Annotated in this window: 60 protein-coding genes (2 of these 60 cut by a window edge); 14 read left to right on the top strand and 46 right to left on the bottom strand. The window is 42.5% G+C overall.

Annotated elements, in window-relative coordinates; translation table 11 throughout:
- The 5 genes from MKY15_RS10040 to MKY15_RS10020 all read right to left on the bottom strand — a co-directional run.
- Positions 1-687 carry the 5' portion of an alpha/beta fold hydrolase gene (locus MKY15_RS10040; RefSeq protein WP_067205289.1) on the bottom strand. 6 nt of this gene lie to the left of the window's left edge, so 687 of the gene's 693 nt are visible here — the first part of the coding sequence; it begins with the start codon at positions 685-687; the stop codon falls past the left edge of the window.
- Positions 684-2069: a UDP-N-acetylmuramoyl-tripeptide--D-alanyl-D-alanine ligase gene (gene murF, locus MKY15_RS10035; RefSeq protein ID WP_342539614.1), complete on the bottom strand. Its 1386-nt coding sequence runs from the start codon at positions 2067-2069 to the stop codon at positions 684-686. Before murF ends, MKY15_RS10040 begins: the two co-directional genes overlap by 4 nt.
- A 12-nt stretch (positions 2070-2081) precedes the next feature.
- Positions 2082-3152, bottom strand: coding sequence for a D-alanine--D-alanine ligase (locus tag MKY15_RS10030; protein WP_340741346.1), 1071 nt, complete (start codon positions 3150-3152; stop codon positions 2082-2084).
- A gap of 82 nt (positions 3153-3234) precedes the next feature.
- The gene (locus MKY15_RS10025; protein WP_067205281.1) at positions 3235-3549 is read right to left on the bottom strand and encodes a multidrug efflux SMR transporter; all 315 of its coding nucleotides are present in this window, start codon (positions 3547-3549) and stop codon (positions 3235-3237) included.
- On the bottom strand, positions 3549-3881 hold the full coding sequence (locus tag MKY15_RS10020; RefSeq protein WP_067205278.1) for a multidrug efflux SMR transporter: 333 nt from the start codon (positions 3879-3881) through the stop codon (positions 3549-3551). Before MKY15_RS10020 ends, MKY15_RS10025 begins: the two co-directional genes overlap by 1 nt.
- Positions 3882-4065: 184 nt before the next feature.
- Here MKY15_RS10020 and MKY15_RS10015 point away from each other — a divergent pair, with 184 nt between their 5' ends.
- Both MKY15_RS10015 and MKY15_RS10010 read left to right on the top strand, forming a co-directional pair.
- The gene (locus MKY15_RS10015; protein ID WP_342539611.1) at positions 4066-5253 is read left to right on the top strand and encodes an FtsW/RodA/SpoVE family cell cycle protein; all 1188 of its coding nucleotides are present in this window, start codon (positions 4066-4068) and stop codon (positions 5251-5253) included.
- Positions 5254-5364: 111 nt separating this feature from the next.
- Positions 5365-6549 (top strand): FtsW/RodA/SpoVE family cell cycle protein, encoded by a 1185-nt coding sequence (locus MKY15_RS10010; RefSeq protein WP_067205272.1) that lies wholly within the window; start codon positions 5365-5367, stop codon positions 6547-6549.
- Between the two features lie 188 nt (positions 6550-6737).
- On the opposite strand, the gene MKY15_RS10005 is transcribed toward MKY15_RS10010, so the two are convergent.
- Positions 6738-6878, bottom strand: coding sequence for an Lmo0850 family protein (locus tag MKY15_RS10005; protein ID WP_186672238.1), 141 nt, complete (start codon positions 6876-6878; stop codon positions 6738-6740).
- Between the two features lie 383 nt (positions 6879-7261).
- Here MKY15_RS10005 and MKY15_RS10000 point away from each other — a divergent pair, with 383 nt between their 5' ends.
- Complete coding sequence (locus tag MKY15_RS10000) at positions 7262-8440, top strand: MFS transporter (RefSeq protein ID WP_342539609.1); 1179 nt, start codon at positions 7262-7264, stop codon at positions 8438-8440.
- A gap of 78 nt (positions 8441-8518) precedes the next feature.
- On the opposite strand, the gene MKY15_RS09995 is transcribed toward MKY15_RS10000, so the two are convergent.
- Positions 8519-9817 carry an MFS transporter gene (locus MKY15_RS09995; protein WP_342539608.1) on the bottom strand — a complete coding sequence of 433 codons (1299 nt, stop codon included), beginning with the start codon at positions 9815-9817 and terminating at the stop codon, positions 8519-8521.
- A 123-nt stretch (positions 9818-9940) separates the two neighbouring features.
- On the opposite strand from MKY15_RS09995, the gene MKY15_RS09990 reads away from it, so the two are divergent.
- Positions 9941-11164: a helix-turn-helix transcriptional regulator gene (locus MKY15_RS09990; RefSeq protein ID WP_340742573.1), complete on the top strand. Its 1224-nt coding sequence runs from the start codon at positions 9941-9943 to the stop codon at positions 11162-11164.
- Positions 11165-11467: 303 nt separating this feature from the next.
- Here the strand turns inward: MKY15_RS09990 and MKY15_RS09985 are convergent, their stop codons facing one another.
- Positions 11468-12793: an L-cystine transporter gene (locus MKY15_RS09985; protein ID WP_082786789.1), complete on the bottom strand. Its 1326-nt coding sequence runs from the start codon at positions 12791-12793 to the stop codon at positions 11468-11470.
- Between the two features lie 230 nt (positions 12794-13023).
- On the opposite strand from MKY15_RS09985, the gene cls reads away from it, so the two are divergent.
- On the top strand, positions 13024-14475 hold the full coding sequence (cls, locus tag MKY15_RS09980) for a cardiolipin synthase (RefSeq protein ID WP_067205257.1): 1452 nt from the start codon (positions 13024-13026) through the stop codon (positions 14473-14475).
- A gap of 201 nt (positions 14476-14676) precedes the next feature.
- On the opposite strand, the gene MKY15_RS09975 is transcribed toward cls, so the two are convergent.
- Positions 14677-15606: a M15 family metallopeptidase gene (locus tag MKY15_RS09975; RefSeq protein ID WP_342539734.1), complete on the bottom strand. Its 930-nt coding sequence runs from the start codon at positions 15604-15606 to the stop codon at positions 14677-14679.
- A 115-nt stretch (positions 15607-15721) separates the two neighbouring features.
- On the opposite strand from MKY15_RS09975, the gene MKY15_RS09970 reads away from it, so the two are divergent.
- Positions 15722-16876: an MFS transporter gene (locus MKY15_RS09970; protein WP_187046546.1), complete on the top strand. Its 1155-nt coding sequence runs from the start codon at positions 15722-15724 to the stop codon at positions 16874-16876.
- A gap of 160 nt (positions 16877-17036) precedes the next feature.
- Here the strand turns inward: MKY15_RS09970 and MKY15_RS09965 are convergent, their stop codons facing one another.
- From MKY15_RS09965 to MKY15_RS09950, 4 genes are all read right to left on the bottom strand, one after another.
- Positions 17037-17285: a hypothetical protein gene (locus MKY15_RS09965; RefSeq protein ID WP_067205252.1), complete on the bottom strand. Its 249-nt coding sequence runs from the start codon at positions 17283-17285 to the stop codon at positions 17037-17039.
- A gap of 101 nt (positions 17286-17386) precedes the next feature.
- Entirely contained in the window at positions 17387-18271 is an 885-nt protein-coding gene (gene yidC, locus MKY15_RS09960) for a membrane protein insertase YidC (RefSeq protein WP_342539606.1), read from the bottom strand.
- A 470-nt stretch (positions 18272-18741) separates the two neighbouring features.
- The gene (locus MKY15_RS09955; protein ID WP_187046544.1) at positions 18742-19095 is read right to left on the bottom strand and encodes a hypothetical protein; all 354 of its coding nucleotides are present in this window, start codon (positions 19093-19095) and stop codon (positions 18742-18744) included.
- Positions 19096-19177: 82 nt separating this feature from the next.
- The gene (locus MKY15_RS09950; protein WP_342539604.1) at positions 19178-19630 is read right to left on the bottom strand and encodes a GNAT family N-acetyltransferase; all 453 of its coding nucleotides are present in this window, start codon (positions 19628-19630) and stop codon (positions 19178-19180) included.
- Between the two features lie 98 nt (positions 19631-19728).
- Here MKY15_RS09950 and MKY15_RS09945 point away from each other — a divergent pair, with 98 nt between their 5' ends.
- A complete protein-coding gene (locus tag MKY15_RS09945) occupies positions 19729-20229 on the top strand; it encodes a GNAT family N-acetyltransferase (RefSeq protein WP_187046542.1) in 501 nt (166 codons plus the stop codon).
- A gap of 44 nt (positions 20230-20273) precedes the next feature.
- Here the strand turns inward: MKY15_RS09945 and MKY15_RS09940 are convergent, their stop codons facing one another.
- The 5 genes from MKY15_RS09940 to mntR form a co-directional block, all read right to left on the bottom strand.
- Positions 20274-20747 carry a DUF4064 domain-containing protein gene (locus MKY15_RS09940; protein ID WP_338653771.1) on the bottom strand — a complete coding sequence of 158 codons (474 nt, stop codon included), beginning with the start codon at positions 20745-20747 and terminating at the stop codon, positions 20274-20276.
- A gap of 352 nt (positions 20748-21099) precedes the next feature.
- Positions 21100-21381, bottom strand: coding sequence for a GNAT family N-acetyltransferase (locus MKY15_RS09935; RefSeq protein ID WP_067205236.1), 282 nt, complete (start codon positions 21379-21381; stop codon positions 21100-21102).
- 56 nt (positions 21382-21437) lie between these two features.
- Positions 21438-22328 carry a DUF1002 domain-containing protein gene (locus MKY15_RS09930; protein ID WP_187046540.1) on the bottom strand — a complete coding sequence of 297 codons (891 nt, stop codon included), beginning with the start codon at positions 22326-22328 and terminating at the stop codon, positions 21438-21440.
- 66 nt (positions 22329-22394) lie between these two features.
- Positions 22395-23258, bottom strand: a complete 864-nt coding sequence (locus MKY15_RS09925) for a S1-like domain-containing RNA-binding protein (protein WP_067205231.1) — start codon at positions 23256-23258, stop codon at positions 22395-22397.
- The gene (mntR, locus tag MKY15_RS09920) at positions 23258-23683 is read right to left on the bottom strand and encodes a transcriptional regulator MntR (protein WP_067205228.1); all 426 of its coding nucleotides are present in this window, start codon (positions 23681-23683) and stop codon (positions 23258-23260) included. Before mntR ends, MKY15_RS09925 begins: the two co-directional genes overlap by 1 nt.
- A gap of 130 nt (positions 23684-23813) precedes the next feature.
- Between mntR and MKY15_RS09915 the strand changes: the two genes are divergently transcribed.
- Positions 23814-23960 carry a lmo0937 family membrane protein gene (locus MKY15_RS09915; RefSeq protein WP_156476133.1) on the top strand — a complete coding sequence of 49 codons (147 nt, stop codon included), beginning with the start codon at positions 23814-23816 and terminating at the stop codon, positions 23958-23960.
- Positions 23961-24354: 394 nt separating this feature from the next.
- Here the strand turns inward: MKY15_RS09915 and MKY15_RS09910 are convergent, their stop codons facing one another.
- Genes MKY15_RS09910 through MKY15_RS09900 form a run of 3 tightly spaced genes read right to left on the bottom strand, consistent with a single transcriptional unit; the run spans position 24355 to position 27958 of the window.
- Positions 24355-25467 (bottom strand): GNAT family N-acetyltransferase, encoded by a 1113-nt coding sequence (locus MKY15_RS09910; RefSeq protein WP_067205225.1) that lies wholly within the window; start codon positions 25465-25467, stop codon positions 24355-24357.
- 27 nt (positions 25468-25494) lie between these two features.
- Positions 25495-27603, bottom strand: coding sequence for a heavy metal translocating P-type ATPase (locus tag MKY15_RS09905; RefSeq protein WP_342539601.1), 2109 nt, complete (start codon positions 27601-27603; stop codon positions 25495-25497).
- Positions 27590-27958, bottom strand: coding sequence for a metalloregulator ArsR/SmtB family transcription factor (locus MKY15_RS09900; RefSeq protein ID WP_067205220.1), 369 nt, complete (start codon positions 27956-27958; stop codon positions 27590-27592). The genes MKY15_RS09905 and MKY15_RS09900 overlap by 14 nt, the downstream gene beginning before the upstream one ends.
- Before the next feature lie 205 nt (positions 27959-28163).
- Here MKY15_RS09900 and MKY15_RS09895 point away from each other — a divergent pair, with 205 nt between their 5' ends.
- Positions 28164-28583, top strand: a complete 420-nt coding sequence (locus MKY15_RS09895; RefSeq protein ID WP_067205217.1) for a universal stress protein — start codon at positions 28164-28166, stop codon at positions 28581-28583.
- Positions 28584-28664: 81 nt separating this feature from the next.
- Here MKY15_RS09895 and MKY15_RS09890 read toward each other — a convergent pair whose 3' ends face one another.
- The 8 genes from MKY15_RS09890 to MKY15_RS09855 all read right to left on the bottom strand — a co-directional run bounded on the left by MKY15_RS09890 (position 28665) and on the right by MKY15_RS09855 (position 37381).
- A complete protein-coding gene (locus MKY15_RS09890) occupies positions 28665-31049 on the bottom strand; it encodes a penicillin acylase family protein (RefSeq protein ID WP_342539733.1) in 2385 nt (794 codons plus the stop codon).
- Between the two features lie 518 nt (positions 31050-31567).
- Entirely contained in the window at positions 31568-31948 is a 381-nt protein-coding gene (locus MKY15_RS09885) for a Na+/H+ antiporter subunit G (RefSeq protein WP_067205214.1), read from the bottom strand.
- Positions 31926-32210, bottom strand: a complete 285-nt coding sequence (locus MKY15_RS09880) for a Na(+)/H(+) antiporter subunit F1 (RefSeq protein ID WP_067205211.1) — start codon at positions 32208-32210, stop codon at positions 31926-31928. Before MKY15_RS09880 ends, MKY15_RS09885 begins: the two co-directional genes overlap by 23 nt.
- Entirely contained in the window at positions 32210-32692 is a 483-nt protein-coding gene (locus tag MKY15_RS09875; protein ID WP_067205208.1) for a Na+/H+ antiporter subunit E, read from the bottom strand. The genes MKY15_RS09880 and MKY15_RS09875 overlap by 1 nt, the downstream gene beginning before the upstream one ends.
- 46 nt (positions 32693-32738) lie before the next feature.
- Positions 32739-34223: a Na+/H+ antiporter subunit D gene (locus tag MKY15_RS09870; protein ID WP_067205205.1), complete on the bottom strand. Its 1485-nt coding sequence runs from the start codon at positions 34221-34223 to the stop codon at positions 32739-32741.
- Entirely contained in the window at positions 34216-34554 is a 339-nt protein-coding gene (locus tag MKY15_RS09865) for a Na(+)/H(+) antiporter subunit C (protein WP_067205202.1), read from the bottom strand. Before MKY15_RS09865 ends, MKY15_RS09870 begins: the two co-directional genes overlap by 8 nt.
- A gap of 3 nt (positions 34555-34557) precedes the next feature.
- Positions 34558-34980, bottom strand: coding sequence for a Na(+)/H(+) antiporter subunit B (locus tag MKY15_RS09860; RefSeq protein WP_067205198.1), 423 nt, complete (start codon positions 34978-34980; stop codon positions 34558-34560).
- Complete coding sequence (locus tag MKY15_RS09855) at positions 34970-37381, bottom strand: Na+/H+ antiporter subunit A (protein WP_342539596.1); 2412 nt, start codon at positions 37379-37381, stop codon at positions 34970-34972. The genes MKY15_RS09860 and MKY15_RS09855 overlap by 11 nt, the downstream gene beginning before the upstream one ends.
- A gap of 534 nt (positions 37382-37915) precedes the next feature.
- Here MKY15_RS09855 and MKY15_RS09850 point away from each other — a divergent pair.
- The gene (locus MKY15_RS09850) at positions 37916-38590 is read left to right on the top strand and encodes a histidine kinase (RefSeq protein ID WP_067205195.1); all 675 of its coding nucleotides are present in this window, start codon (positions 37916-37918) and stop codon (positions 38588-38590) included.
- Between the two features lie 221 nt (positions 38591-38811).
- Here MKY15_RS09850 and murB read toward each other — a convergent pair whose 3' ends face one another.
- Positions 38812-39732 (bottom strand): UDP-N-acetylmuramate dehydrogenase, encoded by a 921-nt coding sequence (gene murB, locus MKY15_RS09845; RefSeq protein ID WP_067205193.1) that lies wholly within the window; start codon positions 39730-39732, stop codon positions 38812-38814.
- 198 nt (positions 39733-39930) lie between these two features.
- Here murB and MKY15_RS09840 point away from each other — a divergent pair, with 198 nt between their 5' ends.
- Complete coding sequence (locus MKY15_RS09840) at positions 39931-40458, top strand: YceI family protein (RefSeq protein WP_342539594.1); 528 nt, start codon at positions 39931-39933, stop codon at positions 40456-40458.
- Between the two features lie 241 nt (positions 40459-40699).
- Here MKY15_RS09840 and MKY15_RS09835 read toward each other — a convergent pair whose 3' ends face one another.
- Entirely contained in the window at positions 40700-41338 is a 639-nt protein-coding gene (locus tag MKY15_RS09835) for a DsbA family oxidoreductase (protein ID WP_067205187.1), read from the bottom strand.
- A 102-nt stretch (positions 41339-41440) separates the two neighbouring features.
- Here MKY15_RS09835 and MKY15_RS09830 point away from each other — a divergent pair, with 102 nt between their 5' ends.
- Positions 41441-42817 carry an FAD-dependent oxidoreductase gene (locus MKY15_RS09830; RefSeq protein WP_067205185.1) on the top strand — a complete coding sequence of 459 codons (1377 nt, stop codon included), beginning with the start codon at positions 41441-41443 and terminating at the stop codon, positions 42815-42817.
- A 106-nt stretch (positions 42818-42923) separates the two neighbouring features.
- Here the strand turns inward: MKY15_RS09830 and MKY15_RS09825 are convergent, their stop codons facing one another.
- A complete protein-coding gene (locus MKY15_RS09825) occupies positions 42924-43850 on the bottom strand; it encodes a manganese-dependent inorganic pyrophosphatase (RefSeq protein ID WP_342539592.1) in 927 nt (308 codons plus the stop codon).
- Between the two features lie 40 nt (positions 43851-43890).
- Positions 43891-44334: an Rrf2 family transcriptional regulator gene (locus MKY15_RS09820; protein WP_067205180.1), complete on the bottom strand. Its 444-nt coding sequence runs from the start codon at positions 44332-44334 to the stop codon at positions 43891-43893.
- 162 nt (positions 44335-44496) lie between these two features.
- Here MKY15_RS09820 and hmpA point away from each other — a divergent pair, with 162 nt between their 5' ends.
- On the top strand, positions 44497-45684 hold the full coding sequence (gene hmpA / locus MKY15_RS09815) for an NO-inducible flavohemoprotein (RefSeq protein ID WP_342539591.1): 1188 nt from the start codon (positions 44497-44499) through the stop codon (positions 45682-45684).
- A 720-nt stretch (positions 45685-46404) separates the two neighbouring features.
- Here the strand turns inward: hmpA and MKY15_RS09810 are convergent.
- The 4 genes from MKY15_RS09810 to MKY15_RS09795 form a co-directional block, all read right to left on the bottom strand.
- On the bottom strand, positions 46405-47205 hold the full coding sequence (locus tag MKY15_RS09810) for an alpha/beta hydrolase (RefSeq protein ID WP_067205172.1): 801 nt from the start codon (positions 47203-47205) through the stop codon (positions 46405-46407).
- 426 nt (positions 47206-47631) lie between these two features.
- On the bottom strand, positions 47632-48687 hold the full coding sequence (locus MKY15_RS09805; protein WP_338653788.1) for a hypothetical protein: 1056 nt from the start codon (positions 48685-48687) through the stop codon (positions 47632-47634).
- A 331-nt stretch (positions 48688-49018) separates the two neighbouring features.
- A complete protein-coding gene (locus tag MKY15_RS09800; RefSeq protein WP_187046535.1) occupies positions 49019-49534 on the bottom strand; it encodes a type 1 glutamine amidotransferase domain-containing protein in 516 nt (171 codons plus the stop codon).
- A 63-nt stretch (positions 49535-49597) separates the two neighbouring features.
- Positions 49598-50212, bottom strand: coding sequence for a DNA-3-methyladenine glycosylase (locus MKY15_RS09795; RefSeq protein ID WP_338653790.1), 615 nt, complete (start codon positions 50210-50212; stop codon positions 49598-49600).
- A 198-nt stretch (positions 50213-50410) separates the two neighbouring features.
- Here MKY15_RS09795 and MKY15_RS09790 point away from each other — a divergent pair, with 198 nt between their 5' ends.
- Positions 50411-50701, top strand: coding sequence for a nucleotide pyrophosphohydrolase (locus tag MKY15_RS09790; protein WP_338653791.1), 291 nt, complete (start codon positions 50411-50413; stop codon positions 50699-50701).
- A gap of 360 nt (positions 50702-51061) precedes the next feature.
- On the opposite strand, the gene MKY15_RS09785 is transcribed toward MKY15_RS09790, so the two are convergent.
- The 9 genes from MKY15_RS09785 to MKY15_RS09745 form a co-directional block, all read right to left on the bottom strand.
- Positions 51062-51952 carry a glycine betaine ABC transporter substrate-binding protein gene (locus MKY15_RS09785; protein WP_067205163.1) on the bottom strand — a complete coding sequence of 297 codons (891 nt, stop codon included), beginning with the start codon at positions 51950-51952 and terminating at the stop codon, positions 51062-51064.
- Positions 51953-51966: 14 nt separating this feature from the next.
- A complete protein-coding gene (locus MKY15_RS09780; protein WP_067205160.1) occupies positions 51967-52605 on the bottom strand; it encodes an ABC transporter permease in 639 nt (212 codons plus the stop codon).
- On the bottom strand, positions 52602-53570 hold the full coding sequence (locus tag MKY15_RS09775) for an ATP-binding cassette domain-containing protein (protein WP_342539585.1): 969 nt from the start codon (positions 53568-53570) through the stop codon (positions 52602-52604). The genes MKY15_RS09780 and MKY15_RS09775 overlap by 4 nt, the downstream gene beginning before the upstream one ends.
- On the bottom strand, positions 53567-54109 hold the full coding sequence (locus tag MKY15_RS09770; RefSeq protein WP_342539584.1) for an adenylate kinase: 543 nt from the start codon (positions 54107-54109) through the stop codon (positions 53567-53569). The genes MKY15_RS09775 and MKY15_RS09770 overlap by 4 nt, the downstream gene beginning before the upstream one ends.
- Complete coding sequence (locus MKY15_RS09765; protein WP_067205154.1) at positions 54109-54756, bottom strand: uracil-DNA glycosylase; 648 nt, start codon at positions 54754-54756, stop codon at positions 54109-54111. The genes MKY15_RS09770 and MKY15_RS09765 overlap by 1 nt, the downstream gene beginning before the upstream one ends.
- Before the next feature lie 120 nt (positions 54757-54876).
- Positions 54877-55218: a DUF6054 family protein gene (locus MKY15_RS09760; RefSeq protein WP_342539581.1), complete on the bottom strand. Its 342-nt coding sequence runs from the start codon at positions 55216-55218 to the stop codon at positions 54877-54879.
- A 116-nt stretch (positions 55219-55334) separates the two neighbouring features.
- Positions 55335-56540: an MFS transporter gene (locus MKY15_RS09755; protein ID WP_342539579.1), complete on the bottom strand. Its 1206-nt coding sequence runs from the start codon at positions 56538-56540 to the stop codon at positions 55335-55337.
- 90 nt (positions 56541-56630) lie between these two features.
- Entirely contained in the window at positions 56631-57440 is an 810-nt protein-coding gene (gene zupT / locus MKY15_RS09750) for a zinc transporter ZupT (RefSeq protein WP_067205145.1), read from the bottom strand.
- A 102-nt stretch (positions 57441-57542) separates the two neighbouring features.
- Positions 57543-57671, bottom strand: partial view of a FapA family protein gene (locus MKY15_RS09745; RefSeq protein WP_342539576.1) — the final stretch only. The gene runs 1926 nt beyond the window's last position; only the last 129 of its 2055 coding nucleotides appear in the window; the start codon falls outside the window, past its right edge; the stop codon is at positions 57543-57545.

The raw sequence follows: 57671 nt of genomic DNA, 5'->3' as shown, positions 1-57671 counted from the left end.
TTCCCGCATGAACCGAAGCACTTCATTGAACCAATTGTCACAGTCATCGCTGTAACAGATATGATGCTTCCCAACAGGTGATTTTATGAATTCCTTTTTTTCGGAGCCAAGTTTTTTTAACAAGTGCTCAGCGGTAGTAAACGGGACAATTCCATCTTTCTCACCTTGAACGATACATACAGGTGTTTTAATCAAACCATAATAAGGTTTGACGATGCTCACAATGCGTAAAAATTCGAAGACTGCACGCAACGGTGTGTGTGCAAGCTTATATTCATACAAATGATAAAATGTATTTGGTGGATATTTTTTCATAAGCGGTTTTGCCAACATGATTCTCATCTCTTTCAAAAGGATGCGTGGACTTATATATCTTGCCGCCGCGCTTAACAAGACAAGTTTGTCGATTTTATACCTCAGTCCAAGATACATCGCAATCAGTCCGCCCATCGAAAAGCCGACCACGATTACGCGGTCGACTTCTTTTTGCAGTCTTTTAAGTGCAAGTTCCGCTTCCATCAACCAGGAAGCAGCGGATCCTTTTTCAAGATTCAGCGTGATGCCATGGCCAGTCAATGTCGGTATAGCTAACTGCCAGTTCGTTTTCATTTTCAAGAAATTCACAAGCGGCCTTACTTCAAATGGACCGCCTGTAAAGCCATGTATGAATAGCACGCCCGTTTTCATTTCCCGGCTCCTTTACCCATCAGATCTTCTAGAATATATTCAAGTGCCATTCCACGTGAACCTTTTAACAGTACAATCGAATCTACGCCAGTATATTCCCGGAGTGCGTTCACAATAGGAGTATAATCCTTTTCTGACCATAATAGCCGCGTTTCCATGCCACCGTTTTGCAATTTATCATGTAACCATTTCATACGCGGACCATAGAGTAGAATGCCTTCTAGCTTCATCGCAACCAGTTCATCGGCTAGATTTTCATGATAAACCTGCTCTTCGTCACCCAGTTCTAACATATCAGCAAGTACAACCCATTTTTCTTTACGTAATTCAGTATCCTCCATGAAAGCAAGTGCTGCACGCATTGATGTCGGTGCTGCGTTGTATGCGTCATTAATGAACAATGCACCATTATCGACACTAACCGGCTGCATACGCATATCCGTTAAGGACGCTTGGCGAAGTGATCCGCGGATGTCATCGACACTGATAGCTGCTTCATTTGCAATAAGAATTGCAGCCAGCGCATTTTTAACTTGATGTGCCCCGTATACAGGGATTGTGAATTCTCCGTCTAGTAAGCCAGTGACTGTAAAACGACTTCCTTCATCGCCAGATTCAATCTTTTCGAGTGACAACATCGTTTCTTTTTCATAGCCAAATGAAACAGCTTGAACTGCAGTAAGCTGATCAACAAGACCTTGTAGAAGCGGTTCGTCGCCGTCGTAAAATAGCTTGCCACCTTCTAGCAATCCATCGATAATTTCGAATTTCGCTTTGGCGATTCCTGCACGCGATCCAAGATCCTGCATATGCGCTTCTCCGATATTCGTAATCACAGCAAAATGTGGTTTCGCCAGTTTCGATAAAAAGGAAATTTCCCCGAACCCACTCATGCCCATCTCCAAGATTGCAAACTCGGTATCTTCCTCAAGCGACAAAATCGTCAATGGTAATCCAAGTTCATTATTATAGTTCCCTTCCGTTTTTCGGACGTTGAAATACGGAGACAATACACTTGCAATTAAATCCTTTGTTGATGTTTTGCCATTCGACCCTGTAATACCGACGACTTTACATTGAAGCATCCCCCGATAAACGCGCGCCATTTCCTGGAGTGCCAACTCGGGATTCTCGACAAAAATTAGCGGTACATTTGCAGGTGGATTCGGTTCATCTTTCATCCATAAAGATGCGACCGCACCCTGTTTAATCGCTTGTTCCACATAATTGTGACCGTTCACTTGTTCCCCGCGAAAAGGGATAAATAGGTCCCCCGCCGATGCAGTTCGCGAATCAATGGACACACCCGTTGCGAATATGTCTTCTAAATTTTGGCCAGCCGCCTGTATCCAATCAGCGATTTCGCTTAACTTCCGTTTCACTTCAAATCACACTCAATCCATCGTATATTGTAATGTTTGCTTTTCCGCATGTCGTTCCAGTGCTAGTTCGATCAGCCCGTTGATTAATTCAGGATAAGCTACACCTGTTTTCTGCCATAGTAGCGGGAACATGCTTGTCGGTGTAAAACCTGGCATTGTATTCACTTCATTAATCAAGACTTCGTCGTCCGAAGTGACAAAAAAGTCTGCACGGACGAGTCCCGAACAGTCAAGCACTTTAAAGGCACGGACAGCCATGTCTTCCATTGTCTTTTTAACTTCCTCAGTTACTTGTGCAGGAATGGCCAGTGTTGTGTTGCCATCTGTATATTTCGCTTCATAATCGTAAAATGCCGCAACAGGTTTAATCTCCCCTGACACTGAGCATAGCGGTTCGTCGTTACCCATGACGCCCATTTCGATTTCACGTGCAGTTACGCCTTGTTCGACAATGATTTTCCGGTCGAATTTCAGGGCAATATCCACAGCTTCGATTAAACCTTTGCGGTCCGTTGCCATGCTTATACCCACACTGGAACCAAGATTCGCAGGTTTTACGAACATCGGCCAACCGAGCTCTGTTTCCATTTTGTCGACTAACTGTTGCTGTTCTTTGACCCATCCAGTACGGATAAAGTGTACATAAGGCACTTGTTTCAATCCTACTTGCGCGAATAACTGCTTCATGACGACTTTGTCCATTCCCGCTGACGATGCCAGTACACCATTACCGACGTAAGGGACATTCATCACCTCAAAGAACCCTTGAACCGTTCCATCTTCACCATTTGTTCCGTGCAAAAGTGGAAAAATGACGTCTGGAGCGCCCGTTCCTCCATTCAAGAAAGCATGTATACTATCTGGTTGACTGGAGCCATTCCCCTCAAGGCGAAGCTCTTCAATCGTTTTCGCAGAGCTTTCAAGTGATTCTCCTTTTCTCCACTCACCGTCATACGTTATATAAATTGGAACTACTTCGTATTTATCAAAGTCCACCGCTTGTGTCACTGCACGTGCAGTCGACAGCGACACCTCATGCTCAGCTGATTTTCCACCGTAGACCAATCCTAGTTTTTTCTTCATATTTTCCCCTCACAATCTATTAGTTTCATTCCTTCAGTTTACCATGAACAGCTCACATTCATGATGATTTTATGTAAGATATTCAACCAAACAACTTAAGTCCCGTAACACCTGCAATGATGAAGGATAAAAACAGGAACTTTAGCGCACTTCGCTTTTCACGAAAAAAAACCATGCCAATTAGAACACTACCTGCTGCACCTATTCCCGCCCAAACGGCATACCCTGTTCCAACGGGTAAATCTTTTATAGCAACTGATAATAAAAAGAAACTGAGTGCTGCTGTTAGAACAGTCAATACTGTATATTTTTTATTTCGGAATCCTTCCGATAATTTCATCATAATAACGAACGCCACTTCGAATAGCCCCGCAATAATTAAGATTATCCAAGACACTATTTAGTCTCCCCCTGTCCATCAGCAAGTTTAAGTCCGACGATACCAACAAGCAGAAGTACTAGAAAAAACAGTTTACCAATACCTGCTCCTTCATTGAATAGGATAATACCGACAATTGCTGTTCCAGCCGCACCGATTCCTGTAAAAATGGCATACGCAGTACCAATGGGTATTTTCTCCATTGCTTTCGCGAACAGGAAAAAGCTAACTATGATGAAAACCAGCGTTACTATTGAAGGGAGAAGGACTGTAAAGCCCTGCGCTTCTTTTAATCCAATTGCCCAAATGATTTCAGTCATGCCTGCGATCAGTAAATAAATCCATGCCACAACGAAAATCTCCTCTCATATTCACACAGTTAAAATAGACCTTAAATTCCCCACAAGTTTAGCATGCCCATCTTTCAAGAGGCAACTTCGCGGTTGCCTTTACGTCCAATATGAGGAAATGCATACTCTACTCCGATGAGCTATACTTAAGAATGCTAGATTAGATGGAAAAACAGGTGATAATATGAAACAAACAAACAAGCCTGCAGATCGTTTCGACTGGACACTAGCCTTTATTTTATTGCTATTTTGCATTATAAGCATATTTACAATTGCTTCCGCTCAAACATCCGGGCAGTATTCAATAAACTTTGTGCCATTACAAATTAGATGGTATATCGTAGGCGCATTCATCATTGCTATGGCTATGTATCTGGAACCTGAACAATATAAACAGATGGCATGGTACTTATACGGACTCGGAGTTTTTCTTCTCGCCTTCCTCTTTTTCGCCCCAGGAGGAGATGGACAAATTGCTGAAATGCGACTTGGCGCAAAAAGATGGCTTCATCTTCCGGCTATCGGAACAATTCAACCTTCTGAATTCATAAAAACATTTTTCATCCTAGGCATGGCGCGCATGGTGAGTTCTCATAATGAAAACTTTGTGGAAAGAACAATAAAAACGGATTTTCTTCTCCTTGGAAAGATTATGGTTGTTCTACTCCTACCGCTCGCATTCATTGTGAAACAGCCTGACCTCGGAACTTCTTTAGTATTCATGGCAATTACGGCCGCCGTCATTGTCGTTGCAGGAATTTCATGGAGAATTCTGTTACCACTTTTCGCAGGAACAGCCGCAATTGGTGGGGGATTATTATGGATGGCCCTCTATGCGCAAGATTTCATGGAAGACACACTCGGTTTTTCCCGCTACCAGTTTAAAAGAGTTTATTCGTGGCTCGATCCATATTCTTACCCTTCTGATGAGGGTTATAACCTACTAACCTCCATGACAGCTATCGGCTCAGGTGGTATTAACGGGAAAGGTTTTCAAAGTCGCGAAGTATACATTCCAGAAAATCATACCGATTTCATATTCAGTGTTATCGGAGAAGAATACGGCTTCATAGGCGCTAGTCTCGTGATTACATTGTTTTTCATCCTTATTTATCATTTGACGTGTGTTGCACTTGAACTAAAAGATCCATTTAGCGTGTATGTCTGTACAGGTATTATCGCCATGATTACGTTCCATGTCTTTGAAAACATAGGCATGACAATCCAGTTACTTCCGATTACCGGAATCCCCCTACCATTCATCAGTTACGGCGGGAGTTCGCTAATGAGTAATATGCTCGCAATCGGTTTAGTCTTCAGTATGAAATTCCATCATCGAACGTATTTGTTCGACTCTGATGATGAAGATTGATTAGCAGAGTTCATTAGACAATAGTAAAAAAAGAAACCATCGCAACTCCTTTCCGTTATACTAAGAAATGTAGAAAGTAATCCTATTTTAGTGAAATCAAGGTGACTATATATGAAAATACCTAATAAACCGGCAGATCGTTTTGACTGGACACTTGCATTTATCCTGCTGTTATTTTTCCTTGTCAGCTTGTTCGCGATTGCTTCGGCTCAGACGACTGGCCAATACACCATAAACTTCGTACCCTCGCAAATTCAATGGTACTTCATCGGATGTGTCATTATCGCGATTACGATGTTTTTAGAACCGGATCAATATAAGAAAGCTGCCTGGATTATTTACGGCGGCGGTGTATTTATTTTAGCCCTGCTAATTATTCTTCCGGATAGCATGGAGCTTGTGGCAAAAAGAAATGGTGCAAAAAGCTGGTTTCACCTCCCTGGGGTAGGAAGCATCCAACCCGCTGAGTTCATGAAGACATTTTTCATCATCGGCATGGCGCGCATGATTACGACGCATCACGAAAAGTTCGTTAAGAAAACATTGAAGACCGACTTTTTTTTACTTGGGAAAATAATTGCTGTTCTATTCTTGCCGTTGCTTTTCATCATGATGCAGACCGATCTTGGTACTGGACTTGTCTTCATAGCGATTACGGCAGCGTTCGTCGTTGTAGCAGGAATTACGTGGCGAATAATTTTGCCAGTATTTGTCGGGACCGCGACGATTGGAGCGACTTTGCTGTGGATGACACTCTATGCACAGGACTTCCTTCAAAACAAACTTGGTTTAAGACCATATATGTTTGAACGTATCTATTCATGGCTCGATCCTTATTCCTATTCTTCGAATGAAGGGCGTCACCTTATTACGTCACTCAATGCGATTGGCTCGGGTGAAGTTTTCGGAAAAGGTTATAAAGGCCGCGAAGTGTACGTCGCAGAAAGCCACACCGATTTCATCTTCACAACGATTGGGGAAGATTGGGGATTCATCGGCGCTAGCTTAGTTATTTGCTTGTACTTTTTCCTCATTTATCACTTGACGAAAATTACGCTTGAATTGAAAGATCCATTTAGTACGTATATATGCGCAGGTATTATTGCAATGATTACGTTCCATGTCTTTGAAAACATCGGGATGACGATTCAGCTACTCCCGATTACTGGCATCCCGCTGCCATTCATCAGTTATGGCGGTAGTTCACTAATGGGGAATATGCTCGCAATTGGATTAGTATTCAGTATGAAGTACCATCATAGGACGTACATGTTTAGTTCGGATGATGACGAATAAAGAATAGCGGAAAGCGCCCGCTTAGACGCGACAGGCATAAGTCGATCTAGCGACGTGGCGCCCTTTGCCACATAGCTGAATTGCTTATGACCCGAGCGGCTGGCGCCTGGAGTCTAGACACCAAGACAAAAAAAGCTTCGACGGAAAAATCCGTCGAAGCTTTTTTTGTCTTGATACTATCACTTTCTTTATTGAGATTGAATTTGTGGGGCTTGTGCAAGTGGCGCGAGGGCTTTCAGCATTTCCAGACGGGATTTCGTCATCGTAGCCGAAACACCCAACTTCGCCAAGTTGGAGATGATTGTTTTCAAATCAACTTCTTTAGCCATCTTTTCCACCTCGACCTTTCTATTAGTTCTAGACGAATATGCATCAGTAAAGTTTCGTTCTACAGGTAAATGTCGTTCTATTTTGCTCGTACTACAATTATACCACTCCTGTCCACTTTTAAATCTTTCATTATTGTTACAGTTATTAACTTTTTGTAAATGTTTCATACATCAAGGTAGGTAATTTGACAAAAAATCTATTTGCAGATGAATTTTCGGGTTAGCGTTGTTTACTTTGGACAAAACGTTGTTTACTTTCCACTTAGTGTTATCAACTTCAGACAATACATTGTAAACCTACCACCTCCTCCCCTTTTCCATTGTCTGATTTACATACGAAGGGTAGAATGAATATATTGATTCAGTCGAAAGTGGGTTTGAATATGAAAAAAGCAATCCTTCTACTTATGTCCGTACAATTTTTTGTTTATCTTGGGTTTGGTATTATAATTCCAATTCTTCCTGAAGTTATCTTGCAGCAAGGATTATCTGAAGTACATGTTGGCGGATTACTGACCGTTTATGCACTAGCATCTTTCTTTACCGCGCCGCTATGGGGGGCTTTGTCAGACAGAACCGGAAGAAAAAAGCTCATTTTAATAGGACTAATTGGCTTCAGTCTTAGTTTCTTCCTATTTGCTTTGTTCATCGAGAACTTGCCGCTATTGTACGCGTCACGCGTTGTGGGAGGGATATTCTCTGGTGCACTTTACACCGCTGTTACTGGATTCGTTGCAGATATGACGGATGAAGAAAACCGTAATAAATATATGGGACTGCTTGGTATGTCAATTGGACTTGGTTTTATTTTCGGACCAGCAATCGGGGGCGTACTTGGTAATGTCAGTCTTCAATTACCATTCATTGCTTCAGGTACCTTGACAGTGCTCCTTATGATTTATGCAGGAATTATATTGAAGGAACCGGAACGACGTGGAGAGGCGAATAAACGTGCTCTCCTCCCAAAAGGTGGAGCTATGCTTTGGCAATATCGTATCCGTTATCTATTTCTATTCTCGTTCATGGTGACATTCCTTCTCGCCGGGCTTGAATCTACGTTCCAGCTGTTCCAAATCTCAAAAATTGAAATCACACCACTTCAGCTTGGTTACTTGTTTATGGCTAGTGGTTTCGTCGACGCGGCAATTCAAGGCGGCGTCGTTCGCCGTGTGAAAAACGGAACGGAAACGAAATGGATTATTGGGGCGCAGATCGTTACCGCACTTGGCCTGTTCCTTATTCCGTTTACATCAAGCCTTTTCTGGGCCGGTTTTGCGCTGAGTGTCTTCACTGCGGGGAACGCACTTGCCCGTACGGTACTCGTTTCATTAACAACAAAAGAGTCTGGCGGAAAATACGGAACGGCTGCTGGGATGACATATTCCATGGATAACATGGGACGCATCATCGGTCCGCTGTTATTCACATGGATTTTCACGCAAGAAGCCGGCAATATGTACTTCATTTCCACAGTTCTTGCAATTCTATCTATCGGGCTAATCTTCGCCTTTAGGAAGTCTGCTAAATCGTTGCGGAATTTGGAAGCAACGCTGAATAACTAATTCGAATAGTAAAGACCACCTTTCTAAAATTGAAGACAGGTGGTCTTTGCTATTTCACATTAAAAATGTTGCTAATAATTATTCTGAAATAACCTCTGATTCCTTCACATTTGAATTTCCGAGTTCCGGATGAGCTTTAATCATGACTGATGGCCGTGCCAACACGAGAATAACCCCAATTAGTATTAGACTCGAAACAATGAGAATCCATTGTGCCGGGAATATATCATATAAGAACCCGTAGATAACTACTCCAAGGGGCATAAGTGCCATCGACATTGTTTCCAGGATTGAAAATACGCGTCCTTTATAATCATCGTCAATCATTTTCTGCATCATTACTTGCATGGGCGTATTTACTATAATTATTGTTGCTCCAAAGCTAAACATGATGAATGCATAATACCCAAACATAAAATTATAGTGCATAGGTATTAAAAGAGGAATTGCTACGCTTCCCATAATGGCACCCATTCCGAGAATGCCTCGTTTTGAGACAAGCAACGGATACTTCACTTCTTTACGCATCGTCAGATAGATTGACAATAGTAGCATCCCCACCGCAAATGCACCTTCCGTCAATCCAAAATGTGTCGATACCATCTTCATCTTTTCAATAAGAATGAAGGAATAACCGACTTGGAATGCACCAAATAGAAAGTTGATGAATAAAGCAATCCAAATCAATGTCATCAGAATTGGTTGTAATTTTAAATAGGCTAATCCAGCCTTCATACTTTGCATCATCGATTCCTTCGGTTCCCCATCGACTATTTCTTTACGTTTCGCAAATAACTTGAAATTCATCGTTGATTCTAGAAATACCCCAATAATCGAAGCAGTCATATACATTATGAGAAATACCGGCATCGGGACTGTTCCATACAATAAACCACCTACCGCCGGGCTTCCGATTGCCGCAAATGAAATGGACATTTGGTTCAGAGACATCGCTTTTTGAATTCGTCCTTCATCAATAAGTCCAGTAATAGAAGAGCTGAACGTTACGCCCGAAAATGTTGATGTGATCGATAAAACAACTGTTGTAGTGTAGATTGCAATTAAAGACAATCCAGAAGTCAGACTTACAATCAAGAGCCCCCCGATTGCAAGAGTTGAAGCAACTTGAGCGGTAATAATGATTGTCTTTCTTGAATACCGATCAGCCGCGTAGCCTGCAAAAGGCGCAACGAGTGTCCGTGGTAAAAGGTTGCAAATAAGGTTCGTCGCAAAACTTGTTGCGGATCCAGTTAGTTGTAAAATGTAAAAACTAATAGCGAATGCATATACCTGTGCCCCGAACGAAGAAATGAGCTTACTGATTGTGAACGTCCACAGATGATAAGTGGCTTTTTTAAGCTTTAAAACCTCTTGCATACAAACACTCCCGTCTGAATTGTTTAATTTCATTAAACGAATAATAACATGATAAACACTTCCATTACAAGTTAAAGTTTAATATAATTAAACTACGTAATTAAAACAGTGGAGGTGTGACCTATCGAAACGTTAGGTGAGCGAATACGCAAATTACGCAAACAACGGAAATTGACGTTGGAGGCTTTAGCGGGTGATGAGCTAACAAAAGGCATGCTCAGTCTGATCGAGAATAACAAGGCGAATCCTTCGATGGAAAGCCTATCTTATATAGCAGAAAGACTCGGTGTAGAAGTGGTGGAGTTATTGGAAGAAGTGAGTACATATGAACTAAGAGCACTGCTTGAGAAAGCGGAGATTCTATATAATACCGAATTTGACGTACGGACTGATGAATACACTCAGCTCATCACGCTAGTTGAGCCCTATGTCCCAAAATTGACACAAGGTTATGAATCAGCGCGCCTATTGGAAATATATAGTCGCTGTATTTATTATGAAAAAAAGAGTGGATGGCAAGTATTTTCCGATCGAGCTGCAACAATGTATGATCTGATGAACATCATTCCGAGGCGCGCAAGCATAGGAATATTCCGGGCATTTGTCAAATTTACCGAGCATAACTATGCACAATCACTAAGTACTTTGCTCCACGAACGTTCCGAAATCGAAGCTCGAAATGCATTTATCGATCCGATGACACGGCTTGACCTCGATTATATGGAAGCTGTTCTCCTTTTTGCAGTAGGAGATTCCGAGTCTGCCATACGAGTCATGAAAAGCGGTATTGAATTCTCAAGGCAGGAGCGGGTATTTTATCGTATCGACCACTTATATAGGCTAGCAACCGCTCATGCAATTATGGAGGAAGATGAAGACCAATACGCTTATTATTTAAAGAAATTAACCCAATACGGGGATTTCACGGAAGATAAAGAAGCAATATTTTTCACGAAGTTTGCGGAAGTTCATTATTTAAATTCTTTCAAAAAGTCCTACAAGGAAGCGCAAGAACAATGGGATCAGTTCTTAGATAAAGGTAAGTATTCTAATGACTACAGTCCCTTTATTAATCTAGAAAAAGGAAAATCCTTTTTCGGATTAAATGAATTTGAACATGCACTCGTGGCCCTCGAAAAAGTGAAGATTGCAGACTATACCCATCATCCATTCGACTTGTCGATTTTTTATGAAAAGGATGCATATAAAGCACTTTGCTACATGGAATTAGGCAATCTTATTGAAGCGAGACGTCTTGCAGGACTTGCCATGCAGAACATTTCAATGATGCCCCGTACGCCTTATAAAGATTTCATTTTGGAGACATATGAATTGTTAACAAAATAAAAATACCGCAGAAGACAATCGCGTCTTCTGCGGTATTTTTTGTTTTATGATTGGTCTGAAGTGATATATGATCGGTCAACCAAATTTATGCTCGATTGCGATATTATATGATCGGTCAAGCAAGTTTATGCTCGATTGCAAAGTTATACGATCGGTCAAGCAAATTTATGCTCGATTGCAGCGTTATACGATCGGTCAAACACATTTATGCTCGATTGCAGCGTTATATGATCGGTCAAGCAAATTTATGCTCGATTGCAGCGTTATACGATCGGTCAAGCAAATTTATGCCCGATTGCACGATTATACTTCAGCCGTCTGCTTATCAAGCGGAGCGTTGTACATGTCTTTATCCAATTCACCCGTTACACGTGCAGTCGTAACACCCGCCGTCATGGATCCGCTGACATTTAATGCTGTACGGCCCATGTCGATGAGCGGTTCTACTGAAATCAGCAGTCCTGCTAATACAATCGGCAAGTCCAGTGCTGATAGAACAAGAATCGCAGCGAATGTTGCTCCGCCACCAACTCCAGCAACTCCGAATGAGCTGATTGCCACGATAGCGATCAATGTAACAAGGAATGTCGGTTCAAGCGGGTTCTGTCCTACTGAAGGCGCAATCATCACTGCAAGCATCGCAGGGTAGATTCCAGCACAACCATTTTGACCGATTGACAGGCCGAATGATCCGGCAAAGTTGGCAATACCATCAGGTACGCCGAGACGATTCGTCTGTGTATCAATGTTTAGTGGAAGCGCCCCTGCACTCGATCTTGAGGAGAAGGCAAATATCAATACTTCCCCTGCTTTTTTCACGTAAGTGATTGGGTTTAATCCCGATAGCGTAATAATGATTAAGTGAATGCCGAACATGATTAAAATCGCTACATACGAAGCAAGTACAAACTTGCCTAGACTATAGATAGCTGCAAAGTCAGACGTCGCTACGGTGGTTGCAATAATCGCTAAAATACCGTATGGAGTCAAGCGCAAGACAATCTTTACAACACCCATGATCAGAGAATAGATTGCATCGATTCCCTTTTTCACTGTAGCTGCATTTTTTTCATCTCTTCTTGTAAGTGTCAAATACGCAAATCCAAGGAATGCCGCAAAGATGACAACCCCAATTGTTGAAGTTGGTCGTGCACCTGTGAAGTCAAGAAACGGATTCGCAGGCAATAAGTCTATTAACTGATCAGGCAACGGACGGTCCGCGACTCCTTCCGATCGTTCTTCAATAGAAACACCGCGAGCAAGCTCAGCTTCCCCCTGCACTATTTCCTTCGCATCAAGGCCGAAAAGAAGTGTAACAGAAATCCCGATAACCGCGGCGATTGCAGTTGTTCCAATAAGAAGTCCTAATATCAATCCCGCCATCTTACCAAAATTCTTGCCGATTGTTATTTTCGTGAATGCCCCAAGAATTGAAATGAAAACGAGTGGCATAACAATCATCTGAAGTAATTTAACATAACCTGTTCCTATCAAGTTAAACCACGGCATAGACTCCTGCAATACTGTTGAATCTGTACCGTATGCGAAGTGTAAAATAAGTCCGTATGCGATTCCGAGACCCAGCCCGGTGAAAACACGTTTTGAAAACGAAACCTTTTTGCGATGCATACTATATAGTATACCGACGAGCAAGAGCAACCCGGCAATGTTTAAAATAAGTAATAATGTATTCACTTTTCTTCCTCCTAAGTTTTAGATAGCGTGTAGCATAAAGCACACTTTAAACCATTAATGTCTATCAGTCAAGTAGGTTTTATCTTAACTTCCACTGTTACTTCTTTTTTCTAAGTCTTCCGTTATACTAGTAAGATAAGCATTATATGTAAAGGAGGCCGCTTATGACTCAACTAATCAGCATCTCGGTTACGGCAGTTTTTATTTTGAATATATTTCTTGCGATTGCCCTTATTTTTCTAGAAAGAAGAGACCCAACCTCAACTTGGGCATGGCTCCTCGTCATATTTTTCATTCCTTTTTTCGGTTTCTTTATTTACCTTTTACTCGGCAGGCAACTGAGGGAAAAACACCTTTTCCGGTGGGAAGGACGGAGTAAAATTGGTATCGATCAATTGATTGATTATCAAATTGAAGCAATAGAAGAAGATACCCTCGAATTTAGGCTAGATGATACAGCTCACTACAAGGATATGATTTACCTTCATCTTAGAAATAACCACGCTGTCTTGACGCAAGACAATGACGTTCAGGTTTTCAACGATGGCGCAGCTAAATTTGATGCACTTATCCATGACCTCGAGCAAGCAAAGGATCATATTCATTTTCAAACTTACATTTTCAAATTGGATACCCTGGGGACTAGGATACTAAACGTTTTAATACGAAAAGCGAAGCAAGGCGTAAAAGTGCGTGTACTCTTCGATGATATCGGTTCACGAGGGCTTCGCAAGAGACACTTGAAGGAACTGATTGATAACGGAGGAGATGTTGAAGCGTTTTTCCCAGCTACTATGCCGCTTATCAATCCTCGAATGAATTTCAGGAACCATCGTAAAATCGTTGTTATCGACGGGCGAATTGGTTATGTTGGCGGATTCAACGTAGGCGATGAGTACTTGGGGCTGAACAAGAAGTTTGGCTATTGGCGCGATACACATCTGCGGATTGAAGGAAGTGCGGTACACCCGCTTCAGACGAGGTTTATATTGGACTGGAACCAAGCATCTGAAAAAAATGATATCGAATATGCAGAGCACTTCTTCCCTGCTATCCCTCGTAAAGGTTCCGTCGGGATGCAGATTGTGTCGAGTGGACCCGACTCAGAATGGGAACAGATTAAAGACGGTTATTTGAAAATGATTTTCATAGCGAAGAAATATATTTATATTCAAACGCCTTATTTCATCCCAGATATCAGCTTCTTGGACGCGCTACGCATTGCATGTCTCTCTGGAATCGATGTGCGGATAATGATTCCGAACAAGCCTGACCATATGTTTGTATACTGGGCAACCTATTCAAATGTTGGTAAATTATTAAAAGCAGGAGCCAAAGTTTATATTTATGAAAACGGCTTCCTGCATACCAAGCAAATTGTCGTTGATGATGAGCTTTCGACTGTCGGAACTGCCAATATCGATGTCCGTAGCTTCAAATTGAATTTCGAAGTCAACGCCTTCATTTATGATCGTGAAAAATCACATGAATTAGCTGAGCTTTTCGAACAGGATATGCAATTATCGACTGAATTAACCTATGAAATGTATTTGGAACGTTCTCGTCTCATTAAATTAAAAGAATCAGTTTCAAGACTACTTTCACCAATCTTATGATATAAGAAAGGCGTAATACGCCCGCTAGACGCGACAGGCATAAGTCGAGCGGCTGGCGCCTGAAGCTAGACACTAAGAAAAGCGCAAGGTGTCTGGAGTCTAAACACCGACCTAAATACTTTCTTTTCATAGAACAAAAGGGACGCACCGCTAAAATGGTACGTCCCTTTTGTTCTATGAAAATATGAGTCACTAATCTGTTTATTGGACTCCTAGATATTCTTCCAATGTGATATTGCGTTTGAAAATTTCGTCCGCAATTTCAAGACCAACATAACGGAAATGCCAAGATTCATGCATATATCCTGTAATCTGTTCTTTCCCCACTGGATAGCGCATAACGAAGCCGAATCGGTGAGCGTTTGCTGCCACCCATTTTCCTGCTTCTGTTTCCCCAAATGATGATGAAGCAAAGTGCTGTTCGAAATTCACTTCACCAATATCGAATGCCAGCCCTGTTTGATGTTCAGAATAACCCGGGCGTGCACTGTAGGTATCGGCCGCTTTCTCACCATCACGAGCAACATATCTCTCGTAAAGTGTCGTCTGGTATTCAAATGAGCGATAGGTGCTGAATGCATTGAGATTAAAACCTGTAAGTTTCGCTTCTGCCGCCATTCTTTCAAATGCCCCACGCGCTTTTTTGTCTTCTCCAGGTGCGTATGTTGCCGGAAGCGGATACTTTTTATTGGCGAGTAAAATCCCTTTTACAAACTTCGGTTCTTTAGGAAGCGTCTGACCTTCGATATATCCTCCGTTGTCAATCGCTGGATTCGGCTTTACTTCAGTACCAGATCCTGCACCGTTGTTTTTTGTTGGTTTGGATGGAGATTCAGGCGTAACCTCCTGCACTTTCCCCGGTTCGTCCTCTTCTTTCGTTTCTTCAGCATCTGGTTGCTCTACAAGGTCAGGGAGTTCGGTTGGTTCTGTTTCGTGGGCTGCGTCCTCATCCCCATTTGCAACAGACATACCAATGACTTCCTGCCCTTTTTTAATACTTTTTTCTACATCCCAGTCATTCATTCCAAGTCCAATTAGGAGTCCTGTCATAATGAAGCCGGAAATAATTAAAGTGATTGTTAAAGCTTTACCCTTTTTTTTCTTATTGGTATAGTTGTTTTTTCGTTTCATCAATAAGCCTACCTTCTCAATATATATGTATAGTCTACCATCATTTTTCTTTGTGGTCTGCGTATGCTATCATTTAATTTCACGATTATTGAATAGTTTGCAAGGGAGCGATAGGATGAAGAACCAAAGATGGCTTTCGATGAGTTTTTTCGCTTTTTTCTTTACTTGGGGCGTATTTCTTCCCTATTGGACTGGCTGGCTAACAATTGAAAAAGGTTTATCCGTAACAGCAGCAAGTTTTATTATGGGTGCTGGAATGATTGCACGATCGTTATCCACATTCCTTATCTTCCCGTATCTGACTCGAAAAATATCCATGATCCGTGTGATGAAATGGATTTCACTTACAGCACTTATTTTAACGCTCCTCTATTTACCAGACTCACCTTTCATCGTACTTCTTATTATTACCGTCCTATTCAGTGCAATCTATCCGATGATATTGCCTGCCGTCGAAAGCGGCGCGTCTATTTTAATGCAGATAGAAGGAATTCATTACGGAAAGAGCAGATCGTTCGGATCAATTGGCTACACTGTTGCTTTGTTGTTAATCGGAGCAGCTACAGCTATTTGGACTGAGCAAGCAATCCTTTACATAATGATTGTTGGGTTAACTATCTTAACATTATTTTTCATGCGACCAGCACCAGAAGCTTTGCGATTAAATCCAGTTCATGACGACACTACTAAACAAGCCATCAATTTCAAATCGCTCTTGACGTCCAAAGAATTTGCAATCGTCTTGCTACTCGCCATCCTTTTACAAGGGGCGCATGCGTCCTATTATAACTTCGGATTCATCTTCCTAGATAATCTTGGTGTTAATGGTCTTTATATCGGGATTATCTTGAATATAGCAGTGTTATTTGAAATATTGTTTTTTACACGTGCTGATCGATTGCTTGCAAACCTTAAAGTCTCCACGATGTTTCTCATAGCAGGGATCGGATCCACGGTAAGATGGGTACTAATTGCTTTATTTCCATACATATCTGTTTTCATCGGTACTCAAATACTCCATGCCTTGTCGTTTGGTGTAGCCCATTTTGCGTTCATAAAATTCATTTCTCAAAAACTGCCCCATGATCAACTTGCTACAGCACAAGGAATGTATGCAGCATTCGCGATGAGCCTGAGCACCGCAATCCTGACATTTTTAGGTGGTTACTTATATGACGTTTCACCACGGCTCGCATTTCTCGGTATGATTATTTGTTCTATTCCGGCTATCATCATCGTGCTGATGACTAGAAAGAAATATACCTATTAATAGAATAGACGCTTACCGGAAATTTCAGTTCCCGGTAAGCGTCTTTTCTTTACCTATATGTGTTGAAATAAAGAATCCTACCAACAACGCTAGGGGACGCCTTCGCTGGAGATTATATAGAATCACTCATTCAACATATATAGTTAATCATATGTTCAACTTACCTAACAATATTAAATATGAGCAACACTACAAAAGCGCCTCCGAAAAAAATAGACATCCATAACATCCATTTCGACTCGCGTACCATACCCTGCTCACGAAATGATTTCGCCCGAGCCCCATTTGTCAATGAAAACAGAGCCACCATCGACAAAACAGCGTTGTTCAAGTCGAGCTTGATGATGAAATAGACCGAAGCTAATGCGGCTGCTACAATCCCGATTCCAAATAACCATTTAGTCTGCACATCGATATCCTCCTATGCCTTGTAATCTACATATGTTGACCATTATCTGATTCCTGTAATCTGACCAGAAAAAAGGCCGAAGATTTCTCTCCAGCCTACTTTCATTTATCGTCTTTAGTGTCTATCTTTTTTACTTCTTTTACTTCTTTTACTTCTTTTACTTCTTTTACTTCTTTTACTTCTTTTACTTCTTCAGCATTTATAACCTCTTCAGCATCTTCTACAACCAGTTCAGGATGCTTGTAATAGAACTTGCGGCCTAAGTACGTTTGGAAGATAAGGAGAAGTCCCCCAACTGCCCAGTAAAGGGGTAGTGCTGCCATCGCCTTGAATGAAATGAACATAATCATAACTGGCGATAAGTAAATAAATGCTTTCATCTGTTTCTTCTGCTGCTCCGGCATTGTCCATAGTGATACACGTGCTTGGACGAAGTAAACTGCACCAGCAAGAACCATCATAATCATATCCGGCTCTCCGAGATTAAACCAAAGAAACTCATGTGTTTGTACTTCAGTAGAATTGAGGATAGCAAAGTAGAGACCCATGATGATTGGCATCTGGATGACTAACGGAAGACAACCCATATTAAGTGGATTGACACCATGCTTCGAATAAAGTCCCATCATTTCTTGCTGAAGCTTCACTTGCTCATCTTTTTGTTCTTTTTCTTTTGCTTCTTTCAAACGCTTTTGAATGTCTTCCATCTCAGGGCGGAGCGCATCCATTTTAACTTTCATATTCTGTTGCGACTTATAGTTTTTCAGCATAAGCGGCATTAGGACCAACCGGATTAATACCGTAATGAGTATAATCGACAGGCCGTAATTCCCATTGAAGAAATCACTGAAAAAATGCAGTAACCAATCCATCGGCTTAACGAAAAGATTATAAAATGTACCTTCTTTGTTCTCGATGCCTGCACAACCGCTTAGAAAAACGGCAGTGGTCATTAACATCGTAACTAATCCAATTTTCTTCTTCATTAGATTCACCTTCACTATTTCAAACTATTAAAAAGTATACCTTACCTAGTCCTCAAATTACAACGATTGACCGTTCGGAAAATTTTTTCTTCCCCAGTAATGGAGTAACGAAAATAATCTCCTGCCAGACCTCTTCGGAATTGCCTAGGTGTTTGACCGGTTTATTTTTTATCTATGCGTGTGAAATAACTTTGATTACAAAATAGAATCGCTCAGATATATCAGGAATTTTATTTTCAGGAAAACATAGGTAGTATTGAGATTCTTCCAGAGCACAAAATTTTCGTATGTACTTCATAAATTTCATTCTGTTCCGTCTTCACGAGTAGAATCCTGGAGGAGCTTCTGGGTTGTTGCCTGTCGTATATATTTTTCATTCTTCCCTCAATACCCAAATGCAAGAATCCCTAACATAATTTAATAAAAAAACACTTCCATGTAGGAAGTGTTTTTGGTATCGTACTACATTTTTATTTGATGGATTGTTCCGCGCCTAATTCGTTTTGTTCTTTTTTATGGTAGAGTCCATCTGTTTCAGGGGTCATCTTCACATCATCTTCAATTTCTTGGTTATAATAGTGGACACTCGTTTGAGCACCTTCACTTACCATTTTGTTATCTTGAAGATCATATGGATCCGAATGTCCGACTTTAGTTTCGGAAGATCTATTCAACTTTTGTGATTCGATGAATGAATCAACTTTTGTTTTCATATTACTAAAAGCCACTTGTGCCTTATCCCTATTTTCTTTTTTACTGAAGTAGGCATAAGCCCCCGCCGCCATCGTTGCAAGTAATAAATTATTATTTCGTTTACGACCCATTCAAATCATTCCTCCCAGATTTAATGAAAAAAGTATTGTATAGAGAGTATACCCTCATCTGCCAGTTTAGAAACTTTCATTTTCATACGTTTGATAAAATCATATCCACATGCGGAATTCCACCATCTTCATAAGGCTCCGAAATCGCATTAAATCCATGCTTCTCATAAAATCCAACAAGATGTTGCTGAGCCTGCAATCGAATCTTTTCAGGTTTCCAATGTTTCTTGGTAAAGTCAACGCTTCGTTCCATAAGAATATGTGCAAGCCCTGTGCCCCTTTTGTCCTCTCTGATGATGACCCGACCAATGGATGGCTCCAAATACTTCACACTAGCCGGAAGAAGCCGTGCATAGGCGGCCAGTCCTTCCTCATCGCCATCGCTACAGAATATATGAATCGCATCGTAATCATGACCATCAACTTCATGATACGCACAATTTTGCTCCACGATGAATACATCAACACGTAACTTCAACATTTCATATACTTCATGACCGCTTAATTCCCCAAATCCGTTATAAGTCCACTTCATCCAGCATCTCTCCCATATATATCATTTTCATTACATTGGTAGTTTTCATCCAAGTTATTTGTTATGATTACAAAAAGAAATGCAGAGGTGACAGTGCAATGATCCGACTAATGACTGCCATGGATAGTATGCACGTTCAACAGATTGTTTTTAAGACTTGGAACGAAACCTATAAAGATATTATTCCAGCAGAAATCCAAAAGAAATTTATCAATCGCTCCTACTCAGAAGCGATGCTATTGAAGCGCATGGAGAAAACGTATGTGCTAGTAGCCGAATGTGAAGGTATTCCTATCGGTTTTTCCAGTTTCACGAAAAAAGATGAAGATGGCGATTCTGAATTGACTGCTATGTATATTTTACCATCGCATCAGAAAATGGGCTATGGTAAAAAGTTAGTTGAATACTCTTTGTCGTTACTTTCAGACGCACAAAAACTATTTGTTTATGTAGACGAACGCAATACGGTTGGACGAGCCTTTTATGAGAAACAAGGCTTTGAGTTACTTGATATCTTTGAAGAATATTTCGAGGGTTACCCTGTAGTAACAGCCCAATATGTATTTTGTATTCATTCCCCAGCACTTGCCTTACACTAAAAAACACTTTCCCCCAATTGGAGGAAAGTGTTTTTTTTACATTATTATAAAGGTCTCATTGTTCCATCATACTTATCATCCACGAACTGCGACTCCTGTGTTAGTGGTGGTTTCTTGGTAAAACAAAGGATTCCAGCAATGTACAGAAGAATTGAAGTCAAGGAAAGAATCCCTGCAGTCAAACCTGCGATAATGAACATAATCCCAGCAAGCTTAGGATTTTTGTTCTTCCAAATGCTCACAATCCCAATTATCGTCAAGATAAAACTAATGATTAAGCTGATAATGATTAACCACATAAACCCACCTACTAGGGAAAAGACCGAATAAATTGACTCTAGTTCCATTGGTGTTAGCGTCGGATCATATGCCATCATCTCCGAATCGAATTCTACACGGAACATCGGCTCCGACTTCACATAGTTAAATAAAGCCAGTGAGGCGAAACTTAGAATAACACCTACTGCCGTAAATATGACACTTATTATCGATAATACTCTTTCTACTGTACGGCTCATGATATACACCTCTCTCTTAATCTCTATATATGATTATACGTTCAACTGAAGGATAGGTTTCACTTTTTCAAACAATAACATGACAAAGATGTTTCATTAAATAGTGAACGGGTATTCTGTATATATGCAGGCATCATAGCCCAAATTAGGAAAGGGGACGATACAAATGGAGAAGAAACTGATTTTCAGTCAAGCCGACATGATGTATACTGTCGCCGGCGCTACTGTATTAACTAGTATAGTGTACTTAATTACTTTATTGTGAGGGATTTGAATGAATCGAACTTTACCGCGTGAAATATAAAAGGCAATCCTTAGTTTTATAACTAAATGGATTGCCTTTTATTATTTTTCACACTTTTACATCATCATAATCTTTGTAGCGTTCAAAAGCTGTTACAACATACGAGCAGACAGGCTCCATTTTTAACTCTTGTTCACGCGCATAACTCGCTGCACGGTCCAGTATTTTTTTTGCAACGCCTTGTCCTCGGAGTTCAGGTGAAACGAATGTATGATCCATCACCATCACATCCCCAAGAATTGTCCATGTAATTTCTGCAAGCATCGCTCCATTTTGTTCATAACGGAACGCGAATGCATCCCCGCCCAATTCAACAAATTCGAATTCCATCTAAACTACCCCTTTTCAATAAATTCTCCTTCATAATACAACATTTTACTTCCCGATTACTTAAACCAAGACTGAACGGATTCGAAAAGGTTCGCAAAGAACTCCTTCACACTTTCCCAAAAGCCAGGATCAATATCACCGAGTGTTTCTTTTATTTTCGATGTCATATCCGATAATTGCTCAGATAATTTATTGAAATCGATATCTAAATTTCTAATTCTGTCCATTAAGTCTATGAGCAATTGCCGATCCGCATCACTTAAATTAATATTAAGCTTTTTCATTTGCTCTGTGACAATTTTCTCAACCTCTTCTTTTGTCGCCGGATTTTTCTCTGCGATTTGCTTTTTAATTTCCGTTAGAAGCTCGGCTACTTTGTCACTATCGACACCGGGTTCTTTCGCAAACTTCGTCGCAAGATTCAATTCATCATTTGCGACATCAGTCCGCTCTGTATCAAGTTTCTCACCAGTCACTTCATAGGCTTTGTATATTCCAACTAACGCGGAATGGCCCGTCACTTTTTTCGGTGAGGCTACCTCGACAATTGCGTCTTCGATTCCGGCCGTTAACATTGCCGTTGCATAGATTTCTGGTGTCACCTGTGTAATATTATCCTGTGTAACAATCGTGATGACAAGCCCTTTGCCTTCTTCCTGCCTCGTGATTTTAGCTGAAGAATACATACGTGCCTTGCCATTGCCATCTTTAATATATTTCACAAGGTCACTGCCATCAACGGATATTTCTTCCACTTCCGCTTCTTGTGCAACGCCCAAACTATTCTTCACACTTTCTTTTTCTGCGTCTGATAAATCTGCACCGTAAACAACGATTGGTACACCTAGTTTTTCATTGATGACTGGATCTTCTGCATGTACGGTCGCCGGAACCGTGATTCCGATTACCAGTACAGCCGCCATCATTATTGTCAGTAGACGTTTCATGTTGATTCCCCCTCTTTCTAGGAATTAATACGATTCCCGGTTGATAAAGGTTCCCGAACTTCGGTATTATTTCAACAATGTCCATCCATCATTCTGTTCAATTCTGCCTTCTTTCATGAGTTTACCAAGTGCACGTTTGAATGATGCTTTACTCATATTGAACATTTCTTTTATCTCGTCAGGTGTTGATTTATCCGTGAAGGGCATACGTCCCTTAGCTTCATTCAAATAACGAAGGATTTTTTCAGCATCGTCTCCCTGACGCTCCTCTTTACGAGGCAACATCGATCCGTTCACTGTTCCATCTTCACGGACACCAATAATACGGACAGTCATTTCTTGGCCGAGACGAGGTTCACGTTCCTGTTCTGTATTGTGGATGAAAATACGGTAATTTTCAGGAATGCTAAGCATAAACGAACCAACTGGTAACAAGCGATACGCTCTTGCCTTCAAGTCCATGTTAAAGACGGAAGTAGGCGCTTCAATGATTTGTTCTAATACGCGTTCTTCTGTAGCAAGTCGGCCGAAAATAGTACCGCCCAAATCCATTCGAAGCGTCATATACAACGCATCGTCTACCTTCGGCCATAGAGCCCGCACTTTAGGCATATCATTTTTATTCACAAGCACTTCGATTGAAGAACCGATATCAACATAAACACCTTCATGGTCATCCACACGTATTACACGTGCCCAGCCAAATGTCTCAGCTGTCATGTGTGGAATCTGCATCGTCGCAGAAAGCTCTCCGCGTCTATTCATGTAAAGGAAAACTTTTACTTTATCTCCTTCTTGAATGTTTTCGTCTGCATCAGATGCATTCAACATAATATGTTCTTGTTCGCTATCGCCACCCAATATCCATCTTGAACCGTCTTGCTCCAACACTTCTAACTCCACCGCATAACCTGATTTTAGTTGTTCCATTATTTATCTACCTCTTTCTCCTGATCCATTACACGTAATTTTCTAACAAATTCTTCGTCTTGTCCCATCGCTTCGACCAGATCAGTTATTCGATCCATCGCATTCCAGCTTAGGTGATGTTCAATTCCTTCCACGTCCCCATAAATATTTTCTTCATCGACTCCAATAATGCGAAGAAACTGTTCAAGGAGATCATGACGTCGAACAAGTTTTTTTCCGAACGAAAACCCTTTTCCTGTCAATTCGAGACCTTTGTAGCGTTCATAAACAATATAGCCTTCCTTGTCGAGACGCTGAGCCATTTTTGTAACGGATGAAGGGAGAACCGCCAAGGATTCAGCTACATCCGATACACGTGCAACGCCTTTCGCTTCGATATGCAAATAAATCTGTTCAAGATAATCTTCCATACCTGGTGTTGCCAACTGTACCGCCTCCAGTATGTATACCCAGTCTCATTCCCAATCACTACTTTTCAAACGTCCCTAGTTTAACTTTTAATTGGCGGGGGTAAAGATAGAATACATCAGTAAAGGGGGAATTCACATGGGTCGAATTATATGGTTACTCATTGTAGCATTATTCGTGTTTTGGTTGTTAGGTCTCGTATTCAAGATTGGCGGAGGACTAATTCACATTCTTCTAGTCATCGCGGTTATTGCATTTATTTTCAATCTTATTTCCGGAAAACGAAGCGTGTAACGAAAGGGATGTCGACATTAGTCGGCATCCCTTTTTTAGTGTCTAGCTTCAGCGGCCAGACGCTCGGGTCATAAGCCAGACCAGCTAGGAAGGATTGAAGTGCATCCTTCCCGGGTAAAGAACACCGCGTCGCCGGTCCGTCTTATGCCTGTCGCGTCTATGCGGGCCGCTTCCGCTTTTCGGAGCTAGACGGCGCCTGGAGCTTAGGCCTACACGAAGTAGGTCATGCAGCTGTTGCGACAGGACGTCGCGCACTTAAGCTGCATTCCTTATATTGTCTAGCTACAGCGGCCAGACGCTCGGGTCATAAGCCAGACCAGCTGTGCGGGAAGAGCACCGCGTCGCCGGTCCGTTTTATGCCTGTCGCGTCTATACGGGCCGCTTCCGCTTTTCTTTAGTCTATTTTCGCATAGATGCATGTATTTCGTAAAACATTACCATCGGGGGATAAGGAATCTTGTTTCAAAATTCCTTCGAGGGTGAACCCTGCACGTTCTGCGACGCTACGACTTTTCATGTTTTCTTCATCACAACGAATTTCCACTCTGCGCGCTCCAAGCTTTTCGAAGGCAAATTTTTCAATATGTTTAACGGCTTCGGTCATATAGCCCTGGCCTTCAAATTCTGTAGCTAGCCAGTAGCCAATCTCGAATTTCGGAATCGACCAATCGATTCGATGTAGTCCCGATGAACCGACAAACTTCCCGGTTTCTTTATGGTAAACATGGAAGCGCAGGTCTTGTCTTGTGATGAAATTTGCAACTGCTTTTCGCAAGCTTTCTTCTGTCATATGCAGCTCCGGTTCCGGTTGCGCCCATGGCATCCACTTGCGAAGCGCAGGTAATGAAGCCCTAATCGCATTCCAAGCATCTGTTGCATCGCCAAGTTCAGGAGCCCGAATGACAAGCCGTTCTGATTCGAATGACTCCGCGAAATCCGGGATACGAGGGGATGCCGCAGAACCTCGTGACTTCTCTCCGTCTTCCCAAATCACAGGCGTTGTCGTTCCCGCCATGAAATCTTCCCGCGTAATACCATAGGTCACTGCATCATAATAGGAATGTTCTTTAGGCGAAAACCAAGCTTTCCGAAGATGTGCTTCCTTGACAAAGCCTGCACGTTCGAACGTTTTTCGCATCGCAAGATTATCTTGTCTCGTATGACCTTCGAGACGAATTTTCTTGCCTGGCAATCCGAATACATATTCCGCGACAAGTCGAAGAGCCTTCGGGCCGTAGCCATATCCCCTCGACATATCTGCAATACGTAAATCGAACAACGGAATTTCATCTTGCAAGTCGTAAATTTTTACGATTCCTACTTTTTCTCCGGCGTCATTTTCCACCCAAAACGTTTTGACTTCATCCGACTCATAGCCGCCCTCTTCGATTGTTTTTTCAATCAAATGACGTCCCGGATCAGAGTTACCGTGGTAAGGCCACGTATTAGTTGTCATGAAATGAATAAGTTGCTCCTGCTCTTCCATTGTCCACTCTTGTAAATACATTAGAATTCGCCTCCGTATAGAAACTACTTACTTATGAACGCGTAGCAACCGCAACGAGTTCAGCACAACGAGTAGCGTGGCACCCATATCCGCGAAGATGGCAATCCATAATGTCAGCCAACCGGGAATGATAAGAAGCAATGCTATAATTTTTAAGCCTAATGCAAACATAATGTTTTCTTTGATGATTCGCAATGTTTTTCGGCTTAATTTCATTGTATAAGGTAATTTCCCTAAATCATCTGCCATTAGTGCAATATCTGCTGTTTCCAATGCAGCGTCCGTTCCTGCTCCACCCATTGCTATACCAACTGAAGCTGCAGCTAAGGCAGGCGCGTCATTGATGCCATCACCAACCATGGCAACACGGCCATATTCGTCACTCAATTGTTTAATCGCTGTTAATTTGTCTTCCGGCATTAGTCCGGCGCGTACATCCGTAACACCGAGCTCAGCAGCAATTGCTTCTGCCGTTACTTGGTGATCGCCTGTCAGCATGACTGTATGACGGATACCTATACTTTTCAGTTGTTCAAGGACGTCACGACTTTCCGCACGTATGGGATCCGCCACGGCTAGCAGTCCGCTAAAATCAGTACCCGTGACAATCGCCATGACAGACTTTCCTTGTCGTTGAAGGGATGCCGCTTGCTGTAATATGTCTTCTGGCAATGAAGAAAGTTCTTGTGCCCAGCTTAGGCTGCCAATATAAGTCGTCATGCCATCAATTTCAGCATAAGCGCCTTTTCCGGTAACCGATTGAAAATTGGACACAGCGACTTTCTGCGCACCATGTTGATGCGCGTAATCGACAACCGCTTTTGCAAGCGGATGCTGTGACATTGACTCGACTGCTGCGATTGCACTTAATAATTGCTCTTGAGCGATTTCTTTACCTACGATGAAATCCGTTACTTCCGGATACCCTTTCGTTAACGTTCCGGTTTTATCGAACGCAATAACGTCAAGTCTTCCTGTTTCTTCGAGGTGGATACCGCCTTTAATCAGCACGCCTTGACGTGCCGCGTTACCAATCGCTGTGACAATCGCAACTGGTGTAGAGACAACAAGTGCACATGGACAACCGACGACGAGTACAGCAAGACCTTGGTAGATCCACGCGTTCCAATCGCCACCGAGTAATGGTGGTATTATGGCCACAAGAATTGCAATCACGATGATTGCAGGTGTGTAGTATTTCGCGAATTTATCAACGAACTTTTGAGATGGTGCTTTTTCTGCTTGCGCATCTTCTACGAGATGGATGATCTTCGCAATTGTTGTATCGCCGACAAGCTTTGTAACCGTTACTTCAAGTGCACCCTCTTCATTAAGCGTGCCCGCGAATACATTATCACCAGATTTTTTTTGGACAGGGATGGATTCCCCTGTAATCGCTGCTTGATTGACCGTAGATGAACCCGTTAGAACAGCGCCGTCCATAGCGATTTTCTGACCTGGTTTTACGATTAGAATATCGCCGACGATGATATCTTCTGTCGGAAGTTCCATAAACGTTTCCCCTCGTTTTACGAGGGCGGAAGGCGGTGCAATATCCATCAATTGTCGGATGGACTGTCGTGCTTTATTCATTGAATAGGCTTCTAACGCTTCACTAACCGCAAACAGGAAGACGACAACCGCACCTTCACGCCATTCCCCAATAATGGCAGCACCAATAATGGCAATCGTCATCAGCGTTTTCATATCGAATTCGAAACGGACCAAATTTCGCAATCCTGTTTTGAATATGCTTGTTCCACCAATTACAATGGCAATTGCAAATAGGGCAATTGCTGCAGGATGTGTTTCAGCGTAACGAAATGACACATACATCCCTATTAGTAAGAAAAGCAATGAAAAAAGGGTAACGAGATTTTCTTTCCGTTTAAAGAAAGACGTTTTCGGCTCAATCTTCTTATTCTGAAGTGGGACAACTTTAATGCCGTCAAAAGCACCTGCTGCTTCGAGGTCTTCAATCGTTGCACTGCCACTAAATGCTAATTTTGATGCACCAAAATTCACTTGTACATCCTCAATAGAAGGCAGGTTTTTAACGTTTTTTTCAAACTTCATCGCACAACTGGCACATGTTAGATTCTCCAACCTATATTCTTTCTTCTCAACCGTTGCCATGCTCAACACCCTCTATCGTATGCTCGTGTGCGACTTTCACAAGTTGGTGGACGTGATCGTCTGCGAGCGAATAGTAAACCATCTTCCCTTTTCTCCTTGATTTAGCAAGTGCTTGTTCGCGCAAATAGCGTAAGTGGTGGGAAGCTGTCGCAACGGAAGAACCAATCACTGCCGCAACGTCACATACACACATTTCTTCTTCTAGTGTCAGCGAAAAAGCAATTTTTAATCTGGTTTCATCCGCCAACGCTTTAAATATCGCGACAGCAGCACCCACATCAGGGAGCGCCTTCTGTACCCGATTCACAACTTCTTCATGAACCGTTGTCACTTCACAAACTTCTTTTACCGTCATATTTACACCTCATTCAAATGGTTGTTTGATTAACTTTAGTATATGTAATTCCTCTTGTAATTGCAAGGCTAATCAAACGGTGCTTTGAATGTAAATTTCCGCTTGATTTATTACTCAAAAGAAGGGTTTAACAGATAGGCGTAGAAGACTTATACTTACTAACAATGTAACTTTACATGTCAGACATACGAAAGTAGGGATTCCGATGTATAACCGAATACTAGTCGCGGTCGACGGCTCAGTAAACTCGCACCGCGCAGCCAAACATGCCGCTCAACTTGCCTCGTTATGCCAAGGAGTGGCCGTTGAAATCCTTTATATCCTTGAGTTTGACCGAACACGTTCAGATGTACTTGATAATGCTAGCAGTGATGATCTCCATATCGATCGCAAGAAGCGACTCATGCCCATCGAGGAGGCTTTCGAGCAGTTTCAAATCCCCTTTAAGCTTGTCATCAAACACGGTGACCCTGGACCAATCATCGTTAATTTTGCCAATAGTGGTGAATTCGATCTTGTCGTTCTCGGTAGCCGTGGCCTGAATACTTTTCAGGAAATGGTGCTAGGCAGTGTGAGTCATAAAGTAGCAAAACGTGTGACAGCACCGGTTTTGATTGTTAAATAACAGAGGCTCTTAGCGGTGGATAAGATAATGCATCGGTTTACCCGCGTTTCCAAAGTTTCACCAAATTAAAAACGGGGCGCATTAGCGCTCCGCTTTTAACTTCAACGTATATCCTTCTTTAATGTCCCCATCCAAAACAGTTTCATGGTAATTACCATTCACCCAGTCATCTGCTTGATCGTGGAACCATTGCGATTTTATGTGGCCACTTTGACCCGGCCCTACAATATGATTCGCTTTCGATAAATCGGACAAATCGGCAACAAAGCGCCAAGGTGCACCGTGATTTACAGTACCATCTGCCTGAAATGCTGCAGCCTGGACTGTAACATTCGAACCGCCGATTGCCTGTTTCTTCGGATTTAAGAAATATTCAAAGATTGGAGATGCGCCTGATAGAGCGTGCGGAAACTCCAACTGATGGAAATCTCCCCATTGCCAATCCGCGATTTTATCACCGAACAATCCTTCAATCTCTTCGATTGAATTTACAAATGAATCGAAGACCCACTTATCAACACCGCCATACTCTTCCACCCAGGCCCCTGGTTCACCCGCATAAGCGTCGCGCAACATTTTGTCGGTAATTGTCCCTTTCGCCGGCAGAAGCTCATAAACGTCCTCAGGCATCGTTGCACTGAGCATGCCAATTGGCAATTGTTTTATCCATTTATGAAAGACAAGTGGTGCCGCCGCATCTGCGGAATCATATTGATCCCACTCGCGAAGCATTTTTACAATTTCTTTGTACTTTCCGACAGCGGCGTCTTTCATTTCAATTGAACCAATCATATCGTCCAAGAACTCACGAGCGTATAAGTTCTTCTGATCCATCTGCAATTTCATCATATCTTCCGCCGTGAAATTATCTCCTTCGCGAAGCACTTCCGCTATTCGTTCATAGCGATAAGGCTGTGCCCAAAGTTTTGTAATATGATACGGATATGAATCGTCAACAATTTGATTATTTGCTGTGGCAATGAACCCTTCTTTAGGATTCACGACACGCGGCAACTCATCATATGGAATGTAGCCCGTCCAGCCATAATCGGAAGAGTCGCCTGGTACAGGCAATTGCGCATCCCCTTGTTTCCTGATAGGAATACGACCGTTCGCTTTATAAGCAATAGTGCCGTCATTCGCTGCAAACACAAAGTTCTGTGCTGGTGCATGGAAGTCTTCCAAAGCCATCTCAAAACTTTCCCAGTCGGAAGCTTTGTTCATCTTCATAATCGCTTCGAGTTCTTTTGTCGGTTCCAGTGCTGTCCATTGCATTGAAAACAGCGCGTTTGGATCTTCATCTTTGTAAAGAATGTCCGAAATAATCGGGCCATGCCGAGTAACCATTACTTCAAACGGTACATCCTCCTCGCCTTTTACAGAAATCGTTTCATCTCTTACCTCAGCCTGTTCCCATTCTCCATCATAGAGAAATTGTGTCCGATCTTCAGGATTCGGAGTTTCGATATATAGATCTTGTACGTCAGGTCCAACGTTCGTCACACCCCATGCAACGTCGTCATTATGCCCAAGAATAATTCCTGGAATCCCTGCAAAAATAACACCGCTAACGTTTTGTTCAGGTGATTGCAAATGCATCTGATACCAGATCGCCGGCGTATCAAGCCCGAGATGCGGATCATCTGCTAGAAGCGGTAATCCTGAAGCCGTTTTATCCCCCGACACGACCCAGTTGTTACTACCGTTGAATTCAGGCGGCACAAGATCAGGGTCGAACTGACCAGCCACAGCGACCGGATTCGCAATGTTAGCCTCAATAATAGAAGACGCATTTTCCGGATAAACGGTGAACAACTCCCGCGCCAAGTCTTCCGAGAAATTATTCAACGCCCAATGCCTGACCGCTAAACTATCCCAGTTTCCGCCGAGGTCATAAGCCATATACTTACCTATCGTCAGCGAATCGATTTCTGTCCATGGTTCAGGCGTGTAGCCCAGGACCTTGAATTCATACGGAAACTTCCCATCTCGCTCCGCCTCCTCAATGAATGCATTGACTCCTTCCGCATACCAGCTGAGCACCTTTTTCCCTTCCTCACCATAGCCGTCATAAGACGCTTCGGCCGCCGAGCGCAAGCTAAATGTACGGAACTTCTTATCCGTTCCAACAGCCACTTCCCCAACTACTTCGGATAATCGACCACTCGCTTGCCTACGAGCCATATCCATTTGAAATAAACGGTCTTGGGCTTGCACATAGCCTTGAGTCCTATACAAATCCGCGTCCGATTCCGCCGTTATATGCGGTACGCCAAACTCATCCCGGACGATTGTCACATCTTCATCTAGAATTTCCACACTTACTTCTCCATCAATAAACGGTTTCGACTTCGCTATGTAACTATTTACAATAAGTAGTACCACAATAGCCAAAACTATAATTGATCCAAACACCGACAACATAATTTTTGGCCATTTCCCCATCCGTTTCCCCTGTTTCACCATTTCACGCACCTTCCCTATCTCCCTTAATGGTATTCTACTATTTCATTTATATTCCTTCTTTCTCCAAACAAACCTTAGGGCAAAAGTGGTAACTCAACACAACCGATTATATATCCGCGCTACCGAGCATTAACGCATCACAACCAATCATATATCCGCGATACCGAGCATAAACGCATCACAACCGATCATATATACCCGACACCGAGCATAAACGCATCACAACCAATCATATATCCCCGACACCAAGCATTAACGCAGCACAACCGATCATATATACCCGACACCGAGCATTAACGCATCTCACCAATCATATATCCGCGATACCGAGCATTAACGAAACACAACCGATCATATATCCGCGCTACCGAGCATTAACACAGCACAACCAATCATATATCCGCGATACCGAGCATTAACGAAACACAACCGATCATATATCCGCGCTACCGAGCATTAACACAGCACAACCAATCATCCATCCAAATCCCCTCAACAAAAAAAGGATAGGACAGCCACTAACGGCCGGTCCCATCCTCTTCTATTTTATCCTTATGCAAAACCTCATATAATTCATCCTCAGTAGAAATATCCGCTAACTTCACATTCGACCGGTAAGCCGCTCGGACGATCAAATGTCCGGCAACCGGTGCAGTTAGAAAGACGAACACAATTCCTAAAAGAAGGCGTACACTTACGAAATGTTGACTGAACAAAAAGTAAATAAAAGCGCCTGACAAGGTTAGCAAAACAGCGAGCGTCGAACTTTTCGTCGCAGCATGAGATCTCGTGTAGACATCAGGCAGCCGAAGCAATCCAAAGACACTGATTACGCTCGCAACTCCGCCTGTTAAAATCAGAAAAGCGCCTACGAATTCACCTATCGTGTTTACGTTCAACGATAACACCCCTCTCGATGAATTTAGAGAAGGCAATTGTACCGATGAACGATAGAATTCCCAAAATAAGAATGACTTCTAAAAATGCTTTCGTGTTCATGACCACTGAAATTACGGCTATCATAGCAATCAAGTTTACACCAATCATATCGAGCCCGATAACGCGGTCCGGCATCGAAGGGCCGAGAATGATTCGTATGACAGCTATTGCAATCGTTATTGAGAATAATACGAGCGAAGTCGTCAGCATTGCTTGAATCATCAGCGGGTCACCTCCATGATTGCTCTTTCAAAGTTATGCAGTTGCATCAAAAGTCCATCGCGAGATTGTTCGACGTCCATCGCGTGAATAAACAGGACATTTCCTTCAGGGGATACTTCCATGACGACAGACCCCGGGGTCAGCGTCAAAAGCAACGACAGCATCGTCACTTCTGAATCACTCTCTAAGACTGTTTCATATTTAAAAATACCCGGTTTAATTTTCAGCTTTGGGCTAAGTATTTGTTTCAATACAACTACGCTCGATTTGGTCAATTCGGATATGAAGATGAAAAGTAGCTTGAATGTCGCATACAAACGGCGCAAGTAGAATTGCGTGCCGAAAAATCTATGCATGAAAAATATGATTCCTATCCCAACCAGGAAGCCGGCAAAGAAAGTCGTAAACTTTAGCTCATCCTCATCGATTAAGAGCATCCAGAGCAGAGCTATAAATAAATTCAACAGTAACTGGGCTGGCATTAGCCTTCACCTCTTCTTTTCGGTCATTGGACGGGATTGTCTTCGATTAACGGTTGTCATTCAAAACCGCGTCTATATAGATATCAGGATTTGTCAGTGTTCGGGCTGCATCTGAAACGTATGGCGCAAGCGCCTCTGCTCCAACTCCCAGCGCAATTGTCAGTACACCAAACAGGACGAGTGGAATAAGCATCCCTTTTTTAAGCGGTACATCGTCATCTTCATTGATAATCGTTTCGCCCCAAAAGCAGTTTAGGAAAATCCGCAGAAGTGAATACAAAACGAAAATACTTGATAGGAACGCGATTGCAAGCAAGACGAACGCACCCGCCTCAATCGCCCCTTGGCCAACGTACACCTTTCCGATGAACCCGCTAAGCGGCGGAATTCCCGCAAGTGACAGCATTGTGATGAAGAACAGCCACCCAAGTAATGGATAATTGCGAATCAACCCACTCATATTTTCAATCCTTGCAGTTCCAGTTAAGTAGATCATCGTCCCTGCGATAAGGAATAACAAAGCTTTAATAATCATGTCATGGATAAGATAATAAATAGACCCTTGAATCGCCACTTCTGTCGAGACAGCAAGGCCAACGAGTATAAACCCTACTGCAATGACGACGTTATAGGACACAATCTTCCGGATATCATTGTAGGCGATTGCACCAATACTACCGCCAATCATCGTGATTCCCGCCATAATGCCAATCATCAAATGTGTAACACCAGGCTCGTGATAAAAAATGAGCGTAAACACGCGGAACATTGCATAGATACCGACTTTCGTAAGCAAAGCACCGAACAAAGCCGCAACTACTGTCGGTGGTGCACTGTATGACCCTGGCAACCAGAAATATAGAAGTAGTCCAGATTTCAAACTAAATACAATGAGGAACACAATGCTAATCACTGTCAACAGCGGCCCTTGCCCGACTTCTGCAATACGTACTGATAGATGTGCCATATTAAGCGTACCTACCGTACCATATAAGTACGCGATTCCAACGAGGAAAAACCACGATGACAGTACATTTATAGTTATGTATTTAATTGATTCGACGAGTTGAACTTTCCTGCCTCCAAGTGTAATGAGCACATAAGAAGATAGAAGCATAACTTCAAAACAGACGAATAAGTTGAACAAGTCACCCGTTAGAAATGAACCATTAACGCCCGCAATCAGGAAAAAAACGAACGGATAAAAGAACATATTCTCATGCGCTCGACCAATCGACGAGAACGCATAAATTAGAAGGATTCCTGTTACAATCGCTGTCGTCAATACAAGTAGCATAGAGAATGAATCTGCGACAAATGAAATTCCGTATGGTGGCAACCAGCCCCCGAAATCGAGCCGTAAAATACCGTCCGCCTGAATCATGTTCAAAATATAAACACTGATCGCTACGGTTGCTACGATTGAAACAAGACTGAACGCCCGTTGAACTTTCACATAAGGCCGGAGAAATACAAGTAAAATCCCTGTTAATAAAGGTATAATCATTGGCATAACTATAATATTATTCATCTTTGAACCCTCTCAATGCAGCGAGATTGTCCGACCCAGTCTCTTTGTATGTTCGATATGCAAGCACCAGTAAAAAGGAAGTCACTGCGAAACTGATCACTATTGCAGTCAGGATAAGTGCCTGTGGAAGAGCATCCGTGTAGCTCTCCGCATTTTCACCTAATAGTGGGACTGCTCCTTTTTTCAAGCCGCCCATCGTCATTAATAGCAAATGCACAGCATGCGACAGGATTGCCGTCCCTAAAATGACCCGAACTAGACTTTTAGATAGCAGCAAGTAGACAGCGACCGTTACAAGGACTCCAACGAGTATCGTTATTAACGTTTCCAACAGCTACACATCCTCACTAATACTTAAAATAATCGTTACAACAACACCGACAACAGTCAGTGCAACCCCTGCCTCAAACAGCACGACCGTCGCTAATTCCGTTTCCCCAAACACTGGCAAGTTGAAATGACTAGCCGTCTGTGTAAGGAATGATGCACCGAATAGAACTGACCCTAACCCCGTTCCGACTGCAAGCAATACACCAAACGCTGCAATCTTCTTGAAATCGAATGGGATGCCCTTATGGACTGTTTCGATATCGAACACCAAATAGAGAAGAACGAACGCGGAAGATAGGACGAGACCACCAATGAATCCACCTCCCGGATTATTATGACCGGAAAGGAACAATTCCACCCCGAACGTCAAAATGATGAAGACAACAATCTTCGTTACTGTCTGTAAAATGACATCATTAATCTTCAACGTCCTCGTCCCCCTTTCCAGCCTTCAGTTTAATCAATGTAAACACGCCAATACCGGCGATAAAAAGTACAACTACTTCGAGCATCGTATCGAATGCCCGGAAGTCACCCAATATCGTATTGACGATATTCTTTCCTCCCGCCAACTCATAAGCATCTTCAAAGTATACTGAAATCGACTCGAACATCTTATTGCCTTGTACGAGGAGTGCAAGAACTGTAACAACCGTTCCTACCGAAATGGCAATAATGCCTTTGAAAACTTTTAATGACCTTGTCGATTTCTCCTTGCTCCATTCAGGTAAGAAATAGAAACATAAGAGGAATAACGCAGTCGTCACGGTTTCTACGATAATTTGTGTCAAAGCCAAATCCGGTGCCCGGAACACGACAAAGAGAATAGCAATTGAATAACCGAGAACACCATTTAACAGGATTGCCGTCATACGTGATTTTACAAAGATGATCGCAATACTCGCACCCATCATTACGAAGATGATGATATACTCGCTAACCGTGATGGGAGCATCGTTAGAAAAATCGATTGAAAACCCACCGGTCCATAACAGACCGCCACCGACAGTTAGGATGAAAAAAACAAATATATATGCAAGATAATCCCTAAGGTATCCCGTCATATAAGTCCGAGTCAAGAAAGATGAAGCTTTCTCCGCCTGCGTCAACAAGCCGTTATACATAGAATCGAGATTCCAGCGCATAGGTGCAAGCGAGTAAACCCCGCGCCAATAACGAAGGAAGAAGTATAGCAATGCGCCCACTACGATAACACCAATTGTCATCATGATAGCTCCATTAAAACCATGCCAAGCAGTTATATGCGGGACAAGGCCTTCCGCACCTTCAAACGGAGGTAAAACCGAAGCCATTGCAGGCTTTAACAAATACTTTCCGACTACATTCGGGAAGAAGAAAATACCTACAACGAACAGTGCAAGAATCGACGGAGCAATCAGCATCCCAACTGGCGCTTCAAATGCTTTTCTATCAAGACGGTCCGGTTGATGTTTCCCAAGAAATGTCTGAAAAACGATAATCATGCTATAAACGAATGTCAACACGCTTGCAATCCAAGCAACAACAGGCAATAAGCTTCCCATCAGCGGCCCCATTGCGAAAATGTCGAGATTACGCACATTCAGTACGGATTCGAAAAACATTTCCTTACTAAGGAAACCGTTAAACGGCGGTAATCCTGCCATCGAAAAACTGCCGATTACAGCGATTGTAAACGTCACGGGCATGAGTGACATCAGTCCGCCAAGTCTACGAATATCTCGCGTTCCAACTTGATGATCGACAATACCAACGACCATAAAGAGAGCACCTTTGAACGTTGAATGGTTAATAAGATGGAACAAAGCGGCAAATGTCGCCTGTGTATAAATAACTGAGTCCGCGCTGTAGCCTTCGTTAAGCGCCGCTGAACCAAGTCCGAAGAGGCTCATGATCAGACCCAGTTGACTAATTGTTGAGTAGGCGAGCAATGCCTTCAGATCCGTTTGCCGCACCGCATTGACGGATCCCCAGAACAATGTAAATATCCCCACGCCAGTAACTGTATAAAACCACACCGCTTCCCCACCAAATACAGGTGTGAAGCGTGCGACAAGGTAAATCCCTGCCTTAACCATTGTCGCGGAATGTAAATAAGCACTGACCGGTGTCGGCGCTTCCATGGCATCTGGTAGCCAGATGTGGAATGGAAACTGGGCTGACTTCGTAAATGCACCAAGCAAAACGAGTAGCATTGCCGGTAAAAACAAACTTTCATTTGTATACTGACCAATTGTTGCAATGATTTCGCGCACACTGAACGACCCAGTCATTGTATGCAACATGATAAAACCAACAAGCATCCCTACTCCGCCAGATACAGTGATGAGCATTGACTTTTGTGCACCATACCTAGACTTTTTGCGGTGGTACCAAAATGCGATTAAAAGAAACGACGAAATACTCGTCAATTCCCAAAAAACATATAGCACCATTAAGTTGTCCGAGAATATTACTCCAAGCATCGAGCCCATGAACATCAAAAGATAAACGTAAAAACGCCCTAATGCTTCGCGTTCAGACAAATAATATATGGAATAGAGAATTACGAGGCTCCCTACCCCAGTAATTAAAAGGCCAAAAATCATACTGAGACCATCTAGATACGTCGTAAAATTGATCCCAGCAGAATCAATCCATTTAATCGTATGTATATATGTTTTCCCTCCTGCAATCGCGGGAATGAAACTGGCAAGATATATGAATAGGACGAGTGGAACGGACATGACAAACCACCCGATATTGCGACTGCGCACCCTCTTATAAATGAACGGGACGAGTAGAGCAGCCAAAAACGGGATAAAAATAGCTATCGTTATCGCCAACAAATGCAAACCTCCAATACTAAACAGATTAAGAAAAGCGCAAGGCGCGGTTTAGCCCCGATAAGTAGAAGGGATTAAGTTTGGACCCTCCCTACTGGTAATCTTGAAGATAAAGGCGTGCTAAGCCTTTTCAGCCAGACCGAGGCTAATGGAAGGAAGTCTGAAGTCTAGACATCGGCCCATGTAGAAAAATTTGTACCTTCTTACCTTTTAAAACAGTTGTAATAAACCACCTGAAAATCTACAGAAATACACAATCCATATTATGTATTACTTGTAAAACTCATTATTATATTGGGCAAACTTGACCTTCAGCGTGACTGGCGGGATAATAGGGAGCTATAGATAATAGTATTAGGGGAAGCTCAAAGAGTTTACACAATAAATTATACACTATTACCATACTCTTAGCACTTTGAAGCATTCGCATCTTGTCAAATCGTTCATTTTCATATATAATTGTTTGGTTTTCAATCAGTACTAAACTTCTAACATGAATTCGACTAACCAAAATATAATTAAGAGGTGACTACCGTCATGGGCAAAGTAAAAGGTCGTATGGACGAGAGTATTCTCGTTTGTGTCTACTACGGTCCAAATGGTGAGCGTCTCATTAGGCGCGGACATAAAATTGCAACGATCATGGATTGTCCAATGTATATTTTAACAGTGGACCCGCTTCCTTATGATGAATTTGACGCGGAAAAATCCGAATATATCGATCGTTGGAAAGAACTCGCTGAAGAACTTGAAGTAGAAGATTTCATAATCCGGGATAATGAAAAACGTACTTCCGCAAAAGTTATTAAGGAAGTAGCTCATACACATAACATTACCCAAATCATTCTTGGGCAAACTGCTCAGAGTAGATGGGAAGAGATTACTAAAGGTTCGTTCATGAACGTATTGTTACGAGAAATCACATTCGTTGACTTCCATGTCGTTTCTGTCGATCGCGCCATCAGAGACGAGATTGACGGCATGTTCGAAAAAGGCGTACGTGCCTACTTAGTCGAAGACAGTAACGGTTTCCGCGTCAACTTCACGCTTTCAAAAGAAGTTCGCTTTGAAGGTATTTTCTTCAAAGAAGTTGGAACTGACTTCAACAATGGGATCTTCAAATTCATGAGTAACAATAAAATGTGCCAAGTGCACATTACAGACGACCAAGTAACCGACCCTGCACTGCTCTCTTGTAAAAACGCCAGATGATAAGAAAAGCGCAAGGCGCCTTTTAACCCCAACAAGCGCTGGAGAAAAAGGCGATCTCTGCCTTTAAATAAAGGACTGAAACTCAAAGAAGACAGTCTAAATTTGCGACTTTGTGTTGAGATTGATGCCTGGAGCCTAAACACTGCTCTACGTCAAAAAACATATAGTTTCCTAAAAAAACAAAAAAGCGGATAGCCCAATCATGGGTCATCCGCTTTTTGCTATTCCGTTATTTCTTCGCCGACGATTTTCACTTCAAGTTCCAGTTCAACGCCGAATACTTTTTTCACTTCCGCTTTCACCATGTTAATTGTCTGAATGTAATCGGATGCGGTCGCATTATCTTTATTGACGATAAAACCAGCATGCTTCAATGAAACTTCTGCTCCGCCATGCCCTTTTCCCTGAAGACCGCAGTCTTGAATAAGTTTGCCCGCAAAATAGCCCGGTGGTCGTTTGAACACACTTCCGGCCGATGGATACTCAAGCGGTTGCTTTGATTCACGCTGGAAGGTTAAGTCTGCTACCTTCCCATCAATGACACCCTGGTCTCCTTGTGCGAGTTGGAAATCTGCCGAGAGAACGTAGTAGCCCTCTTGCGATATAATACTCTTCCTATAACCGAGCTCAAGTTGTTCTTTTGAAAGAACTAACCGCTCTCCAGCTTTCGTTAACACTGTTGCCTGCACAATTATATCTTTTATCTCCCCACCATACGCGCCGGCATTCATCGCCATTGCGCCCCCGATGGAGCCTGGAATTCCACAGGCAAATTCGATACCCGACAGTGTAGTCGCTGCCGCACGTTTTGAAACGTCAATGATTAGTGCCCCCGCCTCGGCATGCACAAGTGATCCTTCAATCCTTATCGTATTGAGTTGTGACAAGTGAAGGACAATTCCTCTTACACCGCCATCCCTGACGACCATATTCGACCCGTTTCCGAGTAATAATAATGGAATATTATTTTTATATGCGTAACGTACTGTCGCCTCTGTTTCATCTATTGTTCCAGGTATGACAAGAAGGTCTGCAGCTCCTCCAAGTTTTGTCATCGTGTATTTACATAGTGACTCGTCAATTAATAATGTACCTGTTGTAATTGTTTTCTGAAGTTCTTCATACCATTGATGTTTCGACATCAACATTCAATCCTTTCAATTTAAAGCTTTTCATCTTTAATAGTATGCTTGCAAACTTATACTTTGACAAGGAATACTAATTAGAATAAAGGTCTTACTATTCACCTTATTCAAATTAAATTCGATTAAATACCTTGACTTCAAGATACTTATCGAATATAGTAAGAACATAACTTATTCAGAGAGGAAGTTTTTCCAATGACAAAATGGACAGTAGACGCTTCACATACAGGTGTTGGTTTTTCAGTTAAGCATATGATGGTTTCTAAAGTAAGAGGACGTTTTACAGGCGTAGAAGGTACAATCGAAGGGAATCCTGAAGATTTGATGGGTGCTAACATCAACTTCACAATCGACGCTACAACAATTCATACAAATAGCGACGATCGTGACAACCACCTTCGTTCTGCTGATTTCTTCGATACAGAAACATTCCCGACAATCACATTCGTTTCAACAGATATCGTAAAAAAAGGCGATAACGAATATGACGTTACTGGCGATATGACAGTTAAAGATGTAACGAAAAAAGTTACATTCGAAGCTGAGTATGAAGGTACAGGTAAAAACCCTTGGGGCGTAGACGTAGCTGCTTTCGAAGTCGAAGGGAAAATTTCAAGAAAAGAATTTGGTCTTACATGGAACCAAGCGCTTGAAGCAGGCGGCGTTCTTGTAGGTGACGACATTAAAATCACAATCGATTTACAAGCAAACCCAGCTCAATAATAACAAAAGCGCAAGCGCCTGCTAAGCCCCGACAAGCGCCGGAAGGCTTGAAGGGAAAGGCGTTCTTTGCCTTTATCAGCAAGCCTTCCGGCGCTTGTCGGGGGGCTAGGCGCTGGAGTCTAGACGTGAAATCTCTATGTTGTAACTTATCCTAGTTCGAGATTTTATAATTTAATAAATAACTTAAAAAATCGGCCATGCGATCATTATGATCACATGGCCGATTTTTTATTTCTTTTGTTTAAACTTCTTCTTCCGCGGCTTGTCGAAGTGCATTTGCAAATGCTTCTGCCGGCTGAGCTCCTGAGATTGCATATTTGCGATCGATAACGAAAAATGGAACACCTTTCACACCTATTTGCTGGGCTTCTGCGATATCCATTCTTACATCATCTGCAAACTCATCAGAATCAAGAACTGCTTTCGCACGGTCGCGTGAAATTCCTGCTTCTTCGGCAATGCGAAGCAATACGTCTTCTGCACCTATTTTTTCACCATCTATGAAATAAGCTTTCAGTAAACTTTCCGATACAGTCTTATCGAAACCTTCCTGTTCAGCAAGTTTCGCTAGACGGTGTGCATTAAATGTATTCGCTGGCGTCATTACGTCAAAGTTATAATTCAATCCCACAGATTTTGCCTGGTCCACTACATTATCAGTCATCTTCTTCGCTTCTTCCACACTCATCCCATACTTCTTCGCAAGGACTTCTGTCATCAGTGTATCGGATACTGCGGGCGAATTCGGATCTAGTTCATATGCTTTGAAAACAACTTCAGCCTTTTCCCCAAGACCAGTTTGCTCTAATGCCTCTTCTAATCTGCGCTTTCCAATATAACAAAATGGACAAACATAATCTGACCATATTTCAATTTTCATTTTTCCCGCCACCTTTCATACTCTTCATTTTAAATTCAATCAAAGAAGGGAACAATGAATATGCTTACTACTATTTCAAGCAGACTTGACGGAGGTTATTTTATGTCCAATTCATTATGGCTTAGTACTGCATATCCACGTGAACCATATCCAAAACTTGAGGGCGATGTCACCTGCGACGTCTGCATCATCGGGGGCGGACTAAGTGGAATTGCAAACGCCTATTTTCTAGCTAAAGAAGGGAAAGATGTTATCCTTCTCGAAAAAGATACAATCCTAGCGGGAGCTACGGGCAACTCCACGGGAAAACTGACTGCCCAACATGACTTCGTTTATGCAAAGTTACTAAAACAGTTTGGACGAGACAATGCAAAAATGTATTTTGAAGTGAACGAAGAAGCCGTTCAATTTGGGAAATCTATTGCAATAAAAGATGAATTAAAGGCAGCTGACTCCATTCTTTATTCTCAATCTAAGCTGGGCACTGAATTACTCCGTTATGAGATGAATGCATACAAGGAACTTGGCATCCCAGGTGAACTGGGGAGGAATTCTGAATTACCGATTCAGATTGACGCAACACTTACATTGAATAACGAAAGTCAGATTCACCCTGTGCGATTCGGACAACATCTTGCGCGTCTTGCGGTTGAAGCAGGAGCGCGTATTTACGAACATTCGGATGTTTTATTAATGGATTTAAAGAAACGTCTACTTTCTATGAAATCGGGACATGAAGTTCAATTCAAGGAACTAATATTATGTTCACACTACCCGATTGAAGCACTGCGTGGGCTACAAATTATGAAATTATCTGTCGATCGATCTTATATCGTCGCGGCAGAAGGTGATATGCCACTTCGCGGACAGTATATTGCAGTCGATGAACCAAAACGGTCCATCCGAACGGCACAAATCGATGGAAAAACGTATTTTCTGCTGTCTGGGGAAAGTCATCAGGCGGGAATGGAAAGCGATACACAGATACATTACAATCGGCTTTACACCGATTTGCAAGATGTGTATAACCTCTCTCCCCTGACTCATGGCTGGTCCGCGCAAGACCCGCAGACACCCGATCTGATTCCATACGCGGGAATTATTTCTTCCAGCATGCCTTACGTCTATTTAAGTACGGGATATCGAAAATGGGGACTATCGAATTCAATGGCGAGCGCCCGGATTATCAGCGATCTAATTGTCGGCAAAGAGAATCGTGCTTCCGAACTTTATTCGCCTGATCGAACAGGGTTTGGTACATTCTTACTGCAAGCTTTGAAAAATACTGGGCTTGTCTTAAAAGAGTTTACTGGCGGTCATATTACACGGACGGACTCCCCCATCTGTACGCATATGGGCTGCCGGACGAGGTGGAATGCCGGCGATGAAACATGGGATTGCCCGTGCCACGGCTCACGCTTTCGAAAAGACGGCTCCGTCCTCGAAGGCCCTGCGACGAAACCACTTGATTTGAAATAGGATATGGCTATCATAACTAATCCGAGATACCAGCTCATCCTCAATTAAAACAAAAAGGTTGCAATCCACTTTACGCGGACTGCAACCTTTTCCTATTCACTTCATATCATTTCAATGCTTCAGTCAATACTGGAACAATTTGCATCTTACGGGAGACGACACCTTTCAATGTTGCCGTGTTGTTCACGAGTGTAACATTGAATGCTTCGCTAGCGCGCCCCGCTTCTTTACCAAGTGCCAATACGATTGAGTCGTTGTTCAATATGTCAGTTACGACAAACAAAAACAGGTCGAGCCCTTTTTCAGCAATGACACGGTATAGAAGGTCTTCCAAATCGGCTTGACGATTCATAACATCATTGATGTCAATTGCATTCACTTGTGCAATTTCAATCTTCACTTCATTGATACCAAATTCTTTCGCATCAAGTTTCACAAGATCTTCGAGCGTTTTACCACTTAAATCTGCACCAGCTTTCAACATAGCCAGTCCATATTCTTGTGCATTCACACCTGTGATAGCAATCAATTCTTCAACCGCAGCACGGTCTTGGTCTGTATACGTCGGTGACTTGAATAATAGTGAATCCGAAATAAGTGCAGACAGCATAAGCCCAGCAATATTTTTCGGTATTTCAACACCGTTTTCTTTATATAGTTTGTTTAAAATCGTTGCCGTACATCCTACCGGCTCTGCACGGTAATAGAGAGGATCGTTCGTTTCAAAGTTAGCAATTCTATGATGATCGACAACTTCGATTACTTGCACATCATCAATATCATCCACACTTTGCTGTTTTTCATTATGGTCGACGAGAATGACTTTCGCTACTTCTGGCGCGGCTTTTTCGATAAGACGTGGCGCTTCAAAACCAAAATATTCAAGCGCATATGCCGTTTCATTCGTTACATCACCGAGTCTTACTGCTTCTGCATTCATTCCCAATTGCTGCTTTAAATACGCGTAACTGATTGCCGATGAAATTGAATCGGTATCAGGATTTTTATGTCCAAAAACAAAAACTTTTCCCATGAAAAATAGCCCCCTGTTTTTTATATTCTATTTCATTTTATCATAATGGATGGTCAAACAAAATCGCTTTGAGCTCATCTTTATTAATGATAAAATCTGCCACTGTATAGTTATCTAAAACTGCTAAATAAGCATTTAACGCTTCGTGTAATGCACCTTTTAATCGGCAAACCGGGGAAAGAATACAACTATTCGACTCAGAATTAAAACATTCAACAAGATGAAAATCATCTTCCGTCCTTCGAACTAGTTTTCCAACGTTGATGTCTTTAGGTTCCACTTTCATCCTGATGCCACCACCACGACCGCGTATCGTTTCGATTAACCCCATCTTCCCTAGCTCGTGCACTACTTTCGTCAAATGATTTTTCGAGATATTGTATGTATCTGAAATTTCCTGGACCGTTGATAATTCCCCTGGCTCTTTTGCTCCCAGATAAATTAAAACACGCAACGAAAAGTCTGTGTACATCGTTAGACGCATAACTTCACCGCTCTTTCAAATACCATTATAACGTTTGTGGCAATTACGTGAAAGAAATGTGACTAACTTTCTAACACCCTCTAAAGATGTATTATAAATATATCTTTAAGCGCTTTTATAGTTTAAGCTTGAGTTAACAACTACGAAAGGTCGTGCTACAACATGCTATCACAAGAAAACATTACCATTATCAAATCAACCGTACCTGTATTGGAGCAACACGGTAAAACAATTACAACAGTGTTTTATAAAAATATGTTCGAGGCTCACCCTGAACTGTTGAACATCTTCAACCATGCCAATCAATCCCAAGGACGTCAACAAAACGCACTTGCAGGACTGGTTTACGCGGCAGCTGCAAATATCGATAACCTCAGCGCTGTTTTACCTGCTGTCGTTCAAGTTGCGCACAAACACAAATCACTCAACATTACACCAGAACAATATCCAATCGTCGGCTACTACCTATTAGGCGCTATAAAAGAAGTATTAGGTGAAGCTGCAACTCCTGAAATTATTGGTGCTTGGGGAGAAGCCTATGAAGTTATCGCAGGTGTCTTCATCGGTATTGAAAAGGAAATGTATGCCAAAGCTGAGGAAGTGGATGACGGCTGGAAAACATTCAAAGACTTTGTAATCGCGGATAAAGTAGTTGAAAGTGATGTTATTACATCATTCTATTTAAAACCTGTTGATGGCAAAAAAGTACCCTCATACAAACCAGGACAATACATCACGTTACGTGTCACAATTCCAGGAGAAGACTATATCTTGAATCGCCAATACAGTTTGTCACAAGCACCAACAGGAGACTCCTACCGCATTTCTGTTAAACGCGAAGATGAAGTCACACCGAACGGTAAAATGTCCGTTAACCTTCATCGTGAAATGAATGTCGGTGACACAGTTGAAGTTAGTGTTCCAGCGGGTGTATTCCACCTTGATATGGAAAGTAAAAATCCAGTGACACTTATTAGCGGCGGTGTTGGTATCACGCCAATGATGAGCATGTATGAATCCATCGCCAAAACAACACCAGAACGGCCGGCTGCATTCCTACATTCTGCACGTACACGCAAACACCAAGCATTCGATGCAAAATTACGCACGTTGAATGAATCTATGCCTAGTTCCACATATGCCGTGCTCTATTCAGAAGAAGGTGATGGCTTCATCAACCGAGACTTCCTTGCCGCTAACGTCATTGAAGGCAGCGATATCTACGTTTGTGGACCAACGCCTTTCATGCAGGCTGTCATTAAAGGTCTATATGCACTCGGTGTTCCAGAAGAAAAAATAAACTTCGAATTCTTCGGCCCTGCTGAGGAACTAGAACTTGTAAACGCATAATCCGTGACACCTGTTGTTTAGCCAAGAGTAACCAGTGAATAACATGATCATCTACTGGGTGCTACGTGTTTAGTTGACTTTGGATTGAATGACTTCTATACGATTACCGAAATGTCTGGATGTGTAGGGATGCGACTTTGTCGCATCCCTACACATTTTTTCGGTAATCGTATGGTGATCCTTCATCCTTCGCGCTCCAAATGCATAAGTACACGAAGTGCTAAAGCTTTTCGGGACGAAAGAATAAAGGGGCATCTACCCGGATAAAAGCCGCCAAAGATGCAATTTTGGCGGCTGATGCTTTCTTTAGGATTTTCACTTCTTTACTAGTAAAGAAGTGTCGCTTTCTATAAGGTCTCACATAATTACATGCAGAATCTTTGCTAAAAGTAAGCAAGGAACCAATTATACAAAGTGCAAGAGTGCCCGAAATTGCATCTTCGGACACTTACACTCTCCATAGAATGTCATCTATTCTTTTCTTCCAAAACTACTGCATTTTTCACTTGAACATTGAAGGAACGCGACAGGCAACTATTCGCAACAGTATTACTGAAAAGAGTATGGCCCCCTCAGTAAATCTGTCATGAATAGTTAGTCGAAAGCGGGCCGAAAATAGTGCAGTGAAAATGAAGGTCATCAAGCCCTACTCACCAGTATTTCATGCAAATAAATGGTTGTTCAACAGACGTGATCATTCGTCAATCTGCAGAAAAGCCGTCATCCCAGTTGGATGGCGGCTTTTCTTTGTTCGATTTTAGCTATATAATCGATGGCTAACTTATTGAACATTTCCGGTTGGTCGATATTACAAACATGGCCGGACTTTTCAATTTTAACGAATTCAAATCCTTTATTTTTACGAACAACTTCCTCAATCGGCGGAATGAACAAATAATCTTCCTCACCCATCAAAAATAATGTTGGAATGGCCGTTGTCGATGCTTGTAAGCGGGTCAAGTATGGATTTATAAGCTTAGTAAGGGAAAACCATTTGATAAATTCCTTCTGGTACACTTTTTTGGCTTCATTTACGAAAGCCATTCGCGATTCTTCGTGCTGTTTACGCGGCATAATAATATAAGCAAATAATTTATAAAGGAGCATATAAGGGACAAAACGCTTTACTACACGCCCCCCCAATAATAATAACTTTGTTCGGATATCAAAACGAATAATCGCTCCACCAAGAATGAGTGAGTTTACACGTTCTGGGAAGTTATCTGCCATAGTCTGTGCGACGATCGTCCCGAGTGACATGCCGATAACATGCGTGTCTTTTATGCTAACCTCGTCTAGCACTTCAATTACTTCCTTCGATATATCCATAAATGTATCGCCTTTTTTCCACATTCCACCGGCAGATTGTCCGTGCCCCCGAAGGTCAATTAGGAGAACATTATGTTGTTTTCTAAATTCCCGAATTTGTTTGTACCAGACAGAAGAGCTTCCGCCCGCGCCATGTATGAATGTTACCCAAGGGGTTGTCGGGCTAATTTCGTAAGTTCTATAGTGAAGCAAGCTGCTCACCCTTCCAAGTTAACTATGTCTATTAAACCATCATACATGGAACCAACTCAACCTTCATAAGTGTTCAATCGCTTTATTCTCTGAAAGAGCGACTTCTTTTCGACACAAACTGCAGTAAGAAAAGCGCAAGTGCCTTGGAGACTAGACGTGAATTATCACTTTTCACTATATAAGTTGAAATAATGATTCCCTTCAAATCCGCTACGGCGCTCGGGTATGCCTCCCGCCCTAAGCCAAGCAGCTTCGCCGCCAGACTTAGGGCTTCGGCTCCCCCTTGTAAGGCGCCTTCGCTCAGTTAATATAGGTATTCATTTGTTCAACATATATAGAAAGAGATTTTGTAATTTCCCAAGCCACAAAAAACAAAAACGGTCATCGAAGCTCAGCTCCGTGACCGTCCCTGTTTTTGAAACAGCTTTAGCTCTTAACCTTTGCCGGAAGTTTGAATGATGCGTAAATCAGCGCTACAACAAGGAACAGACCAAGATATCCGATTGTTGGATAGAGTTTAGCTACAAGTTCCTTAAAGCCGACAAAGCTCAATCCAAATCCAATAATGAGGGTGATCAAAACGAAAACATTGAATTTCTTCGTACCAATTTGAATGAAACGTGCTCCGAAAGAATAGAACATGCCGACCGCAGTATTGAATATCATGCCGTATAGGATGAACGCCATGAATATGCCAAGTATAGGCGAAACATCGTTGATGATTGCCAACATTGGCATCTCAGCATCTCCAACTGTTTCGATTTTAGCGAAAATCGCCAAGTGGCTAAGCAAGATAAGAATCCCTAAACCAAGTCCTCCGACAAATCCGCCCCATGCCGCTATTTTCTCATCCTTCTCTGTTCCTCCCATGACAATGGTCATTGAGGCTCCTACAGCTATGTTAAACGACACATAGTTGATTGATGAGATGAACCAGTTTGGCAATGTCGTTTTTACGCCTTGAGCAATTGGATCGAGGACTGCAAAAGAAGTGTCCATGGTTGTTAAACAATAAATAGATACAAGGACAACCGCAAGAATAAGGAATGGTGTAATACTTCCAATTATGCCGACGACCTTATCGACATTAAGCATAACCGTCAACATGACAAGAACAATCATAAGAAGACTGCCGACAAATGGCGGCAACCCGAACTGCTGGTTCAAGTTTGCACCTGCCCCTGCAATCATAACAACCCCTACACCAAATAACGTAATAATTATTATGTAATCAACAATAATCCCTAAGTAACGACCACTTATTTTATAAATGACCTCTTTATGAGAAGTGGTCTGCATACGACTTCCAAGTCGAGTGAGTACCATACCGAGATAAGCAAAAAATGCTGTCGAAATAATTGCCCCCACAATACCAAGAAGACCGAAACTTGTAAAAAATTGTAGAACTTCCTGTCCGGAAGCAAAACCTGCTCCAACGATTATACCGATGAAAGCGCTTCCCATTTTAAGTACTTTTTTCATGATGTCCCCCTAGTTAGTACACGGCACTAAAAATTAGCAACTCCATAAAACCGTCACATTTTTAATATTAAGTGTTATAGTACTCTTCTAATTTATCACTCTTCGGATACCTTTTCAACAATAACAAAAAATTAAGCGCCTAGTCAAGACCGGCAGATATAGGGCAGAACAGCAGAGATGCGTTTCAGTTGGCATATCCCCCACACCCCTTAAGCATTGAAGTTTAGACGTGAAACCTTCTCCACAGTTTGAGTTTTATAGTCTCCTACTAATACAAAAAAGGCCGCATAATCGGCCTTCTTTGTATTATTTGCTATTCTGCTAATACTATTTACTTTTCGAGAAGTTTTAATGATTCACGATTAAACGCTGGTATGTCCTCAGGTGTACGACTTGTCACAAGCTGATTTTGGCACACGACAACTTCTTTATCCACATATTTCACACCTGCATTTTCCATGTCAACTTTTATCGATTTATAACCCGTTGCATCTCTTCCTTCAAGGGTTTTAGCTGTGATTAAAAGCTGAGGACCATGACAGATTGCAAATACCGGTTTTTTATCATCCATGAACGTCTTCGCAAATTGCACGAAGCGGTCGTCTGCACGTAACTGATCCGGGGAGAATCCTCCAGGGATAAATAATGCGTCAAAGTCTTGCGGTTTTACATCATCGATGCCGAAATCCGTCTTAACTTTTGCAGTACCTTGCTTCCCGGTCACTTCTACACCTGCTGATTTTTCAATTGTCACTACTTCATGTCCAGCATCCTTGAATGCTTTTGCTGGTTCCGTGTACTCCGAGTCTTCAAATAGATTCGTGATTAAAGTTGCTATTTTAGCCAATTTAAATGCACTCCTTTTTTTGTTTGTACTCTTGTTCTATACCTCTTTGAGCTACATTTAAACTTAAGGACGATACTTGGAGACATAAGGATTATCTTTTTCATAAAAACGCCATGGATAATGAACTGCTTCCCCGGAGTTTCCAATACCCACTCGGGGACCTGCCATAATTTCTTTAGGTGCAGCACCTGCGGCAATAAATAGCGGTTCATCTGTCCAATGATGACCGTAATACTTCATTGTCACACCAAGTGCTTTCGATAATTTCCCTGGGCCATTTGTCCAATCTGTCATTTTTAAATGATGGCCGCGATTCTCCTGTATCAGTTCTAATCCAGTCACTGGCTCTCCTGCCCTGATAAGAATGGCATGGGGTGTTCCAATTGCTCCGCTCACAACATTCATTAAGGTATGTGTATGCATTTGATAGGTATAAATAAGTCCAGCGGTTCCAAACATGATTTCTGTCCGCTTCGTTCGACGATTATCAAAACTATGCGCCGCTCTGTCTTCAGGTCCATGATATGCTTCCGTTTCAACAATACGAACCACAATATCCCCTTCTGGCTGTTTGTGCACAATATACTGTCCGAGCAAATTTCGGGCCAATTCGAGTACAGGTGCCTCAAAAAATAATTTATCTATAGGTGTATAAATCGCAATCGCCCTCCACTTCATTATTAGTATTCCCTAGAATCACAAGTCTAAGTAACGTATACTCAAGAAAAGCACAAGGCGCCGTCTAGCTCCGACAGGCATACGACGGTTTGTGGAGAGGGCGTTCTACAGCCCTCGCAATAAAAAATTCCTAATGCCCCGAGGAGTTGGCGCCTGAAGCTGGACATCAAGAAAAACTGTCGAAAGGATGAGATAAGTTTGGAAAAGCTACAAACTGAAATACGTGAATTTACGAAAGCTCGCAATTGGGGCGGCAATCATGATGCTCGAAATCTAGCCATTTCAATTTCTTTGGAAGCAAGTGAGTTACTAGAACACTTCCAATGGAAATCTGGAGAAGAAGCAGTCGCTCATAATAAACAGGAAATCGCGGATGAGGCAGCGGACGTATTTATTTATCTATTACAATTCGCTGATCTCATCGGCATAGATTTGGAAGAAGCTGCACGTGCGAAGATGAAGAAAAATGCAGAGAAATACCCTGTATGAATTAAGTAAACCGTTCCCAGTCTTGCGGGAACGGTTTTTGTTAAAGGCAAAAAGCGCCTTTCTCTTAACGCCCTCCAGCGCTTTTCGGGTCTACCAAGGCGCTTGCGCTTTTCTTATTGTCTAGCTACAGCGCCTAGCCCCTCGGGTCGCTTCAGTCCTTAAGTTAAAGGCAAAAAGCGCCTTTCTCTTATGGTCCTCCAGCGCTTTTCGGGTCTACCAAGGCGCTTGCGCTTTTCTTTATTGTCTAGCTACAGCGCCCAGAGGCTTGGGTCATAAGTCAGTCCAGCTATGCAGCAAAGAACGCTGCTTCGCTAGCCCGTCTTATGCCTGTCGCCTCTACCAAGGCGCTTACGCTTTTCTTTATTCCTTAATTAATTCTTTTTCAATCAAAAACGCGCGGGCAACGTCTTCTGGTTTCTCTTTATCCAAATCAACGCGGGCATTCATTTTCAGCATATCTTCTTCCGTAATTTTTCCTGCTAAGCTATTAAGCACTTTTTCAAGTTCAGGAAACTTCTTCAATGTTTCCTGACGCACGACTGGTGCTGCATCATATTTCGGGAAAAATCCTAGATCGTCTTCCGTTGTGGCAAGATCGAACATCTGAATACGGCTGTCTGTTGTGAATGCTGGAATAACATCAACATCCCCATTTTTCACCGCTTCATACATCACATTTGGGTCCAGGCTCTTCGTGTCTTTGAATGTAAATGGATAAGAAATTACCATATCATCATAGCCATCACCTTTACGCTCATAGAAAGCATGCGGTGCTCCAAATATCATTTCTTCATCTGCGGAAATTCCTGCGAGGTCGGAGTATGTTTTCGCATTGTATTCTTTATCCTTCGTGAAAGCCAACGTATAGCCGTTTTCGAAACCAAGTGGCTCTAGCCATGTCACTCCAAATTTATCTTCATAGCCTTTTTTCACACGTTCCAAAACGCTTTCAGAACTCTCTCCCGCTTTCGATTCTTCTTTCAGAACGTCTTTCAAACCCGTTCCTGTATATTCTACGTAAAGATCGATATCGCCTTTTTCAAGTGCAGGCGTCATGATAGCTACTTCACCTAGACCATCTTTATACTTCACTTTATAATCCGTTTCTGCCTCAATATATTGCCCTAAAATATGCGGCAGTATGAATTGCTCTGTCCATGGCTTACCACTGATAACAATTTCATCTTTTCCGCCGCACGCCCCAAGTAGCAGTGTCAACGACATTAAAATAATTCCTAATCCTTTTTTCATCTTTCTTCCCCCTATCAATGTTGTACGCCTTTTGGAGTTACCTTCTTCTCTACCCATTTTAGGATGAAGTCAAAAGCGATGGCGAGTAATGCAACTGGCAGCGCTCCTGCAAGAACAAGCGCATTATTATAAGATTGCAAACCCCTATAAATAACATCTCCCAGTCCGCCTGCCCCGACGAATGTTGCAAGCGTGGCAATACCTACCGTCAGCACAGTCGCTGTCCGAATACCCGCCATGATAACAGGCAAGGCAATCGGAAACTCAATTTTCTTCAAGATTTGGTTGGGCGTCATCCCCATTCCGCGTCCCGCTTCGACAATCGCCTCATCGACACCTGTAAGACCCGCATATGTATTGCGCACGATTGGTAACAATGCGTAAATAATAAGTGCAATAAGAGCCGTTTTTGAGCCTATTCCGATTAACGGAACAAGAAAACCGAACAATGCAAGGCTTGGTATCGTCTGTAAAATCGCTGCTACACCAATGATTGGCTCTGCAAAACGACGATGACGGGCAACCAGCATTCCAGTTGGTAGAGCAATGAGTATCCCGATGGCAAGTGCTACGAAAGACAGAAAGATATGTTGGAGAAAAGCTTCTGTAATCATGTCTGAACGACTAGTCACTGTCTCGATAAAGTTCTTCATGATTTCACCCACTTCCCGTTATCCATTGACGCTTGCAAGAGCGAATGATGACCAATATAGCCAATCACAACTCCATCTTCAGCTACGGCAAGACGACTGCTAGGATGGGCATCCAGGACAGTAATTGCATCATCGACTGTCAGCATTGAAGGCACTTCTCTTACTTCGCCTGTCCATGTTTCATCATAGAATCTAACGAACTCTTTAATAGGCCTCTGACCGAAATTACGCTGTCTGTCAATTCGTTCCTGTCCAATGAATTCACGAACGAAATCATTTGCCTGATTTTCAATCAATTCATCAGGCGAAGATATCTGCTCAATTTGCCCCTCCCGCATCACGATAATTACATCCGCAATTTCGAGTGCTTCGTCCATATCGTGTGTTACAAATACAATTGTCTTTTTGATTTTCTTCTGTAGCTTCTTCAATTCTTTTTGGAGCTGTTCACGGCTGATAGGATCGAGTGCCGAAAAGGGTTCGTCCATTAAAATAATGTTCGGGTCACTCGCAAGTGCCCGGCTAACGCCGACCCGCTGCTGTTGACCGCCTGATAGCTCAAAAGGGTAACGTTTCTTAAATACAGCCGGATCAAGATCCACCATATCAAGTAATTCATCGACACGAACAGCAGTTTTCTCTTTATCCCACTTGAGTAATTCAGGAACAAGTGCAATATTATCTTCAATCGTCATATGAGGAATGAGACCGATTCGTTGAATAACATAGCCGATTGAACGGCGTAGCTCCACTTCGTCTCGTTCGAAGATTGGCAGCTCATCGATATAGATGGCGCCTTCTGACGGCACTTCCAGCCGATTAATCATCCGCATAAGCGTCGTCTTTCCACAGCCAGAAGGGCCAATAATGGCCGTTAACTTATTTGTCGGGATTGTCACGGACACATTCTTCAACGCTTCCGTTCCATCCGCAAAACGTTTTGTTACATTTTCAAAGCGAATCATAGAACTCCTCCTTTTGTATTTCTTTGCGGTGTAGTCGCTAACCATCTTTCAACTTCAACCGATGTCTTCAGCAGTACGACATCCGCTTGAGTTTTCCGCAAAATGTCTAACACACCCGGTCGAACGTCTTTCGGATAGCGCCAAATCCAGCGGACAAAATTCATATCAATCTTTTCGGGACATCCCTCCGCCATATCTGGACGTGTCTGTCCCCAATAACTCCATACCCTCTTCGTGACCCGTGATAAGCAAAGCCAGTTCGAAAAATCAAGAAAGATGATTAGATCCGCATATTGTGCTCTCATTTCAAGTGTGGAATTGAAATGCCCATCGATGATCCATTTAGGCTGCGCTACCACGTCTTTCAACATCTCACGGAATTCCGGTTTTGGTGTAGGTATCCATCCTTCATTCCAAAACAGTGCATCAAGATGATGCAAAGGCAATCCCCACCTCATAGCGAGCTTGCGTGACAGGATCGACTTTCCAGCTCCACTGCAACCGATAATCAGTACTTTTTTATGATGAATCGCTTCCACTAATTCATCTCCCCCAATATACGGCCAATCTCCAACCAATCTGCATCTAATGAGGGTCTATGCGACGGCCTGTAAAAGATAGACGCGGGATGAAATGTCGGCACTATCCTGTACAACTTCTGTGTCAAGTTGAAGCTCGTATCATCTAATTCTTTTAAAAATTGAATGGGGCGATCCAACAGCTGCCCGTGAAGCTCCGTCACCTTCGCCTCTTTGCCAAGTAATCGCTGCAATCCGACGTTACCAAGCGTGACAATGAGCTTCGGCTCAATATTTGCTAGTTCATAATCGAGCACTGGCGCATGTGCCAAAATTTCTTTCATGGTTGGTGGCCGATTATATTTCCGTTCTGTCGTGGTTCCGTCACGGTTATTTTTCGTTCCCCATCTATATGGCCTGCTGCGGACTGCACTTGTAATATAAACGTCTTCACGTGTTAAACCGATTGTCTCGAGTGACTTCATCAGTTCCTTCCCAGCACGACCGATAAAAGGAATGCCATCAACCAATTCGAATTCACCAGGTGCTTCGCCGATTAGCATCAGCTCCGGTTTTATGGGACCTTCTCCGTAAATAAACCCCTCCACAGGAAAACCTTCTATCCGTTCCCGGCCAAGGTTCGCAATCGATTCAGGTATACGGAACATCTAAGCACCCCTCTCTTGTGTTTTCATTTTAACAAAATAAGCCTTTCCATCAAAAGGAAAGACTCTGGACTATGTCGCTATTGGTTTGTTGCGTTGATTATTTTTGCCTATCTCTTCATTCTAACCCACTATATACGATCCCAATGCAGACTCCACACTGTTCGCAAAATTATTTCCAGCGCCCCAATCAAAGCGCAGGAACATCCCTTCTGAACCGCCGGATGCGACCGCATGGACTTTCGTTTGTCCTTCTAAATTATCGATTGTCACAGTAAGCGACGCGCGGTTGCTGGACCTCATATAATACTTTTCCAACACTAGGACATGGACTTCATATTCGCCTTGCTGCCTCACATACCGATCGACAAGCGTTCCACTGATACTCCCTCTGACTACAAATTTCTCAATAACATCCATTGCCTCCGCTGGTAAAATAGATACAGTAAATTCGCGTACTGACATATTCTCATCCCCTTTATCCTTACCTTCTTTTACGGATGAATAGCGGTGGAAGTTTCATTTGATTAATTTTAAAAAAGCCTGCCCTCATCACAAAAGGCAGGCCTTCATTCATTCATTCATTCCAATTCAGTCTGTTTCGTTTCTGTTCCTAAAAAGACAACGGCTATCACACCGATAATAATCGCGCCACAGAAGATACCGAATACCAAATCGAATCCGTAACCTGCCGCAAGAAGTGTACCGATGAGTAACGGTCCGAATATACCGCCAATACGGCCAACCGCTGCCGCCATTCCAGATCCTGTTGCCCGGATTGCAGTCGGATATTGTTCTGGTGAATACGCGTACAAAGCTCCCCAAGCACCTAAGTTAAAGAAAGATAACAATGCACCTGAAGTGAGAAGCAATGGAAGTGTTTCTGCGTTCCCAAAGAACAATGCACTTGCTGCAGTTCCAAGAAGATACGTGGCAAGAACAAATTTCCGTCCTGCTCTCTCGATTAACCAAGCAGCTGTAAAATAGCCTGGCAATTGAGCAAGCGTCATAATAAGAACGTATTTGAAGCTATGAATCAAATCAAAGCCTTTCATTACCATAACACTTGGTAACCACAGGAACATGCCATAATATGAAAATACTACCGTGAACCAGACGATCCAAAGCATGAGTGTTCGTCGTGCATACTTTTTCGACCACAGTGTTCTAATCTTTTCTACAGCTGACTGTTTCGGTTTGCCATCCAGCTCAAACTTCGGAGAATCCGGTAATCTGCGTCGAAGATAGATGGCGTAAAATGCCGGCAATGCTGTAATAATTAACGCAAGTCTCCAGCCATAGTTCGGAATAACAAAGTAGGCGATGATTGCGGCTAGCAACCATCCTGCTGCCCAAAAACTTTCAAGGAGCACGACAACACGCCCCCGTTCATGCGCCTCAACGCTTTCAGATACTAATGTCGATGCGACTGGCAACTCGCCACCAAGTCCTGCTCCGACAAAAAAGCGGAGGATCAGAAAAGCAGTAAGCGTCATCGTCAACGCAGATAATCCACTAGCCACAGAAAACAGGACAAGCGTCATCATAAATACGTTTTTCCTACCGATTTTATCCGCAAGCATTCCAAATCCTAATGCACCAACCGCCATCCCAATCGAGTTGACGCTGCCTATCCAACCCATTTGAGATGGCGTCAACTGCCATTCTACTGCAAGTGCCGCGATAACGAACGACAGAATTCCGACGTCCATTGCATCGAACATCCAGCCCGTTCCCGCAAGCCCTAATAATTTATTTCGGGAAATTTCCTGTTTCTGTTTCTTCATAACGTCTCTACCCCTCGTAGTGTAGTGTATAACACGGTGTCTTTACACCTGTCATTATACCTTACACACCGAATCCACACAAAGGTTTTTTTACGCGACAAGCACGAGACTAACAGCCATTACCGCCATTCCAGCCATAAAACCGTAGACCGACAAATGCGCTTCGCCGTATTCCCGAGCAGCAGGCAATAATTCATCGATTGAAATGAATACCATAATTCCTGCTACAGCAGCAAAGATAACGCCGAACATAATACCGTTCAAATAAGGCATCAAAATAAGATAGGCCACAATCGCACCAACTGGTTCTGCCAATCCAGAAAGAAACGATAACTTAAATGCTTGCTTACGATTACCCGTCGCAAAATAAATAGGTACGGCGACAGCAATCCCTTCTGGAATATTGTGTATCGCAACTGCGATGGCAATAGCAATTCCAAGCGTAGGGTCTTGCAACGCCGAAGTGAATGTTGCAATTCCCTCTGGAAAGTTGTGTATGGCAATAGCGAGGGCTGTAAACATACCCATTTTTTTCAGTTTGGCATATTCGTCATTCGTCGGACCTGCATTCACGTCTTCTACACTCTTTACCTCATGCGGATTCCCAATCGCAGGAATCAGACGATCGATAAGTGCAATCAACAGCATTCCGCCGAAAAAGCCGGCAATTGTCACCCAATAGCCATTGGTTAAGCCCAAATCTAACACAAGTGCATCTTTAGCTTTTACAAATATTTCGACAAGTGACACGTAAATCATAACGCCCGCTGAAAATCCGAGGGCTATCGAGAGGAACTTTGTATTCGTCCTTTTTGTGAAAAATGCAAGTAAGCTACCGATTCCCGTTGCAAGTCCCGCAAAAAGAGTAAGGGCGAATGCAAACAGTACATTTCCATCCATGTATACATCTTCTTTCTATTTCTAGGTTAGAACTATTGTATGCTATGAGTTTCCCTAACTCAACATCTGGCCTGTACTATTTTCATGTTCAACAGGAATTCTTTATTTTATCAATAGCATTCCTTCATCATCCAGACGAGCAAAAACACCCATTTCATTGGCTGTAAATCTATAAGACCTATTTCCAACATGAATTTCTGTTCCCGCATGCGCATGCCCAATTGTGATATT

Origin of the sequence: Sporosarcina sp. FSL K6-1540, assembly GCF_038620285.1 — a bacterium.
Lineage (GTDB): Bacteria > Bacillota > Bacilli > Bacillales_A > Planococcaceae > Sporosarcina > Sporosarcina psychrophila.
This window is presented reverse-complemented; position numbering and strand designations above follow the sequence as displayed.

Coding starts and splice junctions, on each gene's coding strand:
- MKY15_RS10030 (WP_340741346.1), bottom strand. CDS start 3,152: ATGAAGAAAAAACTAGGATTGGTCTACGGTGGAAAATCAGCTGAGCAT.
- MKY15_RS10015 (WP_342539611.1), top strand. CDS start 4,066: ATGAAACAAACAAACAAGCCTGCAGATCGTTTCGACTGGACACTAGCC.
- MKY15_RS10010 (WP_067205272.1), top strand. CDS start 5,365: ATGAAAATACCTAATAAACCGGCAGATCGTTTTGACTGGACACTTGCA.
- MKY15_RS10005 (WP_186672238.1), bottom strand. CDS start 6,878: ATGGCTAAAGAAGTTGATTTGAAAACAATCATCTCCAACTTGGCGAAG.
- MKY15_RS10000 (WP_342539609.1), top strand. CDS start 7,262: ATGAAAAAAGCAATCCTTCTACTTATGTCCGTACAATTTTTTGTTTAT.
- MKY15_RS09995 (WP_342539608.1), bottom strand. CDS start 9,817: ATGCAAGAGGTTTTAAAGCTTAAAAAAGCCACTTATCATCTGTGGACG.
- MKY15_RS09985 (WP_082786789.1), bottom strand. CDS start 12,793: ATGCATCGCAAAAAGGTTTCGTTTTCAAAACGTGTTTTCACCGGGCTG.
- cls (WP_067205257.1), top strand. CDS start 13,024: ATGACTCAACTAATCAGCATCTCGGTTACGGCAGTTTTTATTTTGAAT.
- MKY15_RS09975 (WP_342539734.1), bottom strand. CDS start 15,606: ATGAAACGAAAAAACAACTATACCAATAAGAAAAAAAAGGGTAAAGCT.
- MKY15_RS09970 (WP_187046546.1), top strand. CDS start 15,722: ATGAAGAACCAAAGATGGCTTTCGATGAGTTTTTTCGCTTTTTTCTTT.
- yidC (WP_342539606.1), bottom strand. CDS start 18,271: ATGAAGAAGAAAATTGGATTAGTTACGATGTTAATGACCACTGCCGTT.
- MKY15_RS09955 (WP_187046544.1), bottom strand. CDS start 19,095: ATGGGTCGTAAACGAAATAATAATTTATTACTTGCAACGATGGCGGCG.
- MKY15_RS09950 (WP_342539604.1), bottom strand. CDS start 19,630: ATGAAGTGGACTTATAACGGATTTGGGGAATTAAGCGGTCATGAAGTA.
- MKY15_RS09945 (WP_187046542.1), top strand. CDS start 19,729: ATGATCCGACTAATGACTGCCATGGATAGTATGCACGTTCAACAGATT.
- MKY15_RS09940 (WP_338653771.1), bottom strand. CDS start 20,747: ATGAGCCGTACAGTAGAAAGAGTATTATCGATAATAAGTGTCATATTT.
- MKY15_RS09935 (WP_067205236.1), bottom strand. CDS start 21,381: ATGGAATTCGAATTTGTTGAATTGGGCGGGGATGCATTCGCGTTCCGT.
- MKY15_RS09930 (WP_187046540.1), bottom strand. CDS start 22,328: ATGAAACGTCTACTGACAATAATGATGGCGGCTGTACTGGTAATCGGA.
- MKY15_RS09925 (WP_067205231.1), bottom strand. CDS start 23,258: ATGGAACAACTAAAATCAGGTTATGCGGTGGAGTTAGAAGTGTTGGAG.
- MKY15_RS09910 (WP_067205225.1), bottom strand. CDS start 25,467: ATGTATTTACAAGAGTGGACAATGGAAGAGCAGGAGCAACTTATTCAT.
- MKY15_RS09905 (WP_342539601.1), bottom strand. CDS start 27,603: ATGGCAACGGTTGAGAAGAAAGAATATAGGTTGGAGAATCTAACATGT.
- MKY15_RS09900 (WP_067205220.1), bottom strand. CDS start 27,958: ATGACGGTAAAAGAAGTTTGTGAAGTGACAACGGTTCATGAAGAAGTT.
- MKY15_RS09895 (WP_067205217.1), top strand. CDS start 28,164: ATGTATAACCGAATACTAGTCGCGGTCGACGGCTCAGTAAACTCGCAC.
- MKY15_RS09890 (WP_342539733.1), bottom strand. CDS start 31,049: ATGGTGAAACAGGGGAAACGGATGGGGAAATGGCCAAAAATTATGTTG.
- MKY15_RS09880 (WP_067205211.1), bottom strand. CDS start 32,210: ATGATTCAAGCAATGCTGACGACTTCGCTCGTATTATTCTCAATAACG.
- MKY15_RS09875 (WP_067205208.1), bottom strand. CDS start 32,692: ATGCCAGCCCAGTTACTGTTGAATTTATTTATAGCTCTGCTCTGGATG.
- MKY15_RS09870 (WP_067205205.1), bottom strand. CDS start 34,223: ATGAATAATATTATAGTTATGCCAATGATTATACCTTTATTAACAGGG.
- MKY15_RS09850 (WP_067205195.1), top strand. CDS start 37,916: ATGGGCAAAGTAAAAGGTCGTATGGACGAGAGTATTCTCGTTTGTGTC.
- murB (WP_067205193.1), bottom strand. CDS start 39,732: ATGTCGAAACATCAATGGTATGAAGAACTTCAGAAAACAATTACAACA.
- MKY15_RS09840 (WP_342539594.1), top strand. CDS start 39,931: ATGACAAAATGGACAGTAGACGCTTCACATACAGGTGTTGGTTTTTCA.
- MKY15_RS09835 (WP_067205187.1), bottom strand. CDS start 41,338: ATGAAAATTGAAATATGGTCAGATTATGTTTGTCCATTTTGTTATATT.
- MKY15_RS09830 (WP_067205185.1), top strand. CDS start 41,441: ATGTCCAATTCATTATGGCTTAGTACTGCATATCCACGTGAACCATAT.
- MKY15_RS09825 (WP_342539592.1), bottom strand. CDS start 43,850: ATGGGAAAAGTTTTTGTTTTTGGACATAAAAATCCTGATACCGATTCA.
- MKY15_RS09820 (WP_067205180.1), bottom strand. CDS start 44,334: ATGCGTCTAACGATGTACACAGACTTTTCGTTGCGTGTTTTAATTTAT.
- hmpA (WP_342539591.1), top strand. CDS start 44,497: ATGCTATCACAAGAAAACATTACCATTATCAAATCAACCGTACCTGTA.
- MKY15_RS09805 (WP_338653788.1), bottom strand. CDS start 48,687: ATGAAAAAAGTACTTAAAATGGGAAGCGCTTTCATCGGTATAATCGTT.
- MKY15_RS09795 (WP_338653790.1), bottom strand. CDS start 50,212: ATGAAGTGGAGGGCGATTGCGATTTATACACCTATAGATAAATTATTT.
- MKY15_RS09785 (WP_067205163.1), bottom strand. CDS start 51,952: ATGAAAAAAGGATTAGGAATTATTTTAATGTCGTTGACACTGCTACTT.
- MKY15_RS09780 (WP_067205160.1), bottom strand. CDS start 52,605: ATGAAGAACTTTATCGAGACAGTGACTAGTCGTTCAGACATGATTACA.
- MKY15_RS09775 (WP_342539585.1), bottom strand. CDS start 53,570: ATGATTCGCTTTGAAAATGTAACAAAACGTTTTGCGGATGGAACGGAA.
- MKY15_RS09765 (WP_067205154.1), bottom strand. CDS start 54,756: ATGTTCCGTATACCTGAATCGATTGCGAACCTTGGCCGGGAACGGATA.
- MKY15_RS09760 (WP_342539581.1), bottom strand. CDS start 55,218: ATGTCAGTACGCGAATTTACTGTATCTATTTTACCAGCGGAGGCAATG.
- MKY15_RS09755 (WP_342539579.1), bottom strand. CDS start 56,540: ATGAAGAAACAGAAACAGGAAATTTCCCGAAATAAATTATTAGGGCTT.
- zupT (WP_067205145.1), bottom strand. CDS start 57,440: ATGGATGGAAATGTACTGTTTGCATTCGCCCTTACTCTTTTTGCGGGA.